Here is a 57,671-nt window from a genome sequence, read left to right as displayed (position 1 = left end):
CAGCTTCAAAGTGATGTAGATTTTCCATCACAGAATGGTCTACCAAATGTGTATTACTAAAATCCATGGTGACATGCATGCCTTGAGGTATGGCATCTAATTTAGCTTTTAAGCCCATATAGTTGGTAAAAACCGCAGCTCTAGTTACCTCTACTAAATATTGATCCTCATTAAATGATACAGCGACATTGGCCTTGAAGAAGCTGGATAATGGGGCTCCGTTCATTATATGTAACAGTATTTTGACCAACATACCTGCGCCAATTCCGACCAATAAGTCTTCATATAAAGTGAAAAATATTGTGACTAAAAAGATGGCCAATTGTCCTTTTCCAATGTTGAAAATATGGATAAACTCTTTGGGATGAGCTAATTTAATGCCCACAGAAACCAACATAGCTGCTAAAGCGGCATTCGGAATAAGTTCAATAATGGGTGCGGCAAATACCACAAAAACCAAAATAAATAATCCGTGGAAGAAATTCGCCCAGCGAGTTTTGGCTCCATTATTCACATTGGCTGAACTACGCGCTACTTCAGAAATCATCGGTAAACCGCCTAAAATTCCTGCTAAGGTATTTCCTATTCCAACAGCAATTAAATCCTTGTTTGGATTGGATTTACGTTTATATGGATCCTGCATGTCAATGGCCTTTACAGTCAATAATGATTCTAATGTTCCTACCAAAGCAAACATGATGACATACTTGATAAATACAATTTTATTGTTGAATCCAGCAAAGTCTACATTGACATGAATATTATCAATCAAGCTTCCAATTTTCACCAAAGCAGATGCCGGCTCTGTATGTTTGAAGTCTAAAAATATTTCAGCTGGAATGGCGATGCACAATACAATTAAGGCAGCAGGAATTTTACGTAAAAAAGTAATAGGTAATTTCTGCCAAGTCATCATAATGATAAAACTTAGTATTCCTACAATAGCTCCATTTCGATCTAAATTCATGATAAATTGAGGAATGGAAGCAGCTAATTCAAATGGACTTTTACCTTTAGCTAAAATGGGATTCACATTCAATAAAACAGGAATCTGCTTGAATATGATGATTAACCCAATGGCAGCTAACATACCATGGACGGCGGAAAGTGGGAAGAAATCTACTAGTTTTCCCAACTTGAAAACTCCGAATAGAATTTGAATAATACCTGCCACGACAATTGCCCCTAAGGCATAATGCCAGCCTTGTTCTCCCCCTCCAAAATCCGCTACGGCTCCAACAATGATGACAATCAGTCCAGCTGCTGGTCCTTTGATGGTAAGTCTTGAACCAGAAAATAAACTGACAATAATACCACCAATGATGGCAGTTAATAATCCCATCAAAGGTGGGAACTCAGATGCTTTTGCAATGCCTAAGCTTAAAGGCAATGCCAATAAAAATACAATAAACCCAGACACAGCATCAGAACTGAAATTTTCTTTCAATCCTGCTAGTCCATCTTTTGGTAAGTTAGATGTTATATTTTTCATTTTTTTTCAGTTGATGCATGTATTTCTCTTGGCTAATAGAATCCAGAATTGAATCTCAATTCTTTAAAGAAAAATAAATGCGCAGTGGGAAATTTTGGATATGATCCAAGAAGGCGAATTGAATAAAGGATAATCGTACAGATTAATCCTACAGCCTAATATTCCTGAAAAGTATGAAAAATGGAGTGGATGAATAGCTATCTTCCATTTGTGATGGAATAGCTACAGATTTTAATGCCCCTGAATACGGGTTATTGAATGAGAAATGTCCTGATATAGGAAGGCCTGAAAAGTCAAAAAGAACATTTTCAGCTTCATCATCTTCCTCGGTAGTATCTCGATCTTCTTCAAATAAAAGGTTAAAAAAACTAAGCTCTTTTTGCTCTGTTTTTTTAACCTTCAAATGATTATCAATAGTACTTTCTTGTGTTATACCAATAACCTGCTTCATCGAGGCCGTAACCAAGAAAAAGAAGATACTGATGAACAATAAGTAGTGACGATTGAATTTCATATAAACCTATAACGGCACAAATGTATATTTAATTTCGTAAAGATGATAAAAATTCTACCACATCTCTAATTTCTCTCTTGCTCATTAAGCTTCCCATAGGTGGCATACTGGATGGAAAATTCTCTCTGGACTTAATCCGAGATATTGCAATTTTCAAAGGTTCTGCCTCAGAAGTTTTTAACTGAATCATGCTCTCTGTTTCAGAAATCACGGTTCCACTTACTTCGGTTCCGTCGGTTAATTTCAAGTTTATTGTACCGTATCCAGGGGCAATTCTTGCACTAGGTTCGATTAATGCTTGTAAAATTTGTTCTCTACTTAATTTAGCTCCAATACCCTTTAAGGATGGTCCTACGATACCCCCTTCTCCTCCAGCATTATGACAACGCACACACTGAACAGTTTGGTTTCGGTAAAAAATGAAATATCCAGCTTGAATGCTGCCGCCAAATAAAGCATCTTTAAATTCATCCGTTAATGTACCTTTCGTTTTTAAAGCATCTAACTTAGCAATAAGCATTTGAGACTTAGTCGCTTCTACCGCTTCCACTAAATCTAAACGGATTTCGCTAGATAATTTATTGCTTACCATCCTTTGGATTAAATCTGCTAACACATCTTCAGTTTTATCCACAGGCATTTTACCAATACTTTGTAATAACTGCTGCTGCTCAATTACACTACCTTTTTCAATGATGGGATTAACCACCGTAGATAATTGATTTTTCGAAAGCTCTACTTTATCCAAAAATCCTAAGGAAGCTCCACGAACACTTCGGTCAGCATCGTTCATTCCTTTTTGTATAATCAAGGATAGATTGGCATCTTTCAAGGCAACTAAAGAACCTAAATGTGCAGCTTTTACTTTCGCATTGGCATGATTTAAGAAAATTTGAGTTTGTTCACTTTTGAAATCTGTAATTTTTAATTCAGATAACAATTTCGCAGTGGCTATTAATACCTCTGGATTTGAACTGCGTAAAAACGCCGCAATTTTTGGTTGGATTCGTCCAACCACATCAGCTGGATTTCTTTGTAAAACACCCCTATGACGACCATCAACGCGGTCCAAAACAGATGGATTCGCCCAAGAACCTAAGGTGGCGATGGCCTCTGCACGAATGACATCCGAAATATCATTGCGTTCGCTGAAATTGATTAATGCATCAATTTCTTTGCTACTTCCAACGCGTAAACAAGCATTGATCGCTCTGCGTAATAATGGTTCACCTTTCCAAGCTTTGTTGTTCAATGCCTCAGCTAAAGCAGGTAATGCAGCAGGAATGGATTCATCATCATTGATGGCTCTAGCTGCTTCTGTGGCAATGTATTCATCTGAATCTTGCAAAAATAAAGCAACCTGTGGACTAGCTAAACGACGAAGGACTAAAACTGCTGCTGTTTTTAAAGCGGTGTTTGAGGATTTAGCTAATGCTACGATTGGCTCTTCTTTTCCTATCCTAGATAATGCCAATACCGCTGCATGTCGGATGTAGTGATCCTCATCATTATTTTTCTCTATCAACTTCAATAAAGCAGGAATAGCATTTTCTGATTTTATTCTACCTAATGCCTGACTAGCAAAGAAACTAACTCGTGGGTTTTTAGAATCTATTAATTGAATTAATCGATTCTCATGGTTTTTATTGAAAATATCTCCTAACACCTTTGCCGCTTGAGCCACAATCTCCTCATCTTGATCATTTAATTGTTCTCCAAGCATACTTCCCACGGAAGCATCATTAGCACCTATTTGGCCCATTCCCCAGATGGCATGAATTCTTGCTAATTGATTTTCTCTTTGTTGAATTGCTTTTTGAAAAATAGCGACTGAAGCATTTCCTCTTCTAGCTAATTCAAATTGAGCTTTCATGCGAATACGCAAATCATGGTAGAATAAAAGGTCGTACAATGCATTCACTGATTGTTTCTCATAATCCAATTGAATCAATCGTTTCGTTTCAGCTCTTTCTTTTTCTAAATCATTGTTGTTGCCATCTACGTCAATCTTCCAAACTCGTCCATATTGTTTAGTATCCCAGCCATTTACCCAGTCAGCCGCGTACAAGGCTCCATCTGGTCCAAAACGCATACCAGTAGGTAAAATTCCACTAACTACATCTTGTTCTGAATTGAAATCAAAAGAGGCCCCCTTCGGTTTTAAGTCAAATGACCAGATGTGAGAGGCATTAGGATTTCCAACAAACTCCACCAAAAAGAACTTATTTGTCCATTTTTTACCTAGAGCAGTTCCTGGGTTAAATAACATTCCCGTAGGTCCGTTGTGGTAATTTCTGATGGGAGGAATGATGTAAGCAGCTTGTCCTTTCCAACGAGGAACATATAATTTCTCATCCATCCAAACCTTATATAGGTTGTTTCCGGGGTCTGTATATTTACCATATTGCCAGTTGGATCTCCAACCTGCGTCAGAACCTTCCACGATATGGACTAAACGTTCACTTTCACCCGGATGATCGCCGTCATTGTCCGAACTGATTAAATTTCCATAATGATCAAAAACAAATTCGTGGGTATTGCGTAATCCCGAAGCAAATACCTCAAAATTACTTCCGTCTGGATTCGAACGAACGATTACCCCGGAGTTCGGGTATTTATATTGCTTACCGTCTACCGCAGTGATGTTGGCTCCAATGTCACCAATTTGCCAATATATTTTTCCATCAGGCCCTTCTATGACCCCCGACATCCCATGTCCACCGAAACCAATATGAACCGCATAACCAGTAGAGATAGAAACGGGATCAGTTAAGAGACCATTTTTCTTATTGTTTTTCAAACGCCATAAATCAGGTCCAACCGCAATGAAGGCATCTTTTTTACGCACCAAAATACCTCCAGCTACGTCCGTATATTCTTCATGAAAACCCTGATGAACACGTGTCGCCTGATCAGCTAGACCATCTCCATTTTTATCCTCAATTTTCCAAACCTCCTCTTTTTCCACCTTCAAGTCGTTCACATCATGAATTCCATCTTGGTTTAAATCCGGTAACCATTCGTTTTTGGATGAATTTTCAGGAGCAAAGGTTTTATGCAAAAAGGCCTTTCTATCAGCCACTGATTGAAATCCAATGGATTCGGTCATCCAATCGCGATGACCGCGGATATCAAATTCTGAATATTTCCCACGATTAGTACGAGTAATGTAAACCGCACCTTTGTCATCCATATCCATAGCTACCGGATCTGGGGCTAATGAATCAGATGCAAAACGGGTAATTTGCAAACCAGGGGCAATTTTTATAGGTAATTTCTCCTTGGCCAACTTAGCTTTTTCAGCCAAATTATCTTGATCTTCCAGGATGACACGGTAAGTGTCTTTTTCTAAAGAATTACTGCAGGAATAGGAAAGAATGGAAACAAGTCCAAGGGCATATAAAAATTTCAATTTCATTATATATGATGGTTTTTGAAAGCAAATATTTCAATCAGAATTACAAACATAAAAAGACAAATTCATATAATTTATACCCAATCGCTTTAAATAATCGAATGTAAAATGATAATGGAAGGCTAGTGTTAATTTTTTTAGGCTACCCATGAAAAAAATGTATTTTTGTTTTACCAACATCAACACTATGAAATCGCGGATTATCTTACCTACTTTATCTTTGATCCTCCTTGGATTTGGCTTTTTAAATGCCCAATCAATCTCCCCTAATCAAGTGAATCAATGGAAGGCCCAGTCGAAACGGGTTACCATTATCCGTGATAAATATGGCGTTCCACATATTTATGGAAAATCCGATGCGGACGCGGTATTTGGTTTATTGTATGCTCAATGTGAAGATGATTTCATGCGGGTTGAAATGAACTACATTGAGAAACTTGGAAGAAAAGCCGAAGTATTTGGAGCTCAAGAATTAGCTAACGATTTATATATTCGATTGATTATCAGTCAGGAAGAAGCTAAGCAAGATTATGCCAAAAGCCCCATGTGGTTGAAAAAATTATTGAATGCCTATGCCGATGGCATCAACTATTATTTATACAAACATCCCAAGGTAAAACCAGCCTTATTAACACATTTTGAACCTTGGTATCCCCTATTATGGACTGATGGAAGTATTGGTGCTATTTCTACTGGTAGTATCAATCAAGCCGAGGTGGCCAAGTTTTATGGTCTATCAGGGAATAAATTGAGTTATATTAAAAAGAATCCTTTGGATCCTGAGGCTGATTTGACTGGATCGAATGGATTTGCCATTGGACCTGCGAAATCAAAATCAGGAAATGCGCTATTTTATATTAATCCCCACGTTACTTTTTATTTTAGACCTGAAGTACATGTAAACAGTGAAGAAGGATTACAAGTCTACGGAGCTGTTACTTGGGGACAATTCTTCGTTTACCAGGGTTTTAATACATACGGAGGTTGGATGCATACTTCCAGCCAGGTAGACGTAGCAGATAATTATGCCGAAACAACCCGTGATGCCAAGGGAGGAAAAGAATACCTCTTAGACGGGAAATGGCTACCTATGAAGGTAAAAAACATCGTGTTAAATGCCCAAGGACAGCCCGCTCGAACAATACAAGTATATTCCAATCACCGAGGGCCTATTATGGCAGAAAGAAATGGACAATGGATTTCTGTTAGGTCCTATAATCGCTCCATGAAAAGTTTAATTCAAAGCTGGGCAAGAACTAAAACTAGAAGTTTTGAAGAATTTCAAAACGTCATGAAAATGCGGGCCAATACCTCCAATAATACCGTATATGCTGGAAAAAATGGACGAATTGCCTACTGGCATGGAAATTTTGTTCCTAAAAGGCAGCCTGATATTGATTGGTCACTGGTTCAAGATGGTACTAAATCGGCATTGGATTGGAAGGGTTTACATCCTTTGGAAGAGATTGTTCAATCCATTGATCCAGTCAGTGCTTGGATTCAAAATTGTAATTCAACGCCCTTTACTGTTTCTGGTGTTTCAAGCCCCCAAAAATCTCAATATCCTGTTTATATGGCCCCTGATGCTGAAAATTTCAGAGACCGTAATGCCGTTCGCTTATTTTCTTCACGTGATAAAATTGATTTAGATGATTTAATTCGTCTAGGCTATGATCGTAAACTTATTGCATTTGAACTCCTTATTCCTGCTTTAGTTAAGGCAGGTGAAAAAAGAAATATGGCGGCTAATTCTCCATTTAAATTGGCTATTGATACCTTAAAACGCTGGGATTATCAGGCCAGATTGAGTTCAGTGGCTCAAACCATAGCCATACAGTGGGGACAAAAAATATTACAAAGAATACCAAGAAAAACTATGTTCGGAGGGGAAATTAATCTCATAAAAAGCGCCGAAGCCTATATATCATCCTCTAAGGAGGAAGAAATGTGCCAAATATTGGATACGGTGCTCGATGATTTAATTAAGAATTGGGGAACATGGAATGTGGCTTGGGGAGATATCAATCGCCTACAACGCATTGGCAACCAAGTGGAATTGGCTTTTGATGATTCTAAACCCAGTTTCTCTGTTCCATTTGCTTCTTCTACTTGGGGAATGTTACCTTCCTATAACAGCAAACCCTTTGCTAATACTAAAAAATGGTATGGCGTCAATGGTAATAGTTTCATTTGCGCGGTGGAGTTTGGTCCAAAAATCAAGGCTAAATCTTTATTAGCGGGAGGGCAAAGCGGTGATATTCAATCCCCTCATTTTTTTGATCAAGCCCAAAACTATGCCGAGGGAAAATTTAAGGATGTTCATTTTTATTTGGCCGATGTATTAAAGCATCAGAAATCAGCTTATCATCCCTAAATTCCATTGTTAAAGCAGGCAAAATTTGTAAATTAGAAGGGTAATTTCTCGAATATGTCCCAATCTATTGTTTCCAGATTTCAATATGAAGCCATCTTTAATGAAGCGGCAATTGGCATTCTGGTAACGGATTCATCGAGTAATGTAGTCATGACCAATAATTTTGCTGATCGATTGTTTGGTTATGCGCCAAATGAATTAAAAGGTAAGAATATCGATATATTGATTCCCAATCATTTGCGATCTAGGCATCATGGGCATCAAGCTAAATATGCTGAAAAACCGCAAGATCGCCCCATGGGTGTTGGCCTAGATTTAAAAGCCAAAAGAAAAGACGAATCACTTTTTCCCGTAGAAATTAGTTTAAGCCATTTTAAGGAAGACGATCAAATGTTTTACATCGCTTTTATCAGTGATGTGACCCTAAAACGGAAAGTGGAAATGGAGTTGATTTTGAAGAATCAAGAGATTAACCAGTTAAATGAAACCTTAGAAGAAGAAGTAAAAGCGAGAACTCAAGCCCTACAAAATACCCTAGAGCAGTTAGAGGCCAATACGATTGAACTTGAAAATTCCTTGCAAAAAGAAAAGGAATTGGGAGATTTAAAAACCCGTTTCGTTTCCATGGCATCGCATGAATTTAGGACTCCCCTAACTTCAATTCTTAGTTCAGCCACATTGCTTGAGAAGTATCAAAAAGCTGAGGAACAAGAAAAAAGGGAGCAGCATATTCGACGCATCAAAGCTTCTGTCAATCATTTAACCATGATTTTAGAAGAATTTTTATCCGTTGGGAAACTGGAATCAGGCCATGTAGAAATTCATGCATCCACCATCGAACTGGAACCATTGTTCTTAGAAATAAAATCAGATTTGATTTCTTACAAAAAGAATAATCAAAAGATTATATTAGATTTTAATGCTTCTGAAACTTGGGTCAGTGATGAATCTGTTTTGCGTAAAATTTTATTAAACGCTCTCTCAAATGCTTTGAAGTTTTCAAATGAAAATGTTGATTTAATTGTCAGAGAAGAGAATGACCTTTTGAAAATAACCATCAGTGACAAAGGAATTGGGATTAGTGATGAGGACAAAAAACATTTATTTCAACGTTTTTTTAGAGGCAGCAATGCCACAGTTATTCCAGGAACTGGTTTAGGATTACATTTGATTGATCGATATTTGGAATTAATTAATGGGCGAATGACTTTAGAATCTGAACTGAATCGAGGAACCCAATTACATATAGAAATACCAAGATTAAACCATGATGAATAAAATATTACTTATCGAGGACAGTGATGATATCCGTGAAAACACGGCAGAATTATTGGAATTATCAGGATATGTGGTGGAAACTGCTGCGGATGGTATAGAAGGAGTTCGAATGGCTCAGCAAAACCTGCCTGATTTAGTAATATGTGATATCATGATGCCGCATTTGGATGGCTTCGGAGTTTTACAAGTTTTTTCCAAACACGAACAATTATCCCAAGTACCCTTTATTTTCCTGACCGCCAAGACGGACCGCTCGGATATGCGAAAAGGCATGGAAATGGGTGCTGATGATTTTTTAACGAAGCCTTTTCAAGAGGTTGAATTGTTGCGTTCCATAGAAACACGTTTAAAAAAGAAATCACTTCAGCGGTCAGAAAGTCAAGTTGATACGGAATTACAATCCGAGGTTACCCTGGCACAAAGGGCCTTAGATTTTCTTGATTTTACTCATTTTGGTGGAGAAAAAAGAACCCACCATGTACAAAAAAAGCAAAGTATTTATTCTGAAGGAGATAGTCCATCTCGCCTATATTTTTTAGAAAAAGGTAAGATTAAAACCTTTCATACCAACCGAGAAGGAAAGTATTTCATTACCTCATTCATAAAAGAAGGTGAGTTTTTTGGTTATGTCGATATCCTAGAAAATCAAACTTATCGGGAAACAGCCGAGGCATTGGAAGAATCGGTTATTCTAAGCATTTCTACTACTGAGTTTAAGGATTTATTAAAGCAAAATATTCATTTAGAAATTTACTTTAGGAAGGCATTAACTACTTATCTCATGAAAAATGAGAAAATTTTAGTGTCCATGGCTTATCAATCATTGCGTTTGAGGGTGTCACTGGCATTGGTTGAGTTGGCAAAAACCTACGGTGATGATTTAACTAGTCCAGTAGTCATCCGACTTTCTAGAGAAGATCTGGCCTCACGTGTGGGTACAGCCACCGAAACGGTTATTCGTACGCTAAGTGATTTTAAAAAAGAAGGTTTATTGGAAATTCGAGGTAGTGAAATGACCTTGTTAGATGTTAATAAACTGGCTAATTTGCGTTATTAGGCCCAAAAGGATGACAAATGATGGGGCTTAATGGAGAGTTTTTCAAATAGTTAGAATGGCTCATCCCTATTCCCCACGCTCCTCGAAACAATAGTAAAAAGGCAACAGCCCAGCTCAGGTATTTGATATAATGCATGAGCTTTACTTGCTTTTTTTCTAACCATTGAAATCCCCAAATAGCCGTTGTTATGGCTGGTATGGTACTTAATCCAAAAATAAACATGGTCCAAGCGCCCAATATCGGACTTGGTTGTATTAATGCCAAGCTTAGACCACCGATCACTAATCCACAGGGTAATAAACCATTTCCCATTCCCAACAAGAAATGACCTGTAATCCCCATTCCTCTCCCCGACTTTTGCAATGGCTTACCTAGCCAACGGTACAAAAAATCAAATGAACTGTCCTTGATTTTTCCTGTGGAAAGAAATACTAAAACCAAACCCGCAAATAAATAATAAAAATGCCACCAGGCCGGAAAAATCCAAATGGAACCCATGCTTGCAACCAATAAACCTAGGATAGTATAAGTAACTATGCGGCCAACTTGATAGATGATTGTACTCAAATTCGCTTGTTGGTTTTTCTGCCTTAAATGCAGCATAATAGGGCCACACATAGCCACGCAATGCCAGCTACCAGCTAATCCAAGTAAACAGCTAAGGTACCAAGTTTGCATTAAGGAACTAAAATACGATGATCATCTAAATAGGTTTTATCAGCCACCATCCACTCTAAACTGATTTTCCATGGCCCCTTTACTAAAAAATCTCCAGAAATAGTCCAGGTGCTATCTTTTGGCGCTTTCAAGGTAAATACTTTGTCTTGAGCGGCAGAGGATGGTCTAAAGAAATTGACTTTGATATCATGTGTCCCAGCAGGTATACTTAATTTTACCTCTTTATTACTTTGGTTGAAGGCTAATTCGATTTTCTTATCCAATAGCTCCGTTTCCTTTCTTTGATCTATTTTCTTTTGAAATTTTTGTCCGTCTTCATAATAGTGATCCCCTACTAATTCGATGGTTTCATGGGTCATATTGACATAAAAATAGGCCATAAACGCTCCAAAAAGTATGAATACGCCAATGATGGCATGTCCCCAATTCAATGATTTTTTTTCTGTATTACTCATCAGGCTGTATAAATCTAGTTTTGATTGTTTCTTTTTTTCCGTCTTTATTCAAGATGTGAATTTCAACTTTGTCTTTACTTTTCCAAGCTCCCAAGGGCGCTTTGATAAAAAACTCAGACTTTACCATTTTTCCTGGTTCGATGCCGTTGGGAGGAGTTCCTACCCATTGTATGCGCATGGGAGCATCAATTTGGAATTGTAAATTTTGTAAATCCAGTGATTTGTTCAAAATCTCAATGGAATACAAATTACTCACTTCCTTGTTTTTTTCATCTAATTGGAAGGTCATTCCTGGGGTTCTCAATAAGGTTGTTTCCCATGGACTTCTTGTCAACAAAAGAAATGCAATAGCGGAGATTAATAAAACTAGGACACCACTGTATGCTCCAATCCTTAAATTGAATTTAAGTTTTTTCTTTTCATTGATGCCATTGACTGAATCATATCGAATTAAGTTTTTAGGCTTATTGATTTTTTCCATAACCTCATCACACGCATCAATACAAGAAGTACAGCCTATACACTCCAGTTGATTGCTCCCATTTCTAATATCGATACCAGTAGGACAAACACGCACACACCAGTGGCAATCAATGCAATCTCCTTGCTGACTCTGATCCACTCCTTTTTGAATTTTCCCTCTTGGTTCCCCGCGTTGATGGTCATAAGATACCAATATGGAATTATTGTCTAATAAAACACCTTGCAATCTGCCGTATGGACAAACTACGATACAGACTAATTCACGGAATCTAGCAAAAACAAAATAAAAAGTACCCGTAAACAAAAGAATGGCAAACAATCCTGCCAAGTGTTCTAATGGAGGTTCTGTGACCAACTTAATCCATTCTTTTTTACCCATGAGGTACATCAAAAAGGTATTTGAAATGGCAAATGACAACAGGATAAATAAGGTATGTTTACTTGCCCGCTTAATGATCTTAGTTGTATCCCAAGGCGCAGCATCTAATCTTTTTTGGGCTTTATCATCTCCATCGATCCAATATTCTATTTTACGAAATAGCATTTCCATAAAAATGGTTTGTGGACATGCCCAGCCACACCATACTCTCCCAAAAAGTACAGTAAATAAACTGATGAAAATAAGTGAAGTCACTAAGCCTAAAGCGACTAAATGGAAATCTTGAGGAAAAAATGGAACCCCAAAAAAGATGAATTTTCGCTCTATGACATTGAATAAAAATACAGGCTCCCCCTTTCTTTCTATCCAAGGAAGGCCAAAAAGTAATAACATCAAGAGGTAGGAAAAATACGTTCTTAGGCGATATAATTTACCTATAATTCTACCTGGGTATATCCAAAGACGTTTACCATCTTTGCTTTGATTATATAGATGATTACGATAATCATCATTTTCTAAACTGATATTTGACATAAAAAAGAAGGTCCGTTTCCGGACCTTTTTAACTTAAAATGGAGCCTTTTCTCTACAAGTACTTATACCAAATGGTTTATACAGGGGACAAAAACGAACGATTCCTGTCAAGGCAATAATGCCCGCAATTACATATACGACTACAGCTAAATTCTCTGGAATTATACCTGCATAAGTAAGGATACTAAGAGCTACCGCAGCAGCTATTCGTGCAATCCGATCTGTACGTCCAACATTCTGTTTCATATAGGTGAGTTTTGTTTACTATTTTAGCTCGGTTCCTTGTGGCTCTTTTGCCCCTGGAGGGTTAGTACCCTGCAAAGTTAAAATGTAAGAAGATACTTGCTGAATCTGTATAGGATTTAAAGTTTTATTCCAAGCAATCATCCCTTTTTCTGGAACACCATTGGTGATGGTATGAAACAAGTCTTTAATGCTTCCTCCATGTATCCAGTACACATCGGTTAGATTAGGACCCACTCCTCCTTGACCTTTATCACCATGACAAGCTACACAATTTGTCGAATAAATAGTAGCACCTTCTGTTAAATCTTTAGCGGCACTAATTACCTTAACATTATCCTCATTCACCGAATTAGCGAACTTCTTCATGTATTCCTCCCTGGCTTTTTCAGCTACTGCCACCTCTGATTTATATTCTGCCTCTTGAATGTTGCCATCTTGGGCCACGTGGTAATAGAATAAATACACCACGCCAAATAAGATAGTGATATAAAACAAATACATAAACCATGGGGGTGTTGGATTATCTAATTCAACAATTCCATCGTATTGATGCTCCATTTCTAGATCTTTTTCCTTTTCCAAGGGTTTTAACCCAGTAAATTTCTGCCACCAGCTTAAAGATGCTTCTTCCTCCTGTTTAGTCGGATCTAAGGTTAATTTCTTAAGTGCAGAAGCAAGCTGCATTGTTACGATTAATACCAAAATGCTTGTTAATAGAATCAAGCTGATTAACCAAATTTCTGTGAATGAATTAAACATATTGTTATGTATAAATGTTATCAAAAATGTTTTAGACCTATTCTAGGGGCATTTTTCTCATTTTATCGAGATGTTTTTTATCCATCCAGAACAAATAGACGCCTACCAACACAAAGAATACTAAGAATATCAATAAAGAGAAAATCATATAGGAATCTGCTCCTGGTATGGTGGAAATAAATTGCTTAAACATGGCCTTATTTTTTAGAAATGTCTGTACCTAATCTTTGTAAATAAGCGATCAAAGCAATAATCTCTTTGTCAGCACCTACTTTGATTTTTTCCTCAGCTAAACGTGCTTGAATCTCTTTGGATTGAGCTTCCAAGTCTTTCACGGCATTTTTGATTTGAACATCATCATATGGTACACCCAGCGTTTTCATAGCTTGTAACTTAGCCTGAGTTTGAGATGTATTTAGGCTTTGTTCATACAACCACTCATATGCTGGCATGATAGAACCTGGAGACATGGAGGCTGGCTCCCGCATGTGGTGATAGTGCCAAGAATCAGGGTACTTACCTCCTTGACGGTGTAAATCTGGACCAGTTCTTTTAGATCCCCATAAGAATGGGTGATCATAGACAAATTCACCAGATTTTGAGAATTCGCCATATCGTTCTGTTTCGCTACGGAATGGTCTTACCAATTGAGAATGGCAACCTACGCAACCTTCACGAATATAGATATCACGTCCTTCTAACTCCAAAGAGGTATATGGTTGAACTGCGGCAATGGTAGGCACATTGGATTTCACCATAAAAGTTGGAATTAATTCTACCAAAGAACCTATCAAGATCATGATCAATGAACCTATCAATAATTGAATAGGTCTTCTTTCAATCCAGCTATGCCAGTGTAAACCTTTAACTTCTTTTTCAGAAACGATAACCTCAAGTGGAGCAGCTTCTGCTGGCTCATTGGCTAAAAGTGAACCTTGAGCCATTGTTTTGAACAAGTTATAGGCCATCAAAATAGCACCGACTAAATACAAAGTACCACCTAAGGCACGCATTTGGTGCATAGGAATGATTTGCAAAGTTGTATCCAAGAAGTTGCCATATTGTAAAGTTCCTTCTGGAGTGAACTGTTTCCACATCATTCCTTGAGTGAATCCTGAGATGTACATCGGAATAGCATAAAATGCAATACCTAATGTACCAATCCAAAAGTGTGTTTTAACTAATTTTTCAGAGAATAAAGTAGTTTGGAAAATACGTGGAACCATCCAATACAACATCGCGAAAGTCAAGAATCCATTCCATCCTAAAGCACCTACGTGCACGTGCGCTACGATCCAATCGGTAAAGTGGGCTATAGCATTGACATTTTTTAAGCTTAACATTGGACCTTCAAATGTCGCCATACCGTAAGTAGTAATACCTACTACCATGAATTTCAAAATAGTATTTTCACGAACTTGATCCCATGCACCACGCAATGTCAATAATCCGTTGATCATACCACCCCAAGATGGAGCAATCAACATAATTGAAAATACAACACCTAAAGATTGCGCCCAATCAGGTAAGCTAGAATAAAGTAAGTGGTGTGGACCAGCCCAGATATAGATGAATATCAATGCCCAGAAGTGCAAAATTGATAATCGGTAAGAATACACAGGACGATTCGCCATTTTAGGAAGGAAATAATACATTAAACCTAAAAATGGCGTAGTTAAAAAGAATGCCACCGCATTGTGGCCATACCACCATTGTATTAATGCATCTTGAACTCCAGCATATACATAATAGCTCTTTAAGAAGGAAATGGGTAATTGTACCGAATTAGTTAAGTGCAAAACAGCCACGGTTACAAAGGTGGCTATGTAGAACCAAATCGCTACATATAAGTGACGCTCTCTACGCTTGATAATGGTTCCAAACATGTTGATACCAAATGCTACCCAAACTAAGGTAATAGCTATATCAATCGGCCATTCTAATTCCGCATATTCGTGCGATGTAGTAATACCTAATGGTAAAGTAATAGCCGCAGCTACAATGATTAATTGCCAACCCCAAAAGTGGAACGATGAAAGAAAATCACTGAACATACGTGCTTTTAAAAGCCTTTGGAGAGAATAATAGACACCTGCAAAGATGGCATTTCCTACAAATGCAAAAATTACCGCATTGGTATGCAGTGGACGTATACGACCAAAAGTACCGTATTGAGTTACGTTCATTGCAGGTTCGAATAATTGTGAGGCAATAATGACCCCAACGAGCATTCCAACAATACCCCAGATAATGGTTGCAATGGCGAAATTCCGAACGGTTTTATTGTCGTACGAGAATTGATCCAAAGTAGTCGTTTGTGACTTCATAAGCGTTTAAATTGAGATTAATTGATTGTCTTTTTTTCATCGTTTAGAATGCGCATCCCTGGAGTAATGAGGTCATCTTGCTGTCCTGTGCGCACAAACCAAATAAACGCAATCAGGAAACCGATGGCCATGAGTAAACTCAAAAAAATCATTAAGTACATTATTTCCATGGCATTCAAAATTTAGAGAACAAGGATTGCAGAAAGAGTTATTAATACTCTATACTACGCTGTAAAGTTCTTTTTATATCAGGGCTTAAAATATGATTTTCCTCAGCAATGTAGGTCATTGTATATGATTTCAATTTGCTTTTTACTTGCTTACCATATAGGTTCATGCCCCATGTTGCGATAACCAACATACTAATTGAATTAACAGGCATTAAAATGGCAGCTACTAGAGGTGATAAATTACCCTGAATAGCAAAACTTAATCCAATGGCATTATAAACCAAGGACAAAAGGAAACTCATTTTGATTAAATTCAGCCCTTTATGAGCGAATTGTAAAAATTCCGGTAATCGACTAAGTGATTGTCCTTGTAAAATGGCATCACTCGCTGGTGTAAAATGTAAATGATCGTCGGAAACAGCTACGCCAACATGTGCTTGCTGTAAAGCTCCGGCATCATTTAGGCCATCACCTACCATCATCACTTTTTTACCTTTTGCTTGTAATTCCCTAATAAATTCCATTTTTTCCATGGGACTGCATTCAAATTTCATATGGTCATCCGATGAAAACCAATCTTTTAAACTGCTGGCATGGCTGGCTTTATCCCCTGATACTAAATAGACATCGTACTGATGTTGTAGTTTTCTTAGCATATACTCTACTCCATCTCTGTTTTCCCATGGGAAGTCCCAAAATCCCAAGGACTCCTCTCCTATTTGAATAAATAATTGTGATTCAGATGAAAAGAAATCTTGTGGAGCCTTGTCATGAATGCCTAAGAATTTTGCAGAGCCAAGTTTTAGGGTGATATTTCCCCATTTTGCCTCTAATCCTTTTCCAGGAATTTCTTGGAAAGCGGCTAATTTGACCAAATTTCTTGTACCTAAACTTTGGGTATAAGCACAAAGCCGTCTAGAAAGTGGATGTGTTGATTGTACCGACAAGGAATACAATAAATCTAATTCTTGCTCACTTAATTCACGTTGTAAGTGACTTTTAGGAGCTTCGGATTTGGCTAAAGTTAAAGTACCCGTTTTATCAAAAACCAAGGTATCTACTTGTGCCATACGCTCTAAAGCTTGAATGTCTTTTATATAAAATTTAAATTTAGATAGCCACCGAACGCCATGGCCTAAAGCAAAAGGATAGGAAATAGCTAGTGCACATGGACAGGCAATAACCAAAATACTGACGACAGAGTTTTGCCATTTGCTAGGATCAATCTGCATCCAATAGGCTGCTACGATGGTCGCCAAGCTAATTAATCCAATAGTAAAATAGACGCCTACTTGATTAGCAAAGTTCTCCCAATTTTCCATTTTGAAACTAGGGTCTTTGAAGGCTTGCTGTTCCCATAATTGGGTTAAATGACTCTGTTGTAGGTCTTTTTTGACCTCAATTTCAATCATTTCACCATGGTGTTTACCTCCTGCGTAAATTAAATTTCCCGACTGAATAGGGATCCATTCGCTTTCACCCGTCACAAAACTATAATCCATGTTGCTTTTACCCTTCATTAAAATAGCATCAGCGGGGATGATTTCTTCATTTCGGATTCGAAGGCGATCTCCTACTTGGATTTCGCTCAAAGGTGCTGTTTCTTCATTTCCTTGAATGATTTTGGTAATCACCAAAGGAAAATAGGACGTGTATTTTCTTTCAAAGGATAAAAAATCAAAGGATTTTTGCTGAAACCATTTGCCGACCAACAAGAAAAATAATAGACCCGAAACAGAATCCATATAGCCTGCTCCCGTATGACTTAAGATTTCATAAACACTTCGGGAATAACCAACTAAGACACCTAAAAGTATAGGCATTTCTATGGTCATCTTTTTTAATTTTAAATGGGCCCAAATGTTTTTGAAATAATCTGAACCGGAATAAAATAGGGCTACTGAGCCTAGAACTAAATTTAAGTAACCAAACAGATTTTTAAGATTTCCGTCCTCAATACCTAAATATTCAGGAAAACTAAATAGCATGATGTTACCAGCACAGAAGCCCGCAACACCTAGCTTGATGAAAAGTTGTGTTTGTTGAGAAAGTCTTTTTTTCTTTTCTTTTCCTTCCGATTCCTCAGATAAAAGTGGTTCATATCCGATTTTAGCCAATAAAGAAGCCAAATCCCCTAAACTGATTTCTTTTTCTTTAAACCAAATACTTAAATCCTTTTTGCCAAAATTCAATTGAGTTTTGATGATTCCTGCATTCAGCTTATGTAGGTTTTCTAATAAATACAAACAAGATCTGCAGTGAATACTGGGTAAATTGAAACTGACTTTGGATACTTCTTGATTGGAAAATTGTATTAATTTATCTCGAAAGGCTGGTTTATTTAAATAATCAAAGTTTTGATTGCTGGGCGATATACCCGGATTTACATCACACGTGTAGTAATTGCCTAATTCATGGTCATTCAGGAGCTCATACACATTCTTACAACCTTGGCAACAAAATTCTTTCTCTTCAAATTCGATGATTTCATCCACAAATGGCTCTCCGCAGTGGAAGCAATTTGTGGATGTCAGGGTGGTATGGACTTTTTCTTCCATCATATAAACAATCTTTTCTCAAAGGTCCTTTGAAAAAATTGCTCTGTTAATGATAAAAAGCAGTACAAAACATGAGCATTGTCATAAAATAAATTCCTGAGTAAATATACTTTCGTAAACAAATTTTAAAAAAGTATGGATCAGATGATCGAGACAGAACGTAAAGTATTAGCTAGCGGAATAGAAATCAACTATTTGGCTAACGAATTTTTGTTCCGTCAAGGTCAAAAAGCGGAATTTATTTTTTATTTTCAGGGCGGAGAAATCGCCTTAAAGTCGTTTAACTCTCCTGAAGGTATTATTTATCATGCTAATCCTATTTTTTTAGGAATTTCTGAGGTATTAGAAGGTAAAAAGCACACATTTTCGGCTGAGACCTTACAAACTTCTAAATTTCTAGTTTTTGAAAAGAACTATTTCTTGATGTTACTGCAAGAGTTTGATTTTGCGGCATCCTATTTTGAACAAAAAAGTAAGGAGTTTGATGCCGTATTTACCGAATTAGTTCCTCAGTGATCTTTGGTTTTAATTAAGAGGTTAAGCCTCTATAAAAAATAGAGTGGTAAGTTAAAAGGGTTGTACTGCCCTGCTTGATGATGTCGGGCAGGGCTTTTAATTTTAGAATGAAGAATGAAGAATGTAGAATGAAGAATTAAAAATTAAAAATTTAGCGTTGCTAACTAAATGTGGATTCTACATTCTACATTCTACATTCTACATTCTACATTCTACATTCTACATTCTACATTCTACATTCTTCATTCTTCATTCTTCATTTTTCATTCTTCATTTTTCATTCTACATTCTACATTCTACATTCTACATTCTTCATTCTTCATTCTTCATTCTACATTCTACATTCTACATTCTTCATTCTTCATTCTACATTATATCAGCGGACTATCCTTCTCCTTTTTCAAGGTATTATACACGAGCCGATCCATCAAACCATTCATCCACTTATTTAGAAAGACCGTCAATTTTCCTTGAAAGGTTAATACTAAGGTCTTTTTCTTTTGTTCATAGGCTTGATAAATTTGTTGGGCAACTTCTTCTGCTGACATCATTTTTTCTTCATCACGCATGCTATCTCCCGTGATTTTACCTTCAGAATTCAAAGAAGTATTTCGAATATTGGAAGCGGTAAATCCAGGGCAAGCCGTTAGTACATGAACGCCCGTTTCTAATAATTCAGTCCTTAAGGCCTCTAAAAAGCCATTCATGGCAAACTTGGATGCCGAATACCCCGTTCTTACAGGTAATCCACGGTAACCGGCTATGGATGAAATACCAATAATGCCTCCTTTGCTAGCTTTAATGTAGGGTAAAGCTGCATGGGTAGCATAAACCGTACCCCAGAAATTGATGTCCATGAGTTGTTTTATCACCTTTAAATCTACATCCTCAAACATCGATCGCATGGAAATACCTGCATTATTAATTAATATATCAATGCGTCCAAATTCTTGCACTACTTCGTTTATCATCGACCTTGTTTGTTCCTCTGAGCTAGAATCGCAAACGATGGCCTTGCAAGCAATATTGGAAGCTGAAATTTCGCTCCAAGCTTCTTGCAACTTAGCTTCATTTCGGCCTGTAATAACTACCTGCGCTCCTTTATTTCCAAATTCAAATGCCAATGCTTTTCCTATTCCGGAAGAAGCGCCTGTGATGATGACAACTTTATTTTTCATAGACAAAATTTGAACTCAAAGTTAAGCTTTTATCCCATAATTGATTGACTAGCCAAATGAAAGCCCTATTTTTGTGCTAGAATTTAATTATGAGCGCCAGAAAATATAAAATCCCTCAAGTTTTAGAGCAAATTTCCATCCTTGATTTTGCTGCAGAAGCTAAATGTATTGCTAAAGTCAATGATGAAGTCATCTTCGTTCAAGGAACTGTTGCCCCAGGTGACATTGCCGATTTGCGTATACTCAAGTCCAAAAAGAAATTTAAACAAGCTCAGGCAATTAATATTCAAGCGCTCTCTCCTTTTAGAACAGCGTCTCCTTGCGAACATTTCGGCTTTTGTGGTGGCTGTAAATGGCAGCATGTTTCCTATGAAGCCCAATTATCGTTTAAACAGCGACAAGTAAAAGATAATTTAGAAAGAATTGCTAAAGTGAAACTCCCTGAATTTCAGCCCATTTTAGGCTCAGAGGAGGAATACTATTATCGAAATAAATTGGAATTCACATTTTCTTCTTCTCGTTGGCTTACCAACGAAGAAATAGGAAAAGAGGACTTAGGTTCCATGAATGCTTTAGGTTTTCACGTGCCAGGTCGTTTTGATAAAATCCTTCCTGTGGATCATTGTTATTTGCAACCAGATCCTTCCAATGCCATCCGAAACGGAGTACGTGATTTTGCTGAGGCCCATGGAATTTCATTTTATGAATTAAAAAATCAGCAAGAAGGCGCATTACGCAATTTAATTATTCGAAATGCGAGCTCAGGTGAATGGATGGTGGTAGTCCAATTTGCTTATGCTACTGAATCTGAGATTTCTTTAGTCATGAACTATTTGAAAGTGACATTCCCTATGATCACTTCATTGAATTATGTTGTCAACCAAAAAGGAAATGACACTTTTCATGATTTAGAAGTTATATGCTTCCATGGAAAACCATTTATCGAGGAACAAATGGAGGAATTACATTTTCAGATTGGTCCAAAATCCTTTTTTCAAACCAATGCCAAACAAGCGCTTCGATTATACCAATTGGTTCGTGAATATGCTGATTTACAAGGAGATGAATTAGTTTATGACCTATATACAGGTACTGGAACCATTGCTTTGTTTTTAGCCAAATTTGCGGCTAAAGTGGTTGGATTAGAGTATGTGGAAATGGCTGTAGAAGATGCCCGCATGAATGCTATTCAAAATAAAATTGATACAGCTTCTTTCTTTGCTGGTGATATGAAAAAGCTACTTACCCAAGAATTTATAGAACAACATGGTAAGCCTCAGGTCGTAATTACGGATCCACCAAGAGCTGGGATGGATGAAGATGTAGTGCGTCAACTTTTACAGGTTCGACCAGAAAAAATCGTTTATGTAAGCTGTAATCCAGCTACCCAAGCACGTGACATTGCATGGTTAGATGAGGCCTATGAGGTGGATGTGGTGCACCCAGTAGATATGTTTCCCCAAACCCACCATGTGGAAAACATCGTCCGTTTACGTTTAAGAAAAAATTAGAAAGGTTCGTTTAGCGGATCAAAGTCGGCTGGAGGCAAATTCATTTTGCTTCCTTTAAATACTGCGTCGCTATTTCCTTGTTCAAATTGAGAGGCTGTATCACCTAATTCACTTAAATTAAACACTCCGTTGCCATTTCCATCAGCAAATGGTTGAAAATCTAAGTCGCAGTATTTCGTGAACTTACCTATGAACTTCAACCATACATTTTCTAATGAACCAGAACGGTTTTTAGCCATGATGATCTCTCCCATCCCTGCAATGGAATTACCCTGCTCGTCAGTCGTTATACCATAGTATTCCGGACGATAGATAAACATAACCTGGTCAGCATCTTGCTCAATGGCTCCTGATTCACGAAGGTCAGAAAGTTGAGGTTTTTTATTGCCACCACGCGTTTCTGTTGAACGATTTAACTGTGACAAAGCAATGACTGGTACGTCTAATTCTTTCGCCAGTTGTTTTAAAGCACGAGAGATTTGAGCAATTTCTTGTTCACGGTTACCACTTGCCCCTTTCCCAGAGGTATCACCTGTCATTAATTGTAAGTAGTCAATCACAATCAGCTCAATGTTTTTCTGAGCTTTCAAACGACGGCATTTGGCCCTTAATTCCAAAATGGATAAGGCGGGCGTATCGTCAATATAGATAGGTGCTTGAAATAATTTATCAATCTTGGTATGCAATTGTTGCCATTCATGTGGCTCCAATTTCCCTTTTCTTATCTTTTCAGCTTCAATCTCCGCTTCGGCAGATACAATACGATTCACCAATTGTATGGAACTCATCTCCAGCGAGAACAAGGCTACAGCATGACCAAAGTCTAGGGCTGCATTTCTACAAGCTGAAACCACAAAGGCGGTTTTTCCCATACCTGGACGAGCCGCAATGATGATTAATTCCTGTTTTTGCCAACCTGAGGTATGACGGTCTAATTCAGTAAAACCAGATGGAATTCCAGTCAGTCCACTTTTTTGCTTTTGTTTCTTCTCTAATTCATCAATGGCCTTCTTTAGAATGTCCGACATACTCTCGTAATTCTTTCGAATATTAGATTCGGCAATGGAAAACAATTCTTGTTCCATTCGATCCAAAATTTGAAATACGTCGGTGGTATCCTCATAAGCCAATCGCTGAATTTCTGAGGATACATGAATCAATTGGCGTTTGATGTATTGCTCAATGATAATCCTAGCGTGAAATTCAACGTTCGAGGTTGAACTTACTCGAGATGTTAATTGGGCTAAATAACTCGTGCCTCCTGCTTTCTCTAGATCTCCGTTTATTTTGAGGTAATTGTTGACTGTTAGTAAGTCGACAGGTTGAGAAGCTTGAAATAAACCTTGAATGGCCTGAAATATTTTTTGGTGAGCCTCTTTATAAAAGGTTTCAGGTTTTAATAATTCAATAACATTGGCCAAGGGTTCCTTTTCCAACATCAATGCTCCCAGCAAAGCTTCTTCTAGCTCAGGCGCTTGTGGAGGAAGCTTTCCTAAGCCTAAATCACTTAATCGTGCTGGTTGATTCGTACGATTATAGCCAGAATTTGCTTTTTTAGAAATTGATGAGGGATTGTTTGATTCCATAGACTACAATTTTACAATATTTTGATAAAAATATCATTCTAATCAGCCGATTAAATTTCAATTATTCTCTATTTTAGTAAATATTTTTCACCTTAACTTTTTCATACTTGTTAGAAAAAATTATTGCCTTAACGGATGTGTCTCTGGTAGATTTTCTCGGAGTCTCAAATTCCAACTTAACCTTATTGACAGAAGCTTTTCCTCAGACCAAAATCATTGCTCGCGGAGATCAAATTACGGTTCGTGGTTCAGATGATCAAATTTCTTTGGTAGAGGCCATTGTCAATCAATGTATCAAGCATTTAGAAAAACATAGTTCTTTGTCGGCCAACCACATGAAGGCCTACATTGATTTGATCTTAAATCCCACCGGAGAGGAAAATGAAACTCCATGGGTGGAAGATAAAGACGTGTTGCTTTTTGGGACCAAAGGTTTAGTCATTAAAGTCAAAACCCCCAATCAACGAAAATTAGTAGAAGCAGCTAGTAAAAATGATATTGTTTTTGCGATTGGCCCTGCGGGAACCGGTAAGACATATACGGCAGTGGCTTTAGCTGTCAAAGCGCTCAAAAACAAAGAAGTCAAAAAGATTATCATCACCAGGCCTGCGGTAGAAGCAGGAGAAAATCTGGGTTTTTTACCTGGAGATTTAAAGGAAAAAATTGACCCTTATTTACGTCCAATTTACGATGCATTGGAAGATATGATTCCTGCTGAGAAATTGAAATTTTATATTGAGAATCGAACCATTGAAATTGCTCCTTTAGCCTACATGCGTGGTCGCACCTTGAATAAAGCATTCATTTTATTAGATGAGGCGCAGAATACCACTTCCATGCAGATGAAAATGTTTTTAACTCGTATGGGTATTCAATCAAAGACTATCATAACAGGTGATAAATCTCAAGTGGATTTACCTAAAAACCAGGTTTCAGGATTGGGGGAAGCAGCACATATATTAAAAGGTATAGCAGGGATATCATTTGTTGAATTAGACGGTTCTGACGTCGTTCGTCACCGCTTAGTTCGTGAAATCATTGAGGCCTACGGAAAACAAGAAAAATAAGATGGTTGAAATTATTCAAGCCAAATCACTAGAGGAAATTCACCAGGTTTTTGATATTAGAATCAAAGTATTTGTTGTAGAACAAGCTTGTTTGCCCTCAGAAGAATTTGATGAATTGGATGCACAAGCCCAACATTACCTACTTCTGGAGGATGGAAAACCTGCGGCTACAGGCCGTTTTCGTAAAACCGAAAAAGGAATCAAAGTCGAGCGAATTGCCACTTTGGCAGATGCTCGTGGTAAAGGATTTGCCAGTCAAATGGTTCGGCATATCCTGCAAGAAGCTCGAAATACTTATCCTGAGTGCACTTATTTCTATTTACATTCCCAACAAACTGTCATGCCCTTGTACGCAAGTTTAGGATTTGTTCCTTATGGTGAAACTTTTATTGAGGCAGATATTGTTCATCAAGCAATGGCTCTGATAATAAGTGATTAGTTCTTAGGGTTTAGTGATTAGTGGTAGGTTTTTTCTCCAAAAATAAAGATGAGTATGACAAAGAAAGTCGAATTAATATACCCTCCCGGAGAGGTACATTTTGTAGGTGATGGATTTAGAGTGCATAATTTTATTCCAAGCCGATACGGTCTGGATATGCAACGAATGAGTCCTTTTATCATGTTGGATTATGGTTCCAAACATTACTTCTCTCCTTCTGCTGAAGCAAGAGGCGTAGGAGTTCATCCCCATCGAGGATTTGAAACGGTAACCATAGCTTATAAAGGTCGTGTGGCTCACCATGATAGTAGTGGTGGTGGAGGAATCATTGGTGAAGGTGATGTTCAATGGATGACAGCTGCTTCTGGAGTATTACACAAAGAATACCATGAAGAAAGTTTTAGTGCTGAAGGAGGTGATTTTCAAATGGTCCAGTTATGGGTGAATTTACCTGCCAAAGACAAGATGTCAACACCCAAATATCAGGCTATTTCGAATCAACAAATCACCAAGGTTGATTTAGGAGAAAATGTTGGCCTAGTTGAAGTTATAGCAGGTGAATACCACGGTCATAAGGGCCCAGCATCTACATTTACTCCAGTCAATATGTTGAATGCAAAACTGAAAGCAGGTGCTAAAGCGAGTTTCTCCTTTCCTGCAACCTATAACACTTGTTTATTAGTCATTGAAGGAAGTATTACCATCAATGGAACGGAAGTAGCCGAATTAGATCATTTAGCCTTGATGGAAAATGTAGGAGAAGAATTTAGTTTGGAAGCTAAAGAAGATAGTATTGTTTTGATTCTAAGCGGAGAACCTATTCATGAATCTATCGCAGCCCATGGACCTTTTGTTATGAATACTCGTCAAGAAATCATGCAAGCTTTCCATGATTTTAATTCAGGAAAATTTGGGTTTTTGGCATAATATAGAGCCCAAGCATTGCACGGTTTAGAGCCCAAGCAATGCTTGGGCTCTATGTTATGCCAATTGATTTTTAAAAAGGAAGATCATCTCCAGATTCAGCTTCCAATGGAGGAAACTGATAGCCACCACCAGCTGAAGGAGCTACATTAGGAGGAACTGACGGAGCCGACCCAGAACGATCTAAGCGATAAGCTCTTATTTCTGTATACCAGCGATCATTATATTCTCTAGATTCTACATTGAATTGTACTTTCACTATTTCACCTTCTTGTACCGGAGCTAAATCTTGAGTCTTATCACCCCAGACCGACATACATACTTTTTTAGGGTATTGATCTTGAGTTTCAATAACAAATTCTTGCTTAATCCAATTGGTTCCATTACGTCCTGTACCGGTTACCTCAGGAAGTTTTTTAATTAATTTTCCGCTGATTTCTAAAGCCATTCTGTTTATTCAGATTTGATGAAAACTTGATTTCCTTGCAAGTAAGCAAATATTTGGTAATTTTGCTAACCATTTTGGCGATGTGGTGGAATTGGTAGACACGCTACTTTGAGGTGGTAGTGCCGTTTTAGGTATGGGAGTTCGAATCTCCCCATCGTCACTTATTTTTTTATTCATAATCTGTAAATCATGTTGAAGATGAAACCTTACAGTGTGTTGCTTTACTATAACTACACCCCTGTGCCAGATCCTGAGGCTTATCGGGAAAAACATCACCTTTTTTGTATTGAAAACAATATCCTGGGCCGCATAATTGTAGCATCAGAAGGATTGAATGGTGCCGTCTCAGGCCTCAAAGAAGATTGTGAAAAATACATGAGGTGGCTGGAAAGTGATCCTATTTTTCAGGGTAATGACTTTGACTTTAAAATTGAAGAATTTGATCAGCATACGTTCAATAAATTGCATGTACGTGTTAAAAAGGAAATAGTTCATTCTGACTTGCCTGTAAATCCATTAGAAAGGACTGGAAAGCATTTGAAGCCCAAAGAATTCAAAGAATTACTTAAAAACGATCCCAATGTAGTTTTAGTGGATATGCGTTCAAATTATGAACATGAATTAGGTCGTTTCAAAGGTGCTTACACTTTTGATATGGAAAACCTTCGTGACCTACCGGATCATGTACATGAAATTGAACATCTAAAGGATAAAAAAGTCATAACCTATTGTACAGGAGGTATTAAGTGTGAAAAAGCCTCTGCCTATTTATTGGAGAAAGGTTTTAAAGATGTGTACCAATTGCACGGAGGAATTATAAAATATGGATTAGAAGAAGGTGGAGAGGATTTTGACGGTTCTTGTTATGTATTTGATAGTCGGGTAGCTACGTCCGTAAATTGTGTAAATCCAATGGTTATCTCCAAATGCCATGTATGCCAAGAACCTTCTGATCACATGGTAAACTGTGCTAATCCAGAATGTAATGAGCATTTAGCTATTTGCCCAGCATGTTTGAAGGAAATGGATGGGGCCTGTTCGCCTGAATGTAAAGATCATCCTAGAAAGCGGCCTTACAATGAAAAAGGATATTATTCCAAACAATCAGTAGGCTACTCTCCTATTCTTGGATTTAAGTCCTTCAGCAGAAATGCCAAAATTGAAGAAAAACAAAAAAAGGCTCATTCTTGAGCCTTTTTTATTTCATATAAGTGAAATTCTTGAATGAGTGCTGGGTTTTCTGGACTGAGTGTGAAACTTACCTCTAAATCCCCTTTTTCTCCTTCGATTCTGAATTTTCCTCTTAATTGGTTCTCAGGTACCATTTCATGTACTTTTTTTATTTTTCCAATTTTGCCAAATAAAGTTTCAGCCTCTTTTTTCAAAACAGGGATGAAATAATCTGAGAAAAAGTTAATGGCAAATAAGCCACTTGATTCCGCTTGATTCCACTGTGGCAATAATTGCATTATTTCACTTTGTCTTTGCTTCAAAATCGCCGAAATAGGTAAATCACGCTTGGGTAATGCCTTAGAATTAATCAAAGAATCAATAATTTTCAAGTTGATTCTGCCCATATTGGCATACGTCAAATTGCTGAAGGAAATAATGCCAAGTTGATAGTCAGGGAAAATTCGCCAATTACTCCCAAATCCTGGTAATCCGCCTGAATGTGATACCGAGGTTCTATTGGCATAATCTTTTGAAAAGCTTAAACCATAGGCATAGGCACTAAAGTTTAACCCTACCTGTCCGTTGGGGTATTTTTGTTGGGCATTCACTCCAATGAAATTCCACGGGAATTGCATTTCTCTCACAGAAGATCGCTTGATTGGTCCCGTTTCAGGGTCATTTCTTTCTGGCCAAGCAGATAAGTGAAAGGCTACATATCGACTAAAATCCTCCATGCTTGTAATTAAACCTCCCATGGCCCCATAAGCTCCGTCGTGTTCCAAAGGTTGCTCTACCCATGTGTCATTGATCCATCGATATCCTAATGCTAATTTGTTTTTAGGTATATCAGCATATTCCCAATAGGTGTCATTCATGCCTAAGGGCTTCAAGATTTGCTCTTTAATATAAATTTGATAGGGTTTTCCGCTTACTTTTTTTATGATGCTACCTAACAAAGCAAATCCCATATTGCTATATTCAAAACTTACCCCAGGGTTAGTTGAAAAAGAAATACCTTTGCTAAGCATCTCAGAAAAGGCTTTTTCAGAAATGCCCAATTGTCTATCGCCCCAGGGATTATCTTCTGGAAAGCCCGCTGCATGGGTCATTAAATGCCGAATGCTTATCTCTGGAGCATCTTGAGTCACATATCGTTGATTTTTTAATTCTGGAATGTAATGATGGGCCGGTTCATCCAATTGCAATTTCCCTTCATCACGTAACTTCAAAATGGCCATGGTTGTAAAACTTTTGGTCATAGAAGCTATTCGGTAATCCATCTGAGTACTTGCTGGAATTTTTTCCTTCAAATTGGCAAGTCCTATCGAATGGCTATGTATCAATTTGCCTTGATAAACTATTCCGTAAACCACACTAGGTAATTTTTCTTGCTCCGCATATTGTTTAAATAACTGGTCAATTGTTGGAATAAATGCTTTGATTTTTTCCTCTGAACCTTGTCCCCAAGCGATTTGAACACATAAAGTAAGTAGGATAATACTTGAAAGTCTTTTCATCATGTTGAATTAATAAATGCCTTGAATGTGAATTTTTTGATCTCTTAAATAGATAAACTCCCCTACTTTCTTTCCTAAAAATAGGCTACCAATGGGTGATTCCGGTGAAATAACAAAATAGTCTGCCTGGTCAAAGGTCATTTTTCCAATACCCACCAACATATAATAAATTCCCTTGTCTGTTTCAATGATCGCTCCCTTATCAATGTTTTCATAATTTCGATGCAAGGGTATATGCTGGATAATTTGGAGTAAATGATTGTTTTGATCCATCAAAGCTGAGCATTTATCCATTTCTCTTTGCATCATTTCTCTACCCGTTTCATACTTGTCCCCAGCAGAACTCTTGGTGTCCGAATCCCGGGATTCCTTTGCTTGAGCATAGGCTAATTGAGCCTCTTGGATATTTTGTTCCAAACGCTGTATAACTTCTTGATAAATTTGAGATTTAATGCTTACCCAATCGCGCATATCCTTGATGTTCCAATGATTCTTTTGGGAAATTATCAATAAATTTGCTCATGACCTATTTCTCACCGACCGACTTGATTATAAATCCTGATGGAAGTTCTTACCATTTGAACATTCGTCCCGAGCAACTAAGTGATACCATTTTCATGGTAGGAGATCCTGAACGAGTTGAAAAAGTATCCTGTCATTTTGACCGTATTCATACCAAAATCCATAAACGGGAGTTTATCAGCCATTTTGGAGAATTGGCCGGAAAGCCAATTGGAGTGCTTTCTAGTGGTATTGGGGCGGACAATGTTGAGATAGTCATGAATGAATTAGACGCTTTGGCTAACATTGATTTTTCAACTAGACAAGAAAAAAAGGAAAAGCGTTCTTTGAATCTGATTCGAATGGGTACTTCTGGTTCCATTCAAGAAGACATTCCTGTAGATTCGGTTTTAATTTCTCAGGCGGCTATCGGTTTCGATAATTTGGCTCAATTTTATGATTTTAATTCAGATAAAAGCTTATCCCAGGCCGATTTACAACACTTTTGTCAGCAAATAGCTTACCCTCTACCCATTTATGGCGCGGCAGCGTCTGAAACACTATTGAATTTGTTTTCGCAGGATTCTTATTTTAAAGAAGCATATCGAGGTATAACACTAACTGCGCCTGGTTTTTATGCTCCGCAAGGACGTACTGTCCGTATGGAATCCATTTTACCCAATTTCCTGCAAGATTGCTCAGAAGCGTTTCTCGGTCCTGCTAAAATCACCAATATTGAGATGGAAACATCGGCATATTATGCTTTTTCTGGGGTTTTAGGACATGAAATGATTTCAATCAATGCTATTTTGGCAAATCGTAAAACGCATCAGTTTTCACAAAATCCTGAAAAACAAATTACTCAATTGATTGAAAGAGCTATAGCACTCTTTTCATAATGTAATCATTCATGTAATAGCCCTCTCCTACGTGCAAATCAATTTCTTGGTCGATTTGAAACCCTCTTTTTATATAAAATTGAACGGCTGAATTATGGCGATTGACGTTTAATAGTAATTCCTTTTGGCCATTTTCAAGAGCAAATTTGGCCACAAATTCCAGTAAGTAGGTTCCTGCGCCTTTACTTTTTTGTTGAGGCCTCAAATAGATTTTATGCAGCTTACCTTCATTTTCATTGACAGCCTCATAAGCGGCAAAACCAATGGCTCCCTCCTCCGATTCTAACATAAAAAAATGGACATTCCCTTCCATTTGATTGCTTAAAACATCGGTTCGATACATCATGTCCAACATGTAGACACATTGCTCTTCACTCAAAATAGCACCATAGGTTGGCCGCCAAGCTTGAGCAGCTATTTCTTGTATGGTCGGAATATCAATTATTTCAGCTTTTCGGATTTGCATCGTGCAAAATTAAGGGAGCAAATTTGTAAATTCGTTAAAATTAATAAAATATGAGTCAAGAGAAACCACTTATTCTAATAGCTAATGATGATTCCATTCATTCCAAAGGAATCAAAGTATTAACTGAGATTATGTCAGAGATTGGTGAAGTAGTGGTTGTGGCACCTGATAGCCATCAATCTGGCATGGGCCATGCCATCACTATGGGAACTCCTATTCGTGTGACAAAGACGGAAACTTTTGGTCCAAATATTCAGTCTTATAAATGTTCAGGTACCCCTGCCGACTGTGTTAAGTTTGGTAAACACTATATTTTAAAAGGAAGAAAGATAGATTTGATGGTTTCTGGGATCAATCATGGATCCAATGCATCCATATCAGTTTTGTATTCTGGCACCATGTCAGCAGCTATTGAGGCGGCTATGGAAGGAATTCCTGCCATTGGATTTTCTCTTTGTGATTATGCGGGTGATGCTGATTTTAGTCACTGCCATGATTTAATCATCAAAATAGCTCAGCAAGTATTAGCGCATGGTTTACATGAAGGCTTAACCTTAAATGTTAATTTCCCCGCCAAAACAGATGCTCCTATTCAAGGAATTCGGGTGGCTAGACAAGCTAAAGCTGTCTATCGCGAGTTTTTTGAAGAGCGAAAAGATCCTTATGGCCAACCCTATTTCTGGATGGATGGCTTTTTACATAATGAAGATCAAAACAATGGAACGGATTTAGATTGGCTGTCAGAAAATTATGCTACAGTTGTTCCCGTTAAGTATGATTTGACTGATTATCAGGCTTTAGAAGAAATGAAACATTGGGATTTTACGATATAAGGGCTTTAACTTTTAGTATGGTTAATAGACTTAATGCATCTTGAATTTCCCCATTTTCTGCCATTTGAAAGACTTCATGAACAGGAAGTTTCTTAATTTTTAAAGATTCTGTTTCTTCGGGTGCTGCAACTCCCATCTGTAGACCCTGAGCTAAAAACATGTACGCTTTTTCATCAGTGACCGAGTTGGATAGGTAACAAGTCCCCAATTCTTTCCAGTCTGTTGCTTTAAAGCCTGTCTCTTCTTCTAATTCCCTTTTGGCAGCCTCTAAAGGTATTTCTCCATCTTGAATGAGACAGCCACCTTCCGGTAACTCCCATGAATATTCGTCCAAAGTATAGCGAAATTGCCCTACCAAATAGGTATTTCCCTCTTGATCTATTGGAAAAACAGAAACGGCCGTATTTTTAAAATGTACGAGGCCATATATCCCTGCTTTATTGGATGGATTAATGACTTCATGATGTTCTATTCGAATCCAAGGATTATCATACACGGTATGCTTAGATAGTGTTTTCCAAGGCTTATCTTGTTCTTTCATTCCGTAAAAATAAGAGGAATTGATGTATCTTTGTGCATAATTTCTTCCAATGAAACAGCGGCTGCTGCTTATTACGTTTTCGGTCAGTGTCCTGATTTTAATTGGGAAGTTTTATGCCTATTACCTTAGTGGTTCCACGACCTTATTAACCGATGCCCTTGAATCAATCATTAATGTTGTCGCTGGGGCATTTGCCTTTTATTCGGTGTATTTGGCGTCTTTACCTAAGGACCTAAATCATCCTTATGGACATGGTAAAATTGAGTTTTTTGCCTCTGGATTAGAAGGGGTTTTGATTTTACTGGCTTCAGCCTATATTTTCCTTCATGCCTCGCAGCATCTTTTGACTAAGCAAGAAATAAAAAGTTTAGACTTGGGTATGGCCATTTCATTAGCTTCCTCAGCCTTGAATGGCATCATGGGGTATTTCTTAATTCAATCAGGTAAAAAAGAACATTCTCCTACCATGGTTGCTGATGGGAAACATTTAAGATTAGATGCTTATAATAGTTTATTGGTCGTATTAGCCTTGGCAATCACCTATTTTACCAATTGGCTTTGGGTCGACTCGGCTGCTTCTATCTTATTCGCAATTTTTATGTGTTGGCAAGGTATCCACCTTATTCGAACCTCGGTGGCTGCATTGATGGATGAAACCAATCCTAAGGTTTTTCGAATGGTAATTGAATGGATTACTAAAAACCAGCGCGATGAGTGGATTGATTTACATAATTTACGCGTGCAACAATATGGTGGAGATTTACATATTGACTGTCACTTAACTCTTCCCCGATATTGGGATTTACATCACGTTCACGAAGAAATTCATGCTTTTGAAGGTACCTTGTCTCAGGTTTTACCTACCCACATTGAAATTTTCGTGCACGCTGATCCATGCTTGGATGAGTGCTGTGCCCACTGTCAAATAGCAGATTGCCCTATCCGAGCTCATGCTTTTCAAGAAAAAATTGAATGGAACAATGTCAATTTAGCTTTAAACCAAAAGCATTTTTTAGAACAATTAAACCGTTCTTAAGCTTCCAATTCCTCCGTCAACACCTATTATTTGTCCTGTAATCCAAGAGTTTTCTGGTTTTAACAAGAATACCCCCAAATTAGCTACATCTTCGGCTCGTCCAACCCTACCTAGTGGATGTCTTTTTCCTCCAGCCTCTACTTTTTCTGGAGTACTCAACAGGTTTTGAGCCAATGGTGTTTGCGTCAAGGATGGAGCAATGGCGTTAACACGAATTTTGAAGCTACTTAATTCTGCTGCTAAAGATCGAGTAAGACCTTCAATAGCCCCTTTTGAACTGGCTATAGATGCGTGGAAACCCATACCCGTTTGTACTGCAACAGTACTGAACATGACTATGGAAGCACTTTCAGATTGTTTTAAAGAAGGTAAAATGGCTTGAATTACCCGAACGGCTCCTAATACATTGATTTTAAAATCTAATTCAAAATCTGCTGTACTTAGTCGATGAAAAGGTTTTAAGACAATACTACCTGGGCAATAAGCCAGACCGTCGATAGGCCCTTGAATAGAAGCGAATACGCTATCATCTTCTTGGACTGCATCCCATGTATAATTTTCAAGGCCTGGTAAATTAGATGCTTTTCTAGAAAAATTAAGTACACGATGACCAGCAGCACTCAATTGCTCGGCTATGGAGTAACCAATCCCTTGGCTAGCTCCTACTACAACATAGACTCCCATTATACCGACTGAATACTACCTAAAAATTCTTTTTTAGTAGCCTCTTCCTGAAATTTACCTCCGTAAAAAGAGGTTATGGTTGATGTAGCATCGTCTTTTACACCTCTAGATGAAACACATAAATGTTTAGCATCAATGTAAATGGCAACATGCTCAGTCTCCAACACTTTTTGCAAATGCTTGGCAATTTGCATCGTCAAGCGCTCTTGAACTTGGGGTCTTTTGGCATAATATTGAACGATACGGTTCAATTTCGATAAACCAATTACCTTACCCGAAGAAACATAAGCAATATGCGTTTTACCAACTATAGGTACAAAATGGTGCTCACAATTTGAGTAAAAACTGATATTTTTCTCAATAAGCATTTCATTGTAGCCGAATTTGTTTTCAAATAAAGCTACCTGAGGCTCATTCTTTGGATTTAAACCACTGAAAATTTCCTCAATATACATTTTAGCTACTCGCTTGGGTGTACCTTTTAAGGAGTCATCCGATAGGTCTAAACCTAAAGTCAACATGATTTCTCTGAAATGACCTTCAATTTTTTGGATTTTTTCTGCATCAGAAAGATCAAATGCATCCGATCTCATAGGCGTTTCTATCGAAGTCGCTATGTGATTATCCCCAATCTCATCATCTGTGAAATGGAAATTTTCCGTATCAATGAGCAGGGAATTCAACAAAATTTCTTTCTGTTTCATATAATCTAATTTTTAAGTCAAGGTTGGTGGCCAGTTCAGCTCTAATTTTTTGATAAATAATATAAGCAATGTTTTCAGCCGTAGGGTTCAAATGGGCAAATTCAGGAACATCCAAATTTAAATTCTTGTGATCGAATTTCTTGATAATTTCCCTTTGAACTAGATTGGAAACTTCTTTCATATCTATCACATAACCCGTTTCAGGATTAATTGTTCCAGTAATTTGCACAATTAATTCATAATTGTGTCCATGGAAATTTGGATTATTGCACAAACCAAACACTTCTTGGTTCTTTTCATCTGTCCAATTGGCATTATATAATCGATGGGCAGCATTGAAATGCTCTTTCCTAAATACACTTACACGGGGAAGCTCTATCATTTTTTTAAATTGGATATAAATTTACAGCCATATTTTGATTAAATTTCAATTTCATTTTCTAAAAACCGTTTAACTATTTATGAAAAGGCGAAACTTTATTTCTAAATCGCTGCTATATACGTCGTCTGCTGCCCTATTTCCAACTATTTTAAAAGGCATACCAACAGAACAAACAAAAGTGCGTTTAGGTTTCATTGGTGTTGGACTTCGAGGAAGAAATCATCTGGAAATGGCAATGTACCGTCCTGATGTTGAAATAGTAGCTATCTGCGATATTGATCCGAAAGCCATACAGATTTCACAAAAAATGATTCGTGATAAAGGCCGCCCAGAAGCAGCTGTTTATCAAAAAGGTAATCATGATTTTGAAAACTTAGTTAAACGAAATGATATCGATGGTGTCATTATTGCTACTCCTTGGGAATGGCACGTACCAATGGCCTTAGCTTCCATGAAGGAAGGGAAATATACGGGAGTCGAAGTCTCTGCTACCGTAACTTTGAAAGAATCATGGGATTTGGTGAATATGTATGAGAAAACAGGAGCCCATTGCATGATTTTGGAGAATGTTTGTTATCGAAGAGATGTATTGGCTGTTTTGAATATGGTTCGTCAAGGTATGTTTGGAGACTTAACCCATGTTCAATGTGGTTACCAGCATGATCTAAGAGAAGTTAAATTTAATGATGGGGTAAAAGCCTATGGCGGTGGAGTTGAATTCGGGGCTAAAGGTTTTTCGGAAGCTAAATGGAGAACCCAACACTCGATTGATCGCAATGGTGATATATACCCTACGCATGGTTTAGGTCCTGTGGCTGAGATGCTCAATATCAATCGCGGAAATCAATTTTTACATTTAACATCCATGGCTAGTCCAGCCTTGGGTTTACATAAATATGTGGTGGATAAAGGAGGGAAAGATCATCCTAATGCCAAGGTTAAGTTTAAATTGGGTGACGTAGTGACTACCTTAATTAAATGTGCGAATGGAGAAACCATCATGATTTCTCATGATACTAATTCGCCGAGACCTTATTCTTTAGGATTCCGTGTGCAAGGAACTAATGGTTTATGGATGGATGATAATAAATCGATCTATTTAGAAGGTGTTTCCCCCAAAGCACATAGTTGGGAACCGTTTAAACCTTACCAAGAGAAATACGATCATCCACTATGGAAAGCTCATGCCCAAGATGCTGAAAATGCAGGTCATGGCGGTATTGATTATTTCGTTTTAAGAGCTTTTATCGAGTCCATTAAAAATAAAGTAGCCCCTCCTATCGACGTTTATGATGCAGCTGCATGGTCAGCTATTTCTCCACTTTCAGAAGAATCAATTGCCAAAGGATCGGCCCCTGTTAAAATACCTGATTTCACTCGTGGAAAATGGAAAACGAATCAACCTATTTTTGCTTTACATGATAACTATTAAACCTTTATGACAACTACAAACAAACCTACCAACACCTCTGCTGCGCTATTAATCATCGGAATACTCTTTTTTGTATTTGGATTTGTGACATGGGTAAACTCCGTATTAATTGCTTTTTTCAAAGCAGCTTTTGACTTAAATAATTTTGAATCATTATTAGTTACCTCTGCGTTTTTTATTTCCTACTTTGTCATGGCTATTCCTTCTTCTTGGGTTTTAGCAAAAACAGGATTTAAAAATGGTATGTCCTTAGGTTTGATGGTCATGGCTGTGGGAACTATTTTGTTTGTTCCTGCTGCTCAAATGTCTAATTACCCCATGTTTCTTTTAGGACTATTCGTTATTGGTACAGGTTTAGCCCTTTTACAAACAGCTTCCAATCCATATGTAACCATCTTAGGATCACCTGATTCCGCAGCCAAGCGTATTTCTGTAATGGGAATTTGTAATAAAGTGGCTGGTATTTTAAGTCAATTTATTTTTGGAGGTTTATTATTATCCTCCACCACAGATGCCAAAGATTTAAGTATTGTGGTGACTCCTTATTTAATTATGACGGGAGTTTTGGTAGGATTAGCCTTATTGGTTCGCTTTTCTACTTTGCCCGAAGTGGAAGCAGAAGAAAGCGAAGAAGCTGCTTCAGTTCAACACGCTAGTGTTTGGGCTTATCCCAATTTAGTATTAGGTCTGGTAGCATTCTTTTTATATGTGGGTGTGGAAGTAATGGCAGGTGATACCATCATCAATTACGGTGTATCGCAAGGTATAGATATGGAAGTAGCTAAAACCTTTACCACATATACTTTGTATGGCATGTTGGCAGGTTATGTAGTAGGTATCTTATTCATTCCTAAAGTTTTGTCTCAACAAAAAGCCTTGAATTACTCCGCCATTTTAGGGGTTGTATTTTCATTAGGAACAGTTCTATTAGATGGTTATTATTCGGTGATGTGTTTGGCACTTTTAGGCTTAGCGAATGCTTTGATGTGGCCTGCATTATGGCCTTTAGCCATTAATGGTTTAGGTAAATTCACCAAATTAGGCTCTGCATTGATTATTATGATGATTTCTGGTGGGGCTTTGATTCCATTATTGTATGGAGATATTGCCGATAGAATCCAAGATACCCAATTGGCTTATGTCATTATGGTTCCTTGTTACTTGTTTATTCTATTTTACGCAACAATCGGTCACAAAAAGAGTTCTTGGTAATAACATGAATGAAAAAGAGCCTCATCTTATTTTCATGAGATGAGGCTTTTTGTTTGTATTTCGTAAATTTGAGATAAATATACTACCTATGTCAAACCTCCTTCAGTCGTCTTCTGCTCATTTGATAAGCGATGGGAACATCTACGCTCCTACTTTATTTGGCTATCAACGGAGAGAAACGATACCGGTTTCCATTGGAGATCTGATGTTAGGTTCTGATTTTCCTATTCGAATACAATCCATGACCACCGTGGATACCATGGATACACAAGGTTCCATTGAGCAATCCATTCGCATGATTGATTTTGGTTGTGAATTGGTCAGAATAACCGCTCCATCGGTTAAAGAAGCCCAAAATTTAGAGAATATTCGTAAGGGTTTACGTGCCAAGGGCTATAAAACGCCTCTGGTAGCAGATATTCACTTTACTCCCAATGCTGCAGAATTAGCTGCTAGAATCGTGGAAAAAGTACGAATTAATCCCGGTAATTATGCAGATAAGAAAAGGTTCGAGACGATTGAATACACGGAAGCTTCCTACCAGTCAGAATTAGAAAGAATTCGGGATAAATTCTTACCCTTGGTTAAAATTTGTAAAGAATACGGTACTGCCATGCGTATCGGTACCAACCATGGATCTTTGTCAGATCGTATTTTAAGTCGATATGGCGACACACCTTTAGGTATGGTGGAGTCAGCATTGGAGTTTTTGCGCATCTGTGAAGATGAAAATTATTTCAATATTGTACTTTCCATGAAAGCCTCCAATACTCAAGTGATGGTAGAGGCCTATCGTTTATTGAGTAAGAAGCTAGCAGACGGTCAATTTAAAGCTTATCCTTTACACCTAGGTGTTACCGAGGCTGGAGAAGGCGAAGATGGTCGAATTAAATCCGCGGTGGGAATTGGTACTTTATTGGAAGATGGTTTGGGAGATACCATACGCGTTTCTTTAACCGAAGATCCAGAATTTGAAATACCCGTAGCCAAGGATTTAGTAGAGCGTTATGTAGGTCGAAATCACGCCAATGCTCCTATCCCAAGTATTTCTAATCTAAGTCAGGGATTTGATTCTCCCATAAATCCATTTGCCTACACACGAAGAAAAAGCGTAGAGCGAGCTAATTTCGGAGGGCATCAAGTTCCACGTGTCATAGCCGACTTCTCTCATATGAAAAGTATTGGCATGGATGATCTAAAAGGTATAGGTCATTTTTATTTGCCTGAACCCGATAAATGGGCAATGAATGATTTGGGGGCTGATTATATATTTACCGGCTCGGTGGATTTAGATTTCATGCTACCCAATGGTCTAAAGCAAATTCAATCGGCCAAGCATTGGAGTCAATCCAATCCTTCAGAACATCAATTCCCTTTGTTTGAAGCAGCGGATTGGTTATCAAACTCCAAGAAGCATGAATCCCTTAATTTTGTTCATGCAGATGCTGAGGAAATTTGGAACAATCAAGTTTTAATAAATGCTCTAAAATCGGCTCAAAATGAGGTGCTTGTACTATCTTCAAGCTTTTCAAACCGAATGGCGGCAATTCGTCGAGCCTTTTTTGAATTAGAAAATCAAAGTATTTCCATTCCAGTAATTATACGGCTGAACTATCAAGATATTCCAGCCGATCAGTTTCAGCTTTATGCTCCTACCGATGCCGGTGCTTTATTGATTGATGGCTTTGGAGATGGGTTGATGTTGTCTCTAAAAGGCCTTCACGCACCAATATTCCTGATTAATTCTACCAATTTCGGTATCCTGCAAGCCTGTCGTGTTCGTATTTCAAAAACAGAATATATTTCATGTCCTTCTTGTGGAAGAACCCTATTCGATCTCCAAGAAACAACAGCAAGAATCCGACAAGTTACCGATCATTTGAAAGGTGTGAAAATTGGCATTATGGGCTGTATTGTAAATGGCCCAGGTGAAATGGCTGATGCAGATTATGGCTATGTGGGTATAGGAAAAGATAAAATTGCCCTATATCGTGGGCAAGAAGTTGTTAAAAAGTCGGTTCCAGCAGATTCTGCTGTGGATGAATTAATTCAATTAATCAAAGAAGACGGAATTTGGAAAGATCCGCAAGAAACGAACAACTAACATGAGTAGACTAAGAGAACAATTCAGAATTGGGGAGGTTTTTACTTACTTCATTCGGGTATTTCAAAAACCAAAACCAGGTGCACCAACGAATTTTAACATTCGTACGATGCACACGATTAATAAAATATCGATAGTGATGTTTCTGTTTTGTGTAGCTGTGATGATTTACCGCGCTGTATTTCGCTAGAATTATTTCATTCCATATTTGCACCACTGTGATTTAGCATAAGCCAAAGCCTTTTTATCTTTGGTTTTACCATTCACATAATCGCATAAATATTGGTACTCCTTGGGTCCTGGAGCATTAGGAAGCACAGCTAATAGTTTTTCAATCACTTGAATGGCTTGTGTGGCCTTCTTTTGTTTGAATAACAAGGAACTTTCAACCATCCACATTCTCCTTTGAATCGAACTGGCATCTAAACCCGCCTTGGTCATTTGATTCTTTATTTTTTGAATATCTGCCAAGTTGAGTTTATTTGCCTGAGAACTCGTCAAAACTATTTGAAAAATATTCTCATAACTCATTCTTACAGGATTCGCCTCATAAATTCTCTCATATGTTGGAATGTTATTGATGAAATAATCAAATAAGGCATTGTTATTATTCATCATCACCATCTGAATGGCATTGAAAGTACTTTGAGAGGTATATTGACTTGGATTTAAAGTCTTAGCAAATTCTTTAAATGCTAGGATATTCGAAGTCGTATCTCCAACAATTCGTGCGTATTCAGCGTAGTTTAATAAGAACTGTGGATTTTTATCTCCTGCCTTTAATCTTTTCCCATAATTCTGAGCATGCTCAGCAGGATTTATCGCCTTCTGAGCAATAGAATTCACATTAATGACGGAATTATCTCGCTCTCCAAAAATCTTTGCCCCTACAATTTGTAAGGTATTGGGATCTATGAAAATGAAAGTGGGAGTTGCATTAATGATGATTTTAAGCTTTTTCAACAGCTTTTGATTTTCCGGATTTCGAATATCCAACTGAAAATTGACAAATTTGGCATTGTACAATGCACCTACCTGGGGTTGAGCAAATGTGCCTTTAAATGCGTTGCAAATATGACAGTCAGGCGCATAAACTTCCATAAATAAAAGTTTATTCTGCTGTTTGGCCGCCGCTATTGCCGTATTAAAATTGCCTGTTTTAATAAAGTTTATTCCTTTTTGTGCCATGGATGGCAGGGTAAGGAATAGCAATAGGGCAATAAATGAAAATGATACTTTCATGTTGATGGATTATTGGCCTTTCTCAGCCGCAATGATTTCTTTCTTCAAATGACTCGATAAAGTCATGCACACTTGTTCAATTTCCTGAGAGAAAAAGGTATCACCAGTAGCTTGCAATGAAGCTTCTGAAACTGTCCCCAAAATTTCTATGAAAAAACGTTTCATGTCTAATACTTCCATGTCTTTGGTCCAAAGAGGCAAAGTTAGAGTGCCTTTATGATAGGGATCCCAAGTGGCCACTAATATGGCTTTGGTCTCCTCAATACCTTCGTTAGGGTTATCAGTAGCCGACCAAGATATTTGTTCAGGAATGTTATTGTCGTCTAAACTTATTTTGAAATTTATCTCAGATTGTTTCATTGCTTAATTTGAATTGTTTTTCGATTCAGGGATTAAATTCTATCCCAAATAAATCGTATTTTCGTACAAAAGTAAGAAAACTTAATGGTTCGAGCAGAAATTATTACGATTGGAGATGAGATTCTTTATGGGCAAATATTGGATACTAATACCCAATGGATTAGCCTTGAATTAGATAAAATTGGAATTAAAACCATACGGAAGTCGTCCGTAGGCGATCAAGAAAGCGAAATTTTAAGCATTTTAGAGGAAGCACAGCATCGGGCTGATATTGTATTTATCACAGGTGGCCTAGGCCCAACCAAAGACGATTTAACCAAGAAAGTCTTAGCTAAATTTTTTGGATGCGATATGGCTTATCATCCTCAAGCATTGGAAGATGTTCGTGTTTTCTTTGAAAAAAGAGGTAGAGAATTAAGCGATTTAAATCGGGATCAAGCCTTATTACCTACCAAAGCACAGTATGTGCAAAATAAACAAGGTACAGCTCCAGGTATGTGGTTTGAAGAAAAAGGAACTGTTTGGGTTTCCATGGCTGGAGTTCCCTTTGAAATGAAGGCCATCATGGAGGAATTGGTTTTACCACGTGTGGCTCAGCATTTTCAAACACCTACCATTGTTCATAAAATAGTTAAAGTAGTAGGAATCGGTGAATCCTATTTATCGGATATGATTCAAGATTGGGAATTATCTCTTCCAAGCCACATTAAATTAGCTTATTTGCCTTCATTGGGCATTGTTAAACTTCGCCTGACAGGATTTGGAGATAGTGTTGCTCAATTGAATCATGAAATACAACAAGAGATTGATCGTGTCATGCCCATCATCAAGCCATTTGTTTTTGGTTATGAAAAAGATGAATTATCTCAAGTCATTGGACAATTATTGGTCAAAAATTCGGCAACGATATCCTTAGCAGAAAGCTGCACAGGAGGTTATTTATCGCATTTATTTACAGAAATACCCGGAAGTTCTGCTTATTTTAAGGGCGCTGTCATTTCTTATGCCAATGAAGTGAAAATGGATAGTTTAGGAGTATCTCCAGAGATTCTAGAGAAACATGGAGCTGTCAGTGAAGCATGTATAATGGCCATGGCTAATGGCGTTAGAGAGAAATTACAAAGTACTTTATCATTGGCTAGTTCTGGAATCGCAGGACCAGACGGTGGAACGGAGGAAAAGCCTGTAGGTACAGTCTGGATAGCCTTATCTCACCCTCAAGGTGTGATTACTCGAAAATTACAACTAGCGGGCACCAGAAAGCAAATTATACACATGACGGCCCTCAACTGCCTGAATTTAGTTAGGAAATTTTTGTTAAACGAATTGACTCAATAGTTATGGCCATCATGGAAGTCATCATGCCTAAAATGGGTGAAAGTATCATGGAAGCGACCGTTTTAAACTGGTTGAAAAAACCAGGTGATTATGTGGAAGCTGACGAATTTATATTGGAGGTTGCTACCGATAAAATTGATACTGAAGTGCCAAGCCCCGTTTCAGGTTATTTACAAAAAATTATAATTTCAGTTGGTGAAATAGCTACCATTGGCAAGCCAATATGTGTGATTGATTCTACTGAAAATTCAGCAGACACCTCTCCTAGCCCTTCTACAGCCAATTTGTTTCCAGAACATGCGGAATTGGCTTTATTGACCGATGTAAGTTTAGGTATTTTAGGCCAGAATGAGGAAAAATCAAATCCTTGGATTTCACCTTTGATTAAACAAATTTGCCTACAGGAAAATGTCACTCAGAGAGAGTTAAGTACGATTAAAGGCTCTGGATTGGATCAACGCGTGACTAAAAAAGACGTTTTAAATTACATTGCAGTACGTAATTCCAAACGTATGATTGCCTCTGGAACACTGAGTCAAGGTCCCGGTTTACGATTACCAGGTGATGTCGTAGTGGAGATGGATCGTATGCGTAAAATGATTTCTGAGCGCATGGTTGACTCTAAGCGTATAGCTCCTCACGTTACTTCCTTCTTGGAAGCAGATATGACTGCTATGGTTACGTGGCGAGAGACAGAAAAAGCTAAATTTTTGGCTAAATATAAAGAGCCTATTACCTATACTCCTTTGTTGATAATGGCCACAGCGAAGGCCTTGAAGGATTTTCCCGGTATGAATATATCCGTGGAAGGGAATTACTTAGTTCAGCATGAACAAATTAATATTGGCATGGCAGTGGCATTACCCAATGGTAATTTAATCGTCCCTGTTATTCATGAAGTTGATAAATTATCACTTTTAGATTTGACCAAAAAAGTAAATGATCTTTCTAATCGAGCTAGGTTGAATAAATTAACTCCTGCGGATTTAGAAGGAGGTACTTTTTCTATCTCAAATATTGGATCCTTTGGTAATTTGATGGGAACACCGATCATTGTGCAGCCCCAAGTAGGTATTCTAGCCTTTGGAGTAATAGAAAAGAAACCAGCTGTCATTTCAGGTCCTCAAGGAGATCAGATTGCCATCCGTCAAAAGATGTTTATTTCCCATTCATATGATCATCGAGTGATCGATGGTTCTTTGGGAGGTGGTTTTCTGAAACGAGTTTCAGACTATTTGGAGAAATTCAATATTGACGATCACGAATTATAATCACCCATGGTTTAAAAGAAGCTCAGGATTTAATTCTGAGCTTCTTTTATGAATTTATCATGTAGTGCATAAAAAAAGCCCTGAATGAATCCAGGGCTTTCTGTGTATGTAAGGTATTAAAACTTAGCGTTCGGGTCCTTAACGTTCGGACGAATAATTTTCAACCAGGTTAATAATTTAACCATTGGATAGGTCGGATCAATTTCAAACCATTTGGTAGCAAAATTAACACGATTAGGTAATTTGTGGTGGTTATTTTGAAACAACTCTCCCATCATTAATACATCAACAACCAATGAGTTCTTAGAATGATCATGGTTGTCATAATTTTGATAACCATATTTATGTCCAGACCAATTTACAATAGCCCCGTGAACAGGTCCCATTAAAAAGTGAACAGGCAATAAAAAGAAGAATGCCCAGTGCATATCAAAATACTTATAAGCTACAATGTAAAAAGAAGAATAGGCAACTCCCCAACCAATGCGAGAAAGCCAAGAATCTCCAATTTTTTCAATTGTTTTTGAAACTGGGTAATCATGTTCAAAGCGATCTTCTACTTTTTGAGAACGGTTTAAAACAGCATTATAAATGTTTTTTGTTTTCCACATCATAGTAAAGACATTGCTTGAGAACATCGGTGAATGTGGATCTTTCTTTGTATCAGAGAACGCGTGATGCATTCTGTGTAAAATAGCATAGGCTCTAGGACTTAAAAAAGAAGAACCTTGAGATAAATAGGTAAGAAAATAGAAAAATTTCTCCCAGAACTTGTTCATTAAGAACATTTTATGCGCTGAGTAGCGGTGTAGGAAGAAAGTTTGACTAAAAAGGGATACGTACCAATGGATAATGAAAGCTGGAAGTACTAATTGCATAAATTAATAATAAATATTTGTGCAAATTTAGCTACGAAAAGTTAAAGAATCTCTAGTATTTCAATATACTTTTATGATTTTTATCAGTTATGGATTCAGGAAGGCGTATTGAAGGATATTTACCCCCATTTTAAGGGCTGACTCTCTTTTTTCAGCTGGATCATGATAAATACTTTCGTCTTCCCAACCATTACCCAAGTCACACTCATAAGAATAAAAACAAATTAGTCTTCCTTGATAAATGAGGCCAAATCCTTGCGTAGCTTTACCATCATGCTCGTGAACCTTAGGTAAACCTTTCGGGAAAGGGTAGGCTTGAGAGTAAATGGGGTGAGTAAAGGGTAGCTCAATAAAACTTAATTCAGGAAATACTTTGGCCATCTCTCTACGAATGGATTTATCCAATCCATAGTTATCATCAATGTGTAGGAAACCTCCGCCCAATAAATATTTTCGTAGATTTTTTTGCTCTTCTTTATCAAAAAGCACATTTCCGTGCCCTGTGAGATGCAGGAAAGGATAATTCCAAAGCAAGGGGCTCGTCAATTCTACCGTCTCAGGTGTAGGATCTATCCCCATTTTCTTTTGTTGATTGGCAAATTGAATGAGATTGGGCAAGGAAGTCTTATTGGCATACCAATCTCCTCCCCCTTTATATTTCACCTTGGCAATTTTAAACAAGGGATTTTGGCCATGGAGATTATTGGCAAATACGAGCAAAAAGAAGAGAAAAACCTTATTTTTCATGTAATAAATGAATGGCGTGGGTTGCGGCTAGTCCTGCTGTTTCTGTTCTTAAAATGGCCTTTCCTAGGCTAAATGGCGTCCAATCGCTCGATAATAATAATTCACTTTCTTCTTTAGAAAAATCTCCTTCCGGCCCAATCAATATATGATAAGCATGATTCAAGTGAATACTTTTTCCCAAACTGAGACTAGGAGGTTCAGAAATATAGGCAAAAAGTCTTTGTTCTTGTTCTTTTGGACCTATCTGTTTGAGCAAATCTTTGAAAGGAACAATGGGGTAAATTTGGGGCAAAAATAGATTTTTCGACTGTTTTAATGCAGAAATGACTATTTTCTCAAGGCGATGGGTTTTGATTTCTTTCCTTTCAGAGTACCTGGAATGAAAGAAACCTATGGATTGTATTCCAAATTCTGCACATTTTTCAACCATCCAATCCATCCGCTCCATTTGTTTGGTAGGTGCTATCCAAAGATGGATGGAATAGGAAGCTTTTTCCGATTTTTCAATTTCACGTAATTGATGAAAAGTCGTTTTTTTACTGGTTGATTGCTCAATTTTTGCTTCAAATTTTTGACCTAAACCATTTAAAATAAAAATCGGATCCCCCGCTTTTAGCCGGAGGACCCGATGGGCATGAATGGATTCTTCTTCGCTTAAAAAAGTGCTAGCAGTAGGATTTGGCTCATAAAAAACCGGAATACTCATGCCTACTCTTCTTCAGATTTAAATGAATATAAGGAAGTGTCTAATTGTAATGCATTCGCGTTGAAATCAAGAATAAACTGTTCTATAACTTCATCCGTCAATGCAGGTACATAAAGAGCCGCCTCTAAGCCAATGCCAAAATCAAAATCTTTATCAACTTCTACATATTCACTAACCTTGATTTCATCATTTTCTTCCATTTCTTCGATGATTTCTAAAACCATCATTTCTACTTCTTCATCCAAGGAATCGTTGGCTTGATATGTTTCATCTCTATTTTCAATAGGGACATACAAAGGGAAATGCTGGATGGCTTCTCTTTCTGCCGCTTCATACAATAAGCTAGAATAATGTAATTGAAGCGTACATAAGATGGCATCATAGATAACCTCCTTTTGCTCAAAATGGCCCACAAATTGTATGTGGACCATTTCTCTATCATTGCTTACCGGAAGATCTTCGTCTTCGATCAAAACAAAAGTACGTTGTTCAGAAGCACAAAGCTCTTTCAAACGTTTGATTTCCTCGGGAGAAAATCCGGGATTGCTAATTTGTGTCATAAGGTGACAAACTATTTAATCATTAATAATTCTCTGTACTTTGGCAATGGCCACTCATCGTCGTCAATGATTAACTCTAGTTTATCCACTGCATAGCGAATCTCTTCGAAATAACCTTTGACCTTGGAGCCATACAAGAACGCTCTTTCTTCGATATTTTCCACATTATTTGCCTCTTTTCTTGCCTCTGTCATATCATTTTGTAACAAAACGATTTTGGAAGTGTACTCCGAGATTTTCTTGATCATTTCGACCGTTGGTGCATAATATTGAGGATCTATACCAATTTCCTTTTGTCCTTTCACGTTTTCTACCAATTGTGTTTGGTATTTCAATGAAGTAGAAACAATGTGGTTAATCGCCATATCACCTAATACACGTGATTCAATCTGGATTTTCTTGATATAGTTCTCTAATTCGATTTCATAACGAGCATGCATTTCCTCCTTAGAATAAATACCATATTTCGTGAATAATTCGATTGATTCAGGGCGAGTATATACTAATAATGCCTCAGGTGTGGTTTTCATGTTGGATAAACCTCTCTTTTCTGCTTCTGCTACCCATTCATCCGAATAACCATTTCCTTCGAAACGGATTTTCTTGGATTCTTTAGCATAACGCTTCAATACATTCATGATCGCCAACTCTTTCTTTACTCCTTTTTCTAATACAGCGTCTACCTCTTTGCGGAATAAGATTAATTGATTTGCAACAATCGTATTCAAAATGGTCATTGGAGCTGCTGAATTAGCAGAAGAACCAACTGCACGGAATTCAAATTTGTTTCCAGTGAAAGCAAATGGTGAAGTTCTGTTACGGTCTGTGTTATCTAAAATCAAGGAAGGGATTTTGTTGATACCCAATTTTAGGTATACGTTATCTCCTTTTTCTAATTGGAATTCCTCGATATCCTTCATGTTTTCTAGGTCATCCAAAACATTGTTCATGGTAGAACCTAAGAATACAGAAACAATCGCTGGAGGGGCTTCATTCGCTCCTAAACGATGCTCATTTCCTGAAGAAGCAATGGAGGCACGTAGTAAATCAGCATTGTCATGTACCGCCTTCACTACGTTTACGAAGAAGGTTAAGAAACGTAGGTTTTCTTTTGGTTTAGATGATGGTCCTAATAAATTAACACCTGTATCTGTTCCTAAAGCCCAGTTATTGTGTTTACCTGATCCATTGATACCAGCAAATGGTTTCTCATGGAATAATACTTTCAATTTATGTTTTACAGCTACTTTCGACATTAAGTCCATCAAAAGTGCATTGTGATCACATGCTAAGTTAGCCTCTTCAAAGGTCGGGGCAACTTCAAATTGTGCAGGAGCTACTTCGTTGTGACGAGTACGAACTGGCATACCTAATTTCAAGGCTTCAATTTCAAAATCAACCATAAAAGCATTCACACGAGTTGGAATCGATCCAAAATAGTGATCTTCTAATTGTTGACCTTTTGCAGGAGCGTGTCCGAAAACCGTTCTTCCAGCCATCATTAAATCTGGACGAGCATTGTAAAGTGCTTCGTCAACTAAGAAATATTCTTGTTCGATACCAACAGTAGGAACTACTTTAGTGACATCACGGTTGAAATATTCTTTCACAACTGCTGTAGCTGCTTTATCAATTAGTTCAATCGATTTCAATAATGGAGTTTTGTAGTCCAATGCTTCACCAGTATAAGATACAAATACCGATGGAATACATAAGGTAGCTGTTCCAGCAGCATTTTCCATGATAAATGCTGGCGAAGATGGATCCCATCCTGTATAACCACGTGCCTCAAACGTTGAACGAATTCCTCCATTTGGGAATGAAGAAGCATCGGGCTCTTGTTGAACTAAAGCTGAACCTTTGAATTTTTCTACCGCCTTTCCTGTGCTTAAATCAATATCAAAAAATGAATCGTGTTTCTCAGCTGTAGTTCCTGTCAATGGTTGAAACCAGTGAGTATAGTGAGTCGCACCTTTTGAGATAGCCCAGGATTTCATAGCTGCTGCAACCTCATCAGCCGCATCACGATCTATTTTGGAACCTGTGTTAATGGCCGTCGTAATCTTTAAGTATGCTTCAGGTGATAATAATGAGCGCATTACCTCATCATTAAATGTCATATTGCCGTAATAATCACTGACTTTTTCAGTAGGGATTTTCACAACTGCAGTAGCTCTACTTTGAGCTAATTCAAGCGCTTTGAATCTAGTTATTGCCATGGTTTGAATTTGGTTATCAAGAACGTAAAAATAGGATTTTTGCGTGTTACTTGAAACAAATTTAATCTCTTTTTCGTGTATATCTTGTTAATTCATATTATTGTCATGTTTTTTATTTTCAGGATTACATGTGATAAAATTGTATAATTTTTATTTCAAAAAATTGTTTTTCTTAAAAACAGGTTTATTTTTGCATTGTATTTGGTACAAAAAATGAATTTTTAATAAAAACACGTTTAAAATCATGGCAAAATCTAAACTTGAATACATTTGGTTAGACGGTTACAAACCTACTCAGAGTTTGCGTTCTAAAACTAAGATTGAAAATAACTTCAGTGGTAAACTAGAAGACTGCGATATGTGGTGCTTTGATGGCTCATCTACCGAGCAAGCTCCAGGTGGTTCTTCTGACTGTCTATTAAAGCCTGTGTTCATTTGTCCAGATCCTGCTAGAAAAAGTGCTTATTTAGTTATGTGCGAAGTATTGAATTCTGATGGTTCAGCACATGAAAGTAATGGTCGTGCTACTATTGAGGACGATGATAACGATTTTTGGTTTGGTTTTGAGCAAGAGTATTTCTTGTGGGATCCAGAAACCAACAAACCTTTGGGTTTCCCGTCTAACGGATATCCAGCACCTCAAGGACCATACTATTGTTCAGTGGGTGCTAAGAATGCCTATGGACGTGATATCGTAGAGGAGCATTTAGACATTTGTTTAGAAGCTGGCTTAAATGTAGAAGGTATTAATGCTGAGGTGGCTGCTGGACAGTGGGAATTTCAAATTTTCGCTAAAGGTGCCAAAGAAGCGGGAGATCAAATTTGGGTAGCTCGTTATTTATTAGAAAGATTAGGTGAGAAATATGGTGTTGCTATCAACTGGCACTGTAAACCACTTGGCGAACTAGATTGGAATGGTTCAGGTATGCACGCTAACTTCTCCAATACTGCATTGCGTACTTGTGGTGAGAAAGGAACTTATGATGCCATTTGTTCTGCCTTTGCTCCTGTGGTAAAAGAGCATATTGAAGTTTATGGTGCTGATAACCACTTGCGTTTAACAGGTAAGCATGAGACTCAATCCATTCACCAATTCTCTTATGGCGTTTCTGACCGTGGTGCTTCTATCCGTATCCCCATTGCTACAGTAGAAAAAGGATGGAAAGGTTGGTTAGAAGATCGTCGTCCAAATTCAGCGGCAGATCCATACAAAGTAGCTTCAAGAATTATCAAAACTGTAAAATCAGCTAAGTATTAATAAAGAGCTGTATAATTCTATAATTGCATGAAAATGGCGGATTTATCCGCCATTTTTGTTTTAAATTTGCAGCTTATTATTTTGCATGAAGAAGTTAGCTTTTTATACCTTAGGTTGTAAATTAAATTTCGCCGAGTCTTCTACCATTGCTCGCTCATTAGAGCCTATGGGATTTGAACGGGTAGAATTCCAGCAATCTCCCGACCTATTTGTTATCAATACATGTAGCGTAACAGACCAGGCCGATAAAAAATGCAAGAAAGTAGTCAAAGAGGCAAAAAAGATTAATCCGGATTCAATTGTGGTTATTTTGGGCTGTTATGCTCAATTAAAACCTGACGAAATTGTGCAAATTCCAGGGGTTGATTTAGTCTTGGGAGCCAATGAAAAATTTCAATTGGCGGAAATTATTTCTCCTTATTTCTCCTCAGAAAAGAAAAGTACTTTACCCAAAGTGATCGCTTCAGAAATTCGATATGATTTAGATTACCATGCTTCCTATTCGGTAAATGACCGTACTCGAACTTTTTTGAAAGTTCAGGATGGTTGTGATTACCCTTGCTCCTATTGTACTATTCCTTTGGCGCGTGGTCAAAGTAGATCAAGTAGCATAGAAAATGTGTTAGGCTTGGTGAAAGATATTGCCGATAAAGGTGTCAAGGAAGTTGTTTTAACTGGAGTTAATATTGGTGATTTTGGAATTCAGCAAGGTAAGCGAGTAGCCTCTTTTTTTGAATTAGTAAAAGCTTTGGATCAACAAAACGATATGCGTCGTTTTAGAATTTCTTCTATTGAACCTAATTTATTGCATAGTGATTTATTGCATTTTTTAGCTGTATCACAACATTTTGTAGCTCATTTTCATGTGCCATTGCAATCAGGTTCTAATGCTGTTTTGCGTTTAATGAAGCGTAGATACCAACGAGAACTGTATGCTGATCGAGTTCGAGAAATCAAATCACTCATGCCTCATGCTTGCATCGGAGTTGATGTGATCGTTGGCCATCCGGGTGAAACGGAAGAAATGTTTTTAGATACCTATCATTTTCTGAATGAATTAGATATTTCTTATTTGCATGTATTTACCTATTCGGAAAGGGCCAATACCTATGCGGTGGACATTCACCCTAAAGTTGATGTTAAGGTAAAGGCAGAGCGTTCAAAAATGTTACACATATTATCCGACAAAAAGCGTCGTGCTTTTTATGAAACCCAATTGGGTCTACAAGGAAAAGTGCTTTTTGAAGAAGCAAATTCGGACGGATATATGGAAGGTTTTTCAGAGAATTATGTTCGCGTTAGGGTGCCTTATGACCCTTTGCAAATCAATACTATTCAGCCAGTTCGCTACAAATCCATCGATGAGGAGGGAAACATGCGCGCAGAAATCTTAATTGAGCAATTCGTTTAATTTTTAAAACAAAAAAGCCGGAAACTAGGAGTTTCCGACTTTTTGATTGAAACAAAACCACAAGAACCATTACTTGCGGCTTTGTCTGTATGTTAGACTATTCCGAGATTGACTCGTCGTGCTGCGAAATGTCTAAACCTAATCTTTCTTCTTCCTCATTAACACGTAATGGAATAATCTTGTCCGTTACAATTAATAGGATATAAGATACACCGAATGCAAAAGCAGAAACGATTGCAAGAGCTAAAATATGTTTTACGAATAAATCTGTTTCACCGTAGAATAAACCGTTTCCTGCTACAGCTGAGTTAACAGCGCTTGTTGCAAAAATACCTGTCATTAACATACCCATCATTCCACCTACACCATGGCAAGGGAATACATCAAGTGTGTCATCTAAATTCGATGATGCTCTCCAGTGTGCAATGATGTTAGATACTAAAGCAGCAATAACCCCGATGAAAATGGCAATGGGTAAGGTGACAAATCCAGCAGCTGGAGTAATAGCAACCAAGCCAACTACAGCACCAATACAGAAACCCAAAGCTGATACTTTTTTACCGCGAGTTACATCAAATAAAATCCAAGATAAACCTGCAGAAGCAGCAGCAATGTGCGTAGTAGCAAAAGCGGTTACCGATAAGGAGTTTGCCCCTAAAGCAGAACCGGCATTAAATCCAAACCATCCGAACCAAAGTAAGGCAGTTCCTAATAAAACGTAAGGAATGTTAGCTGGAGGCAAAATGTTAGATTCGATGTGGGACTTTCTACGACGTAAGTAAAGAGCACCTGCTAATGCAGCCCAACCTGCGGACATGTGTACTACAGTTCCACCAGCAAAATCCAATACACCTAAATTGAATAAGAATCCATCAGGATGCCAAGTCCAATGAGCTAATGGTGAATATACACAGATGCAGAAAAGCACCATGAATAATACATAAGCTTTGAAGTTAATTCTTTCTGCTAATGCTCCTGAAATCAAGGCAGGTGTGATAACTGCGAATTTCATTTGGAAAAAGGCAAAAAGAGCAAAAGGAATAGTGAATTTTATTTGGTCAGCAGATCCTAAAGATAATTTGTGGTCAAACACGTTGTTGAACATAAAAAAGGTAGTTGGGTCACCAATCCAGCCGCCAATGGAATCACCAAAAGCTAAACTGAATCCAAAAATTACCCAAATGACGCTGATTACACCCATGGCAATGAAGGATTGCAACATGGTAGAAATTACATTTTTATGATTTACCATTCCTCCATAGAAATAAGCTAATCCAGGAGTCATTAGAAGAACTAAACCAGAAGCAACTATCAGCCAGGCTGTGTCACCCGTGTCAATTCCCTCAGTAGGAATAGAGCCCGGAAGATCTGTAAACAATGCAAGTACCGCAACGGCAAGTAATACAAGAAGCGGAATCCAAGTTGGTTTTTGTGTTGTCATGTCCGTAAGTTTTAGTTAAATTAAAATTTGTATATAAAGACTGTTCCAAATGTGGCTTGTGATTTTTGTGCCTTTCCATCACCATCGATGAATTGTGCTGTTTTGTAGGCGTCTGTTCTTAATTCAGGTTTGATTAAAAGGTGTCCCTCAGCAGTAGTGAAAGTAGCTGTTAATGTAAATGAACTTACATCTGTACCTACAGTCTCACCTGCGGCATTGATTCCACGTAAAGCTCTAGCCCCACTAGTATTATCAAATACTTCGTAACGACCGCCTAAGCTGAAGTGATCGGTGAATGCATAGTTAGAGTAAAGTGCAATACCACCCCATGTTTTGCTGTCGCCTACGCTACCACCACCTTGGAAATCTCCTGTTTGAGAACCGTAAGCAGCATTTAAACCAATTAAATATTTAGGGCTAATTTGGTACGATGTGGTTAAGTCTAATAGATTGTAACTACCTGAATCGTCTTTTCCACTTGCTAAAGGAGCTGATTCGTTGGATGTGATACCGTTGATGTATACATTCCAACCATCTTTAGGAGCGAAAAAGAATTGGCCTATTAATCCTTTAGAAGAGTTATTGTCATTTAAATTGTCTACGTTATTCACTATACCCAACATCAAGGCTGATTTAGAAGAGAAGGCATAGTTGGCTTTTGCTCCTATATGGTAAAATGGACCATTGTTGAATAAGTTAGATAAGGAATAATTGTAATTCACTGGAGCGTCAATGACCTCGTATCCAATGTGTGTTCCGAATTGTCCCACAGTAAAGGTCCATTTGTCGCTAGGCTTCCAGTTAAAATATGCTTGTTTGATAGCCAATGCTGTAGAAGCCTTTCCTGCTCCTAATGGCCCAACTACGTTTCCGTATTGACCAAGATCCGCATTGGGACCGAAAGTTAAATCAACCACTACATCAGATGTTTTAGTCGAGTAGCCAAATTTGGTTTGTACTAAACCTAAGGAGAATTGACCTGATTTTTGATCAAATGCTCTTTCGTATCCGGAGGTACCTAAATTACTGCGATTAGTCGGATTGTTAAAATTTAACATATAGTACGAATCGATGTAACCCGAAAATGTAAATTTTGAACTCTCAGCTTCTTTTTCTTGGGAAAATCCCAAAAAGCTAATTCCTGACAATAAGAGGGTAAAGATTGATTTTTTCATATTCTTTAAATTTTAATGGGAAAATAAATGCTTGACTACGGGACAAATATTGTTTGAAAAAAAATACAAAACAAGAGTTATTGATAAAAATTAAACCTAAAAATGATAAAAAGTTAAAAATATTACAATTTTAGGTTAAAAATTAAACCTAAAATATGAATAATTACAAAAAATGATAAAAATGAGATTAAAACAGAAACCTGTTTTTATAAAAATCGCAAAATTAGATTCTGTAATCTTAGAATAATATAAATTGCGAATGGGGATACTTGAAATTGCCGTTTGGATTAAACTGAGGGCAAAAAAAAAGACCCGCACTAGGCAGGTCTTTTCATTTATGCATATTGGTGTTAATTATTCCGCATGTAACCAGGCTTTTTTAGCCAATAAGGTTTCTTTATCTTCCACGTGATCTGGATCTGGAACGCAGCAATCAACTGGGCAAACAGCCGCACATTGAGGTTCTTCATGAAATCCTGTACATTCGGTACATTTATCTGGTACGATATAATAAAATTCTTCTGACACAGGCTCAACTGGTGCCTTAGCATCCATGGAAGAGCCATCTCCTAATTCTACTTCTGTTAAGGAGGTTCCTCCAGCCCATGTCCATTCTACACCACCTTCATAAATTGCTGTATTGGGACATTCTGGTTCGCAAGCCCCACAGTTTATACACTCATCAGTAATAATAATAGCCATAATCTTTTGTTTAAGACCTTAGTTGTCCTTTTTGAAAGAAATTTGTGCAATTTACATCCAAAATTTTGAATACTATATATTTTTAAAAGACTATTGCAAAATTTTTAGAACTTTGCATTCCATTTGCTTGCTAAGAACCATTTCATTTATGAGAAAAGCGTCATTTTTACAGCTCATTGCCTTTTTGGCTGACTATTTTACAAAGTCATCTAACAAGGAAAAAATAGAACTATTTATAGATAGAGCAAAAAATGAGAATCCTTGGTTTTCTGAGCACCTCATCCGAGAAGCTATGGAAGCGGTTCAGAAGCAATTTTTTGATGTGAAATCTTGGGAATTATTTTTTGAAGAGCACCCTCTTCAAGTTTCTAATCCGAAAAAAGTTGGTTTGATTTTAGCTGGAAATCTGCCTGCCGTAGGAATACATGATGTTTTGATGACTTTAGCTAGTGGAAATGAGGCTTGTGTCAAATTAAGTTCTCAGGATAAATCCATCATGCTGCTCTATATACAAGCCATAAAAGAATTTACTATTGATGTTCCCATACAATTAATTGATCGACTTCAAGGCATGGATGCGGTGATTGCCACGGGAAGCGACTTTTCTGGTTCTTATTTTGCGCATTATTTTGCTACCGTACCCCATATAATTCGGAAAAATCGGACCTCCATCGCTATCATAGACGGAACAGAAAGCCAAGAGGATTTTCATGAATTAGCCAAGGATGTATTTTCTTATTACGGCCTAGGTTGTAGAAATGTATCTACCATTGCTTTACCTGCGCTTTATAACCCAACTCTGCTCTTTGACGTATTAACTCAATATCACTGGGTTTTGGATCACACCAAATATTCCAATAATTACCAATACCATAAAACCTTATTCCTATTAAATCAGATTCCTCATTTTGATTTAGGAAACTTATTAATTCAAGAAAGTGAGGATTTAGTCTCTCCCGTTGGTGTTGTATACCTAAAAAGATATCATTCCAAAGAGGAATTACAAACTTGGATTCAAGCCTCAGAAGAGAAAATCCAATGTATCGTAGGATCTGAATCTTCTTACACCCATCCCATAGCTTTTGGAAAAAGTCAGCAACCTGGTTTAAGTGATTTTGCGGACGGAATTGATACTTATGCCTTCCTTATTAGTTTGTCATAAATGACGTATTTCAGGAAATAAGCTCCTAAAGTACCCACTAATGCTCCTGTTAATACATCCAAAGGATAATGTGCTCCAAGGTAAATTCTACTATAAGATACTAGTATAGCCCATACCAAAAGTAGGTTTCTGGCTGTTTTGTTCTGTGTCAATAAGTAAAATCCAATGGCTAAAGCAAAAGAATTGGCTGCATGTGACGAGCAAAATCCATAAAGACCTCCACAGCCATCCGGTAGGTGTATCCAAGACCTAAATACCTCTTCATGGCAGGGTCTTAATCTTTGAAAATTAGGTTTTAATATACTGGAAGAAACTTGGTCAGCCCAAACGATACACAGTATCAAATAAGTAAGTGAAAGTAAAAAAATACCTTTCTTTTGTTGATATAGCGTGTAAATCAAATAGAGGTACAAGGGAATCCAAATCCAACGGTTGGAGAATAGTACCATAATTTCATCTAAACCAGGCGCATGTGCTTGGTTGATCCATTGAAATACAATACTATCCCATTGTGGCCACATGACTAAAACTGAAAGATTTCACGTACTCGTTGGATAGTTGCTTCGGCGATGGGTTTTACTCTAGCCTCCCCTTCTTCTAATTTGGCCTCAATCTCCATTGGATTGGCCATGTAATAGTCGAACTTTTCTCTAGCCTCTTTGAAATATACCAGCATGGCCTCAAATAAGGCTTGTTTGGCATGTCCGTATCCATAACCACCACGCAAATAATTCGCTTTCATCTCAGCCACTTGCTCTGGCGTGGCGATTAATTGATACAATTTAAAGGTGATGTCCTCATCTGGATTTTTCGGATCTTCCAATGGAGTGGTATCCGTAACAATCTTTTTGATTTGTTTTAATAAATCCTTCTCTGGCAAAAAGACATCAATGTAATTATTAAGCGATTTGCTCATTTTTTGCCCATCAATGCCCGGGATGGTCATGACATGCTCCGATATTTCGGCTTCAGGTATGACAAAAATATTAACAGGAGAATAATTTTGTAATTTATATTTTGAAATAAATTGAAATTTATCCTCTTCATTATAATATTTGTAATCATAGCCATCTTTTAGATGATTTAATAAAGAATTTTCAATGCTACGTGTCTGGTTATATATTGTGTCTAGCTTTTCGAAATCTAAACTACCAGAAATTTTATTGTTGGATAAAAATTTATTGTTTTCGGTAGAAATAAGTTTTTTTAATTCAAAAATTTCTGATAAAATAATATTTGAAAATATTTTGTTGTTATCAATACATAGTTCAAAATTAAAATTAAAATGATTATTTAATTTGTTAATCCTAAAATTGACTTGATCTATA

55 protein-coding genes and 1 tRNA gene (2 of these 56 cut by a window edge) are annotated in these 57,671 nt (G+C 37.6%); 22 read left to right on the top strand and 34 right to left on the bottom strand.

Annotated elements, in window-relative coordinates; all coding sequences use genetic code 11:
• The 3 genes from ACST15_RS02085 to ACST15_RS02075 form a co-directional block, all read right to left on the bottom strand.
• On the bottom strand, window positions 1–1,492 hold the 5' portion of the coding sequence (locus ACST15_RS02085) for a SulP family inorganic anion transporter (RefSeq protein ID WP_459452991.1). Its footprint begins 107 nt before the window's first position; 1,492 of the gene's 1,599 nt are visible here — the first part of the coding sequence; the start codon lies at window positions 1,490–1,492; the stop codon falls past the left edge of the window.
• A 148-nt stretch (window positions 1,493–1,640) separates the two neighbouring features.
• Window positions 1,641–2,006, bottom strand: a complete 366-nt coding sequence (locus ACST15_RS02080) for a hypothetical protein (protein ID WP_459452990.1) — start codon at window positions 2,004–2,006, stop codon at window positions 1,641–1,643.
• Window positions 2,007–2,034: 28 nt separating this feature from the next.
• Complete coding sequence (locus ACST15_RS02075; RefSeq protein WP_459452989.1) at window positions 2,035–5,424, bottom strand: HEAT repeat domain-containing protein; 3,390 nt, start codon at window positions 5,422–5,424, stop codon at window positions 2,035–2,037.
• Between the two features lie 184 nt (window positions 5,425–5,608).
• Here ACST15_RS02075 and ACST15_RS02070 point away from each other — a divergent pair, with 184 nt between their 5' ends.
• Genes ACST15_RS02070 through ACST15_RS02060 form a run of 3 tightly spaced genes read left to right on the top strand, consistent with a single transcriptional unit; the run spans window position 5,609 to window position 10,130 of the window.
• Window positions 5,609–7,795 carry a penicillin acylase family protein gene (locus tag ACST15_RS02070; protein ID WP_459452988.1) on the top strand — a complete coding sequence of 729 codons (2,187 nt, stop codon included), beginning with the start codon at window positions 5,609–5,611 and terminating at the stop codon, window positions 7,793–7,795.
• Between the two features lie 54 nt (window positions 7,796–7,849).
• Window positions 7,850–9,073: a PAS domain-containing sensor histidine kinase gene (locus ACST15_RS02065; protein ID WP_459452987.1), complete on the top strand. Its 1,224-nt coding sequence runs from the start codon at window positions 7,850–7,852 to the stop codon at window positions 9,071–9,073.
• Window positions 9,063–10,130 carry a response regulator gene (locus tag ACST15_RS02060; protein WP_459452986.1) on the top strand — a complete coding sequence of 356 codons (1,068 nt, stop codon included), beginning with the start codon at window positions 9,063–9,065 and terminating at the stop codon, window positions 10,128–10,130. The genes ACST15_RS02065 and ACST15_RS02060 overlap by 11 nt, the downstream gene beginning before the upstream one ends.
• Here the strand turns inward: ACST15_RS02060 and ACST15_RS02055 are convergent.
• From ACST15_RS02055 to ACST15_RS02015, 9 genes are read right to left on the bottom strand one after another with little or no spacing between them, the layout of a single operon-like run.
• Window positions 10,114–10,809, bottom strand: coding sequence for a sulfite exporter TauE/SafE family protein (locus ACST15_RS02055; protein ID WP_459452985.1), 696 nt, complete (start codon window positions 10,807–10,809; stop codon window positions 10,114–10,116). The two genes, ACST15_RS02060 and ACST15_RS02055, sit on opposite strands and share 17 nt — an antisense overlap.
• Window positions 10,809–11,264, bottom strand: a complete 456-nt coding sequence (locus ACST15_RS02050) for a FixH family protein (protein WP_459452984.1) — start codon at window positions 11,262–11,264, stop codon at window positions 10,809–10,811. The genes ACST15_RS02055 and ACST15_RS02050 overlap by 1 nt, the downstream gene beginning before the upstream one ends.
• A complete protein-coding gene (gene ccoG / locus ACST15_RS02045) occupies window positions 11,257–12,660 on the bottom strand; it encodes a cytochrome c oxidase accessory protein CcoG (RefSeq protein WP_459452983.1) in 1,404 nt (467 codons plus the stop codon). Before ccoG ends, ACST15_RS02050 begins: the two co-directional genes overlap by 8 nt.
• Window positions 12,661–12,693: 33 nt before the next feature.
• A complete protein-coding gene (locus ACST15_RS02040) occupies window positions 12,694–12,906 on the bottom strand; it encodes a YgaP family membrane protein (protein WP_459452982.1) in 213 nt (70 codons plus the stop codon).
• Window positions 12,907–12,924: 18 nt separating this feature from the next.
• Window positions 12,925–13,665 (bottom strand): cbb3-type cytochrome c oxidase N-terminal domain-containing protein, encoded by a 741-nt coding sequence (locus ACST15_RS02035; protein ID WP_459452981.1) that lies wholly within the window; start codon window positions 13,663–13,665, stop codon window positions 12,925–12,927.
• 37 nt (window positions 13,666–13,702) lie between these two features.
• Window positions 13,703–13,858, bottom strand: a complete 156-nt coding sequence (locus ACST15_RS02030; RefSeq protein ID WP_166373951.1) for a CcoQ/FixQ family Cbb3-type cytochrome c oxidase assembly chaperone — start codon at window positions 13,856–13,858, stop codon at window positions 13,703–13,705.
• A 4-nt stretch (window positions 13,859–13,862) separates the two neighbouring features.
• Window positions 13,863–15,992 (bottom strand): cytochrome-c oxidase, cbb3-type subunit I, encoded by a 2,130-nt coding sequence (gene ccoN / locus ACST15_RS02025; protein ID WP_459452980.1) that lies wholly within the window; start codon window positions 15,990–15,992, stop codon window positions 13,863–13,865.
• A 17-nt stretch (window positions 15,993–16,009) separates the two neighbouring features.
• Window positions 16,010–16,162, bottom strand: coding sequence for a cbb3-type cytochrome oxidase assembly protein CcoS (gene ccoS, locus ACST15_RS02020; RefSeq protein ID WP_459452979.1), 153 nt, complete (start codon window positions 16,160–16,162; stop codon window positions 16,010–16,012).
• Window positions 16,163–16,203: 41 nt separating this feature from the next.
• A complete protein-coding gene (locus ACST15_RS02015; protein WP_459452978.1) occupies window positions 16,204–18,723 on the bottom strand; it encodes a heavy metal translocating P-type ATPase in 2,520 nt (839 codons plus the stop codon).
• Between the two features lie 132 nt (window positions 18,724–18,855).
• Between ACST15_RS02015 and ACST15_RS02010 the strand changes: the two genes are divergently transcribed.
• A complete protein-coding gene (locus ACST15_RS02010) occupies window positions 18,856–19,236 on the top strand; it encodes a cyclic nucleotide-binding domain-containing protein (RefSeq protein WP_459452977.1) in 381 nt (126 codons plus the stop codon).
• A 371-nt stretch (window positions 19,237–19,607) separates the two neighbouring features.
• On the opposite strand, the gene ACST15_RS02005 is transcribed toward ACST15_RS02010, so the two are convergent.
• Complete coding sequence (locus ACST15_RS02005; protein ID WP_459452976.1) at window positions 19,608–20,414, bottom strand: SDR family oxidoreductase; 807 nt, start codon at window positions 20,412–20,414, stop codon at window positions 19,608–19,610.
• Between the two features lie 89 nt (window positions 20,415–20,503).
• Here ACST15_RS02005 and rlmD point away from each other — a divergent pair, with 89 nt between their 5' ends.
• The gene (gene rlmD, locus ACST15_RS02000) at window positions 20,504–21,925 is read left to right on the top strand and encodes a 23S rRNA (uracil(1939)-C(5))-methyltransferase RlmD (RefSeq protein ID WP_459452975.1); all 1,422 of its coding nucleotides are present in this window, start codon (window positions 20,504–20,506) and stop codon (window positions 21,923–21,925) included.
• On the opposite strand, the gene dnaB is transcribed toward rlmD, so the two are convergent.
• A complete protein-coding gene (gene dnaB, locus ACST15_RS01995; protein WP_459452974.1) occupies window positions 21,922–23,511 on the bottom strand; it encodes a replicative DNA helicase in 1,590 nt (529 codons plus the stop codon). The two genes, rlmD and dnaB, sit on opposite strands and share 4 nt — an antisense overlap.
• A 107-nt stretch (window positions 23,512–23,618) precedes the next feature.
• On the opposite strand from dnaB, the gene ACST15_RS01990 reads away from it, so the two are divergent.
• From ACST15_RS01990 to ACST15_RS01980, 3 genes are read left to right on the top strand one after another with little or no spacing between them, the layout of a single operon-like run.
• Entirely contained in the window at window positions 23,619–24,578 is a 960-nt protein-coding gene (locus ACST15_RS01990) for a PhoH family protein (protein ID WP_459452973.1), read from the top strand.
• A gap of 1 nt (window position 24,579) precedes the next feature.
• Window positions 24,580–25,017 (top strand): GNAT family N-acetyltransferase, encoded by a 438-nt coding sequence (locus ACST15_RS01985; protein ID WP_459452972.1) that lies wholly within the window; start codon window positions 24,580–24,582, stop codon window positions 25,015–25,017.
• 54 nt (window positions 25,018–25,071) lie between these two features.
• Window positions 25,072–25,944 (top strand): pirin family protein, encoded by an 873-nt coding sequence (locus ACST15_RS01980; RefSeq protein ID WP_459452971.1) that lies wholly within the window; start codon window positions 25,072–25,074, stop codon window positions 25,942–25,944.
• Between the two features lie 70 nt (window positions 25,945–26,014).
• On the opposite strand, the gene ACST15_RS01975 is transcribed toward ACST15_RS01980, so the two are convergent.
• Entirely contained in the window at window positions 26,015–26,389 is a 375-nt protein-coding gene (locus ACST15_RS01975; protein ID WP_459452970.1) for a DUF3127 domain-containing protein, read from the bottom strand.
• Between the two features lie 76 nt (window positions 26,390–26,465).
• On the opposite strand from ACST15_RS01975, the gene ACST15_RS01970 reads away from it, so the two are divergent.
• Both ACST15_RS01970 and trhO read left to right on the top strand, forming a co-directional pair.
• Window positions 26,466–26,549 (top strand) — tRNA-Leu (locus ACST15_RS01970).
• Between the two features lie 38 nt (window positions 26,550–26,587).
• A complete protein-coding gene (gene trhO, locus ACST15_RS01965) occupies window positions 26,588–27,580 on the top strand; it encodes an oxygen-dependent tRNA uridine(34) hydroxylase TrhO (RefSeq protein ID WP_459452969.1) in 993 nt (330 codons plus the stop codon).
• On the opposite strand, the gene ACST15_RS01960 is transcribed toward trhO, so the two are convergent.
• Window positions 27,571–29,082 (bottom strand): serine hydrolase domain-containing protein, encoded by a 1,512-nt coding sequence (locus ACST15_RS01960; RefSeq protein WP_459452968.1) that lies wholly within the window; start codon window positions 29,080–29,082, stop codon window positions 27,571–27,573. The two genes, trhO and ACST15_RS01960, sit on opposite strands and share 10 nt — an antisense overlap.
• 6 nt (window positions 29,083–29,088) lie before the next feature.
• Complete coding sequence (locus ACST15_RS01955) at window positions 29,089–29,550, bottom strand: hypothetical protein (RefSeq protein ID WP_459452967.1); 462 nt, start codon at window positions 29,548–29,550, stop codon at window positions 29,089–29,091.
• Window positions 29,551–29,600: 50 nt separating this feature from the next.
• On the opposite strand from ACST15_RS01955, the gene ACST15_RS01950 reads away from it, so the two are divergent.
• The gene (locus tag ACST15_RS01950; protein ID WP_459452966.1) at window positions 29,601–30,479 is read left to right on the top strand and encodes a nucleoside phosphorylase; all 879 of its coding nucleotides are present in this window, start codon (window positions 29,601–29,603) and stop codon (window positions 30,477–30,479) included.
• Here the strand turns inward: ACST15_RS01950 and ACST15_RS01945 are convergent.
• Window positions 30,460–30,945: an N-acetyltransferase family protein gene (locus ACST15_RS01945; RefSeq protein WP_459452965.1), complete on the bottom strand. Its 486-nt coding sequence runs from the start codon at window positions 30,943–30,945 to the stop codon at window positions 30,460–30,462. The two genes, ACST15_RS01950 and ACST15_RS01945, sit on opposite strands and share 20 nt — an antisense overlap.
• 50 nt (window positions 30,946–30,995) lie before the next feature.
• Between ACST15_RS01945 and surE the strand changes: the two genes are divergently transcribed.
• Complete coding sequence (gene surE, locus ACST15_RS01940) at window positions 30,996–31,778, top strand: 5'/3'-nucleotidase SurE (protein WP_459452964.1); 783 nt, start codon at window positions 30,996–30,998, stop codon at window positions 31,776–31,778.
• On the opposite strand, the gene ACST15_RS01935 is transcribed toward surE, so the two are convergent.
• Window positions 31,768–32,319: an NUDIX domain-containing protein gene (locus ACST15_RS01935; RefSeq protein WP_459452963.1), complete on the bottom strand. Its 552-nt coding sequence runs from the start codon at window positions 32,317–32,319 to the stop codon at window positions 31,768–31,770. The two genes, surE and ACST15_RS01935, sit on opposite strands and share 11 nt — an antisense overlap.
• 49 nt (window positions 32,320–32,368) lie before the next feature.
• On the opposite strand from ACST15_RS01935, the gene ACST15_RS01930 reads away from it, so the two are divergent.
• Window positions 32,369–33,355 (top strand): cation diffusion facilitator family transporter, encoded by a 987-nt coding sequence (locus ACST15_RS01930; RefSeq protein WP_459452962.1) that lies wholly within the window; start codon window positions 32,369–32,371, stop codon window positions 33,353–33,355.
• On the opposite strand, the gene ACST15_RS01925 is transcribed toward ACST15_RS01930, so the two are convergent.
• From ACST15_RS01925 to ACST15_RS01915, 3 genes are read right to left on the bottom strand one after another with little or no spacing between them, the layout of a single operon-like run.
• Complete coding sequence (locus ACST15_RS01925) at window positions 33,341–34,039, bottom strand: SDR family NAD(P)-dependent oxidoreductase (RefSeq protein WP_459452961.1); 699 nt, start codon at window positions 34,037–34,039, stop codon at window positions 33,341–33,343. The two genes, ACST15_RS01930 and ACST15_RS01925, sit on opposite strands and share 15 nt — an antisense overlap.
• Window positions 34,039–34,743 (bottom strand): GTP cyclohydrolase I FolE, encoded by a 705-nt coding sequence (folE, locus tag ACST15_RS01920; protein ID WP_459452960.1) that lies wholly within the window; start codon window positions 34,741–34,743, stop codon window positions 34,039–34,041. Before folE ends, ACST15_RS01925 begins: the two co-directional genes overlap by 1 nt.
• Complete coding sequence (locus ACST15_RS01915; protein WP_459452959.1) at window positions 34,703–35,125, bottom strand: 6-pyruvoyl trahydropterin synthase family protein; 423 nt, start codon at window positions 35,123–35,125, stop codon at window positions 34,703–34,705. Before ACST15_RS01915 ends, folE begins: the two co-directional genes overlap by 41 nt.
• A 79-nt stretch (window positions 35,126–35,204) precedes the next feature.
• On the opposite strand from ACST15_RS01915, the gene ACST15_RS01910 reads away from it, so the two are divergent.
• The 4 genes from ACST15_RS01910 (at window position 35,205) to ACST15_RS01895 (ending at window position 40,063) form a co-directional block, all read left to right on the top strand.
• Window positions 35,205–36,557 carry a Gfo/Idh/MocA family protein gene (locus tag ACST15_RS01910; protein ID WP_459452958.1) on the top strand — a complete coding sequence of 451 codons (1,353 nt, stop codon included), beginning with the start codon at window positions 35,205–35,207 and terminating at the stop codon, window positions 36,555–36,557.
• A 6-nt stretch (window positions 36,558–36,563) separates the two neighbouring features.
• Window positions 36,564–37,769 (top strand): sugar MFS transporter, encoded by a 1,206-nt coding sequence (locus ACST15_RS01905; RefSeq protein ID WP_459452957.1) that lies wholly within the window; start codon window positions 36,564–36,566, stop codon window positions 37,767–37,769.
• A gap of 88 nt (window positions 37,770–37,857) precedes the next feature.
• On the top strand, window positions 37,858–39,873 hold the full coding sequence (gene ispG / locus ACST15_RS01900) for a (E)-4-hydroxy-3-methylbut-2-enyl-diphosphate synthase (protein ID WP_459452956.1): 2,016 nt from the start codon (window positions 37,858–37,860) through the stop codon (window positions 39,871–39,873).
• Window position 39,874: 1 nt separating this feature from the next.
• Window positions 39,875–40,063, top strand: a complete 189-nt coding sequence (locus ACST15_RS01895) for a DUF6728 family protein (RefSeq protein WP_459452955.1) — start codon at window positions 39,875–39,877, stop codon at window positions 40,061–40,063.
• 2 nt (window positions 40,064–40,065) lie between these two features.
• Here ACST15_RS01895 and ACST15_RS01890 read toward each other — a convergent pair whose 3' ends face one another.
• Together ACST15_RS01890 and gldC are read right to left on the bottom strand one after the other, a co-directional pair.
• Entirely contained in the window at window positions 40,066–41,115 is a 1,050-nt protein-coding gene (locus tag ACST15_RS01890; protein WP_459452954.1) for a thioredoxin family protein, read from the bottom strand.
• Window positions 41,116–41,124: 9 nt separating this feature from the next.
• On the bottom strand, window positions 41,125–41,475 hold the full coding sequence (gene gldC, locus ACST15_RS01885; protein ID WP_459452953.1) for a gliding motility protein GldC: 351 nt from the start codon (window positions 41,473–41,475) through the stop codon (window positions 41,125–41,127).
• Between the two features lie 84 nt (window positions 41,476–41,559).
• Between gldC and ACST15_RS01880 the strand changes: the two genes are divergently transcribed.
• Window positions 41,560–42,813: a competence/damage-inducible protein A gene (locus ACST15_RS01880; RefSeq protein WP_459452952.1), complete on the top strand. Its 1,254-nt coding sequence runs from the start codon at window positions 41,560–41,562 to the stop codon at window positions 42,811–42,813.
• A gap of 2 nt (window positions 42,814–42,815) precedes the next feature.
• Window positions 42,816–44,084 carry a dihydrolipoamide acetyltransferase family protein gene (locus ACST15_RS01875; protein WP_459452951.1) on the top strand — a complete coding sequence of 423 codons (1,269 nt, stop codon included), beginning with the start codon at window positions 42,816–42,818 and terminating at the stop codon, window positions 44,082–44,084.
• A gap of 116 nt (window positions 44,085–44,200) precedes the next feature.
• Here the strand turns inward: ACST15_RS01875 and ACST15_RS01870 are convergent, their stop codons facing one another.
• From ACST15_RS01870 to ACST15_RS01850, 5 genes are all read right to left on the bottom strand, one after another.
• A complete protein-coding gene (locus ACST15_RS01870) occupies window positions 44,201–44,962 on the bottom strand; it encodes an acyl-CoA desaturase (protein ID WP_459452950.1) in 762 nt (253 codons plus the stop codon).
• An 87-nt stretch (window positions 44,963–45,049) separates the two neighbouring features.
• Window positions 45,050–45,709, bottom strand: coding sequence for a DUF4159 domain-containing protein (locus tag ACST15_RS01865; RefSeq protein ID WP_459452949.1), 660 nt, complete (start codon window positions 45,707–45,709; stop codon window positions 45,050–45,052).
• Window positions 45,699–46,415, bottom strand: a complete 717-nt coding sequence (locus tag ACST15_RS01860; protein ID WP_459452948.1) for an RsmE family RNA methyltransferase — start codon at window positions 46,413–46,415, stop codon at window positions 45,699–45,701. Before ACST15_RS01860 ends, ACST15_RS01865 begins: the two co-directional genes overlap by 11 nt.
• A 2-nt stretch (window positions 46,416–46,417) precedes the next feature.
• Window positions 46,418–46,975: a hypothetical protein gene (locus ACST15_RS01855; RefSeq protein ID WP_459452947.1), complete on the bottom strand. Its 558-nt coding sequence runs from the start codon at window positions 46,973–46,975 to the stop codon at window positions 46,418–46,420.
• Between the two features lie 11 nt (window positions 46,976–46,986).
• The gene (locus ACST15_RS01850; RefSeq protein ID WP_459452946.1) at window positions 46,987–49,194 is read right to left on the bottom strand and encodes a glutamine synthetase III family protein; all 2,208 of its coding nucleotides are present in this window, start codon (window positions 49,192–49,194) and stop codon (window positions 46,987–46,989) included.
• 244 nt (window positions 49,195–49,438) lie between these two features.
• Between ACST15_RS01850 and ACST15_RS01845 the strand changes: the two genes are divergently transcribed.
• Window positions 49,439–50,452 (top strand): glutamine synthetase beta-grasp domain-containing protein, encoded by a 1,014-nt coding sequence (locus ACST15_RS01845; RefSeq protein ID WP_459452945.1) that lies wholly within the window; start codon window positions 49,439–49,441, stop codon window positions 50,450–50,452.
• Between the two features lie 85 nt (window positions 50,453–50,537).
• Window positions 50,538–51,863: a tRNA (N(6)-L-threonylcarbamoyladenosine(37)-C(2))-methylthiotransferase MtaB gene (mtaB, locus tag ACST15_RS01840; RefSeq protein WP_459452944.1), complete on the top strand. Its 1,326-nt coding sequence runs from the start codon at window positions 50,538–50,540 to the stop codon at window positions 51,861–51,863.
• A 97-nt stretch (window positions 51,864–51,960) separates the two neighbouring features.
• On the opposite strand, the gene ACST15_RS01835 is transcribed toward mtaB, so the two are convergent.
• From ACST15_RS01835 to ACST15_RS01825, 3 genes are all read right to left on the bottom strand, one after another.
• Entirely contained in the window at window positions 51,961–53,304 is a 1,344-nt protein-coding gene (locus ACST15_RS01835) for an ammonium transporter (protein WP_459452943.1), read from the bottom strand.
• Between the two features lie 20 nt (window positions 53,305–53,324).
• Window positions 53,325–54,479, bottom strand: coding sequence for a porin (locus ACST15_RS01830; protein WP_459452942.1), 1,155 nt, complete (start codon window positions 54,477–54,479; stop codon window positions 53,325–53,327).
• A 354-nt stretch (window positions 54,480–54,833) separates the two neighbouring features.
• Window positions 54,834–55,181: a 4Fe-4S dicluster domain-containing protein gene (locus ACST15_RS01825; protein WP_459452941.1), complete on the bottom strand. Its 348-nt coding sequence runs from the start codon at window positions 55,179–55,181 to the stop codon at window positions 54,834–54,836.
• Window positions 55,182–55,329: 148 nt separating this feature from the next.
• Here ACST15_RS01825 and ACST15_RS01820 point away from each other — a divergent pair, with 148 nt between their 5' ends.
• Window positions 55,330–56,343, top strand: coding sequence for an acyl-CoA reductase (locus ACST15_RS01820; protein ID WP_459452940.1), 1,014 nt, complete (start codon window positions 55,330–55,332; stop codon window positions 56,341–56,343).
• On the opposite strand, the gene ACST15_RS01815 is transcribed toward ACST15_RS01820, so the two are convergent.
• Together ACST15_RS01815 and ACST15_RS01810 are read right to left on the bottom strand one after the other, a co-directional pair.
• The gene (locus ACST15_RS01815) at window positions 56,316–56,864 is read right to left on the bottom strand and encodes a phosphatase PAP2 family protein (RefSeq protein WP_459452939.1); all 549 of its coding nucleotides are present in this window, start codon (window positions 56,862–56,864) and stop codon (window positions 56,316–56,318) included. The genes ACST15_RS01820 and ACST15_RS01815 overlap by 28 nt on opposite strands.
• Window positions 56,865–56,866: 2 nt before the next feature.
• On the bottom strand, window positions 56,867–57,671 hold the 3' portion of the coding sequence (locus tag ACST15_RS01810) for a tryptophan--tRNA ligase (RefSeq protein WP_459453234.1). Its footprint extends 77 nt past the window's final position; the window shows 805 of its 882 coding nt (coding positions 78–882); its start codon lies off the right edge, out of view — the gene reads right to left on this strand; it ends in the stop codon at window positions 56,867–56,869.

The organism is Aquirufa sp. Wall-65K1 (assembly GCF_054558475.1).
Note: the sequence above shows the minus strand (reverse complement) of the source record. Positions and strands in the feature narration are given on the sequence as shown.

What these genes read in the sequence shown, in the direction of transcription:
- ACST15_RS01825 (WP_459452941.1), bottom strand. Translation starts at nt 55,181, where the DNA reads ATGGCTATTATTATTACTGATGAGTGTATAAACTGTGGGGCTTGCGAA.
- ACST15_RS02030 (WP_166373951.1), bottom strand. Translation starts at nt 13,858, where the DNA reads ATGTTTAAGCAATTTATTTCCACCATACCAGGAGCAGATTCCTATATG.
- trhO (WP_459452969.1), top strand. Translation starts at nt 26,588, where the DNA reads ATGAAACCTTACAGTGTGTTGCTTTACTATAACTACACCCCTGTGCCA.
- gldC (WP_459452953.1), bottom strand. Translation starts at nt 41,475, where the DNA reads ATGAAACAATCTGAGATAAATTTCAAAATAAGTTTAGACGACAATAAC.
- ACST15_RS02035 (WP_459452981.1), bottom strand. Translation starts at nt 13,665, where the DNA reads ATGTTTAATTCATTCACAGAAATTTGGTTAATCAGCTTGATTCTATTA.
- ACST15_RS02040 (WP_459452982.1), bottom strand. Translation starts at nt 12,906, where the DNA reads ATGAAACAGAATGTTGGACGTACAGATCGGATTGCACGAATAGCTGCT.
- ACST15_RS01830 (WP_459452942.1), bottom strand. Translation starts at nt 54,479, where the DNA reads ATGAAAAAATCAATCTTTACCCTCTTATTGTCAGGAATTAGCTTTTTG.
- ACST15_RS01890 (WP_459452954.1), bottom strand. Translation starts at nt 41,115, where the DNA reads ATGAAAGTATCATTTTCATTTATTGCCCTATTGCTATTCCTTACCCTG.
- dnaB (WP_459452974.1), bottom strand. Translation starts at nt 23,511, where the DNA reads ATGGAATCAAACAATCCCTCATCAATTTCTAAAAAAGCAAATTCTGGC.
- ACST15_RS01905 (WP_459452957.1), top strand. Translation starts at nt 36,564, where the DNA reads ATGACAACTACAAACAAACCTACCAACACCTCTGCTGCGCTATTAATC.
- ACST15_RS01915 (WP_459452959.1), bottom strand. Translation starts at nt 35,125, where the DNA reads ATGATAGAGCTTCCCCGTGTAAGTGTATTTAGGAAAGAGCATTTCAAT.
- ACST15_RS01855 (WP_459452947.1), bottom strand. Translation starts at nt 46,975, where the DNA reads ATGACACAAATTAGCAATCCCGGATTTTCTCCCGAGGAAATCAAACGT.
- ACST15_RS02070 (WP_459452988.1), top strand. Translation starts at nt 5,609, where the DNA reads ATGAAATCGCGGATTATCTTACCTACTTTATCTTTGATCCTCCTTGGA.
- ACST15_RS01950 (WP_459452966.1), top strand. Translation starts at nt 29,601, where the DNA reads ATGACCTATTTCTCACCGACCGACTTGATTATAAATCCTGATGGAAGT.
- ACST15_RS01955 (WP_459452967.1), bottom strand. Translation starts at nt 29,550, where the DNA reads ATGCGCGATTGGGTAAGCATTAAATCTCAAATTTATCAAGAAGTTATA.
- ACST15_RS01845 (WP_459452945.1), top strand. Translation starts at nt 49,439, where the DNA reads ATGGCAAAATCTAAACTTGAATACATTTGGTTAGACGGTTACAAACCT.
- ACST15_RS02005 (WP_459452976.1), bottom strand. Translation starts at nt 20,414, where the DNA reads ATGAAAAATAAAGTTGTCATCATCACAGGCGCTTCTTCCGGAATAGGA.
- ACST15_RS01960 (WP_459452968.1), bottom strand. Translation starts at nt 29,082, where the DNA reads ATGATGAAAAGACTTTCAAGTATTATCCTACTTACTTTATGTGTTCAA.
- ACST15_RS01865 (WP_459452949.1), bottom strand. Translation starts at nt 45,709, where the DNA reads ATGAAAAATAAGGTTTTTCTCTTCTTTTTGCTCGTATTTGCCAATAAT.
- ACST15_RS01925 (WP_459452961.1), bottom strand. Translation starts at nt 34,039, where the DNA reads ATGGGAGTCTATGTTGTAGTAGGAGCTAGCCAAGGGATTGGTTACTCC.
- ACST15_RS02065 (WP_459452987.1), top strand. Translation starts at nt 7,850, where the DNA reads ATGTCCCAATCTATTGTTTCCAGATTTCAATATGAAGCCATCTTTAAT.
- ACST15_RS01850 (WP_459452946.1), bottom strand. Translation starts at nt 49,194, where the DNA reads ATGGCAATAACTAGATTCAAAGCGCTTGAATTAGCTCAAAGTAGAGCT.
- ACST15_RS01880 (WP_459452952.1), top strand. Translation starts at nt 41,560, where the DNA reads ATGGTTCGAGCAGAAATTATTACGATTGGAGATGAGATTCTTTATGGG.
- ACST15_RS01910 (WP_459452958.1), top strand. Translation starts at nt 35,205, where the DNA reads ATGAAAAGGCGAAACTTTATTTCTAAATCGCTGCTATATACGTCGTCT.
- ACST15_RS02055 (WP_459452985.1), bottom strand. Translation starts at nt 10,809, where the DNA reads ATGCAAACTTGGTACCTTAGCTGTTTACTTGGATTAGCTGGTAGCTGG.
- ACST15_RS01860 (WP_459452948.1), bottom strand. Translation starts at nt 46,415, where the DNA reads ATGAGTATTCCGGTTTTTTATGAGCCAAATCCTACTGCTAGCACTTTT.
- mtaB (WP_459452944.1), top strand. Translation starts at nt 50,538, where the DNA reads ATGAAGAAGTTAGCTTTTTATACCTTAGGTTGTAAATTAAATTTCGCC.
- ACST15_RS01870 (WP_459452950.1), bottom strand. Translation starts at nt 44,962, where the DNA reads ATGCAATTAGTACTTCCAGCTTTCATTATCCATTGGTACGTATCCCTT.
- ACST15_RS01980 (WP_459452971.1), top strand. Translation starts at nt 25,072, where the DNA reads ATGACAAAGAAAGTCGAATTAATATACCCTCCCGGAGAGGTACATTTT.
- ACST15_RS02050 (WP_459452984.1), bottom strand. Translation starts at nt 11,264, where the DNA reads ATGAGTAATACAGAAAAAAAATCATTGAATTGGGGACATGCCATCATT.
- surE (WP_459452964.1), top strand. Translation starts at nt 30,996, where the DNA reads ATGAGTCAAGAGAAACCACTTATTCTAATAGCTAATGATGATTCCATT.
- ACST15_RS02015 (WP_459452978.1), bottom strand. Translation starts at nt 18,723, where the DNA reads ATGATGGAAGAAAAAGTCCATACCACCCTGACATCCACAAATTGCTTC.
- ACST15_RS01820 (WP_459452940.1), top strand. Translation starts at nt 55,330, where the DNA reads ATGAGAAAAGCGTCATTTTTACAGCTCATTGCCTTTTTGGCTGACTAT.
- ACST15_RS01835 (WP_459452943.1), bottom strand. Translation starts at nt 53,304, where the DNA reads ATGACAACACAAAAACCAACTTGGATTCCGCTTCTTGTATTACTTGCC.
- ACST15_RS01930 (WP_459452962.1), top strand. Translation starts at nt 32,369, where the DNA reads ATGAAACAGCGGCTGCTGCTTATTACGTTTTCGGTCAGTGTCCTGATT.
- ccoG (WP_459452983.1), bottom strand. Translation starts at nt 12,660, where the DNA reads ATGTCAAATATCAGTTTAGAAAATGATGATTATCGTAATCATCTATAT.
- ccoN (WP_459452980.1), bottom strand. Translation starts at nt 15,992, where the DNA reads ATGAAGTCACAAACGACTACTTTGGATCAATTCTCGTACGACAATAAA.
- ACST15_RS01815 (WP_459452939.1), bottom strand. Translation starts at nt 56,864, where the DNA reads ATGTGGCCACAATGGGATAGTATTGTATTTCAATGGATCAACCAAGCA.
- ccoS (WP_459452979.1), bottom strand. Translation starts at nt 16,162, where the DNA reads ATGGAAATAATGTACTTAATGATTTTTTTGAGTTTACTCATGGCCATC.
- ACST15_RS01945 (WP_459452965.1), bottom strand. Translation starts at nt 30,945, where the DNA reads ATGCAAATCCGAAAAGCTGAAATAATTGATATTCCGACCATACAAGAA.
- ACST15_RS02060 (WP_459452986.1), top strand. Translation starts at nt 9,063, where the DNA reads ATGATGAATAAAATATTACTTATCGAGGACAGTGATGATATCCGTGAA.
- ACST15_RS01975 (WP_459452970.1), bottom strand. Translation starts at nt 26,389, where the DNA reads ATGGCTTTAGAAATCAGCGGAAAATTAATTAAAAAACTTCCTGAGGTA.
- ACST15_RS01935 (WP_459452963.1), bottom strand. Translation starts at nt 32,319, where the DNA reads ATGAAAGAACAAGATAAGCCTTGGAAAACACTATCTAAGCATACCGTG.
- rlmD (WP_459452975.1), top strand. Translation starts at nt 20,504, where the DNA reads ATGAGCGCCAGAAAATATAAAATCCCTCAAGTTTTAGAGCAAATTTCC.
- ispG (WP_459452956.1), top strand. Translation starts at nt 37,858, where the DNA reads ATGTCAAACCTCCTTCAGTCGTCTTCTGCTCATTTGATAAGCGATGGG.
- folE (WP_459452960.1), bottom strand. Translation starts at nt 34,743, where the DNA reads ATGAAACAGAAAGAAATTTTGTTGAATTCCCTGCTCATTGATACGGAA.
- ACST15_RS01895 (WP_459452955.1), top strand. Translation starts at nt 39,875, where the DNA reads ATGAGTAGACTAAGAGAACAATTCAGAATTGGGGAGGTTTTTACTTAC.
- ACST15_RS01875 (WP_459452951.1), top strand. Translation starts at nt 42,816, where the DNA reads ATGGCCATCATGGAAGTCATCATGCCTAAAATGGGTGAAAGTATCATG.
- ACST15_RS02080 (WP_459452990.1), bottom strand. Translation starts at nt 2,006, where the DNA reads ATGAAATTCAATCGTCACTACTTATTGTTCATCAGTATCTTCTTTTTC.
- ACST15_RS02010 (WP_459452977.1), top strand. Translation starts at nt 18,856, where the DNA reads ATGGATCAGATGATCGAGACAGAACGTAAAGTATTAGCTAGCGGAATA.
- ACST15_RS01985 (WP_459452972.1), top strand. Translation starts at nt 24,580, where the DNA reads ATGGTTGAAATTATTCAAGCCAAATCACTAGAGGAAATTCACCAGGTT.
- ACST15_RS02075 (WP_459452989.1), bottom strand. Translation starts at nt 5,424, where the DNA reads ATGAAATTGAAATTTTTATATGCCCTTGGACTTGTTTCCATTCTTTCC.